The sequence below is a fragment of the Kitasatospora sp. NPDC056273 genome, from assembly GCF_042268845.1.
Lineage (GTDB): Bacteria > Actinomycetota > Actinomycetes > Streptomycetales > Streptomycetaceae > Kitasatospora.
Map to the genome: position 1 here is coordinate 1 of NZ_JBHJSJ010000062.1, position 52,745 is coordinate 52,745.

A 52,745-nucleotide genomic window follows, 5' to 3' on the forward strand; every position below is an offset into this window, starting at 1 on the left:
GTCCGCGCCCCCCGGGGGGAGCGGACCGGGCCTCCGGCGTTCCGTCCGAGGTTCCGCTTGAGGCTTCAACTATCAGTAGAATTTTGCAGAATGCAAAGATTGCCTTATAACTAAGGCATGATCGAGGCCCGCCATCTGCGCGTTCTGCGTGCCGTCGCCCGCACCGGCTCCTTCTCCGCCGCCGCCCGCGAGCTGGGGTGTACGCAGCCCGCCATCAGTCAGCAGATGAAGGCCCTGGAGAAGTCGGTGGACACCCCGCTGGTGGTCCGCTCGGGCCGCGGGATGCAGCTCAGCGAGGCCGGCCGGGTCCTGCTCAAGCATGCCACCGGAATCCTGGCCGGGCTCTCCGCCGCCGAGGAGGAGGTGGCCGCGATCGCCGGGCTGCGGGCCGGACGGGTGCGGCTGGTCTCCTTCCCGACCGCGAGCTCCACCCTGGTGCCGCCCGCGGTCGCCCGCCTGCGGGACAGCCATCCGGGGGTGCGCGTGTCGCTGGTCGAGGCCGAGCCGCCGGAGTCGCTGGCGATGCTGCGCGGCGGCGAGTGCGAGATCGCGCTGGCCTTCCGCTACCCGCAGTCCGACGGCGCCGTCGCGCTCCCGGCGCCCGCCCACGGCACGCCGCGCGAGGCCCGGGCCGAGGCCAACCTGGAGGCGCAGCAGCTGACCGCCGGGACCGACTGGTCCGACCTGGTGGTCACCCCGCTGCTGGACGACCCGCTGGTGGGCGTGCTGCCGGCCGCCCACCCGCTGGCCGGGCGGGGCGGGGCGGTGGGGCTGGCCGAGCTGGCGGAGGAGCAGTGGATCGCCGGCTGCCCGCAGTGCCGGGGGCACCTGGTGGAGCTGTGCACCGGGGCGGGCTTCGAGCCGCGGATCGACTTCGCGACGGACGACTACCCGGCGGTGGTCGGCCTGGTGGCGGCCGGTCTCGGGGTGGCGGTGCTGCCCCGGCTGGCGCTGCGGTCGGTGCGTCCTGACGGCGTGTCGACGGTGCCGGTGCGGACGGCCTCCGGGGCGCCCGCGGTGCGCCAGGTGGTCGCGCTGACCCTCCCGGACCTGGCCGAGGTGCCGGCCGTGGCGCTGATGCTGGAGCGGCTGGCGGGGGCGGCCGCCGACCGCTGACGGTGGGTGACGGGACCGTCGGGGTCCGGTACGTACGGTGAGCCAGAAGACTGAAGCGCCGCGAAGAAACGTTTCTTCACGGTGCTCAAGGAGACGGGTCTACCGCTGGGCGACCGCCGGCGGGGCCAGCGGAACCTCGACCAGTCGGTGTCGCGAGCGCCCCAGCATCTCCTCGCGTTCGTCCTCGGTCATCCCGCCCCACACGCCGTACGGCTCGCGGACCGCCAGCGCGTGCGCCGCGCACTCGGCGATCACCGGGCAGCGCATGCAGACCTCCTTGGCGCTGGCCTCGCGCGAACTGCGCGCCGCCCCGCGCTCGCCCTCGGGGTGGAAGAAGAGCGAGCTGTCCACGCCACGGCAGGCTGCGGAGAGCTGCCAGTCCCAGAGGTCCGCGTTGGGACCGGGGAGGCGGGAGAAATCTGCCATGGCTCATTCCCTTCAGAGGCTGTCGGCCGTCGGCCGGGCGTTCGGCGGGGCTGCTGCCGAGCGGTGCGGCGGGGCTTCGATGCACTGGTGTGGACACCTGGAAATATGACTTAAGGCAACTCCATGGACAAGTCACCCACACACTGGCACAACAGTCAATGACCATACGAAAGCTATAAAAACGGGCATAGTGGGCAAGGGGCTCCAGCGGGCGCGGACGTGGCAATCGGGTGGTCGACGGGCGCGCGGGGTGCCGAATCGATGTGCGGGTCGTACGCCGACCGCGCGCGAGCTGCGCAAAAGAGCGGCGTGTGCACCGCGATGCGGCTGATCGGTAATGGGTTGGCCACGTACAGTGGTGGAGATGGCCCCGAAGGCCGTAACTCATTCGAGTGACGGTCGTTGGAAGTGCGGAGGCGGTTAGCGGGCGCCGGACGTCGGGAACGATCGCGGGCAGGTTGGGGCGATCACCGCGGAGTCCGTCGCCGATCGGCCGTGTCGTAGAGGTTCGTACCAGCCAGGAGGCTCAACGTGACGCGGATCAGCTGCGGAGGACGACGGTCATGACTTCCGTTCTCGTTTGCGACGATTCCCCGCTCGCCCGCGAGGCGCTTCGCCGCGCGGTCGCGACCGTACCCGGTGTGGACCGGGTCACCACCGCGACGAACGGGGAGGAGGTCCTCCGCCGCTGGGTGGCCGACCGCTCCGATCTCGTTCTGATGGACGTCCGGATGCCCGGCCTCGGCGGGGTCGAGACGGTCCGGCGGCTGCTGTCCGCCGACCCGGGCGCGCGGATCATCATGCTCACCGTCGCCGAGGACCTCGACGGGGTCGCGCTCGCGGTGGCCGCGGGCGCCCGCGGGTACCTGCACAAGGACGCCTCGCGCGCCGAGCTGCGGGCCACCGTCACCCAGGCCCTCGCCGACCCGACCTGGCGGCTCGCCCCCCGCCGGCTGCGCAGCCCCGACATGGGCGCGGCGCCCACCCTGACGGCGCGTGAGATCCAGGTGCTGGAGGGCATGAGCCACGGCCGCAGCAACGCCGAGATCGGCCGCGAGCTGTTCCTCTCCGAGGACACCGTGAAGACCCACGCCCGACGGCTGTTCAAGAAGCTCGGGGCCTCCGACCGGGCGCACGCGGTGGCGCTGGGCTTCCGCTGGGGCCTGGTCCGCTGACCACCGGCGGCGCCGCCGGTTGCGGCGTGCCGCCGGAGGTTCCCGGAGCGGGCGCCGCACGGGCGTGTGACGTTACGGTCCCGAGGTTGCACCATGGAGGAGTGGAGCACCTCGGGGACCAGCGGACAGGCACTGCGGCGAACCACGCAGCCGCAGGACACTCGGCGGACGGCGCGACGGACGGGACCGCCGACGGCGGCGGGGCGGGAGGCGGCACGGTGCAGGAGGGGCCGGTGGTGCGCGGGACGCCGGACGGTGCCGCAGCGCATAACGTTCCGGTGCACAACTCCGGACGCGGTGCCGCGTTTTCCCGCTCGACCAGGCACCATGGACCGATGCGCGACGACGTCGCCGGTGCGACCGGCCAGGCGGACCCGGTGGAGGCCGAGCCCTCCGGTCCGGGCCACGGTCCGTCGTACGCCGAACCCGGAGGTTCCGCCGGTGGGACCGGGCCGGGCCGCCGGCCGGTGCTCGGCACGGGCGGCTCGCCGCTGGTGGGCGAACTGGTCGCGGCCGCGGTGCGCGGCGAGAACCCGGCGATCGACGCGCTGCTCGCCTACGTCCACCCGCTGGCGCTGCGGTACTGCCGCGCCAAGCTGGTCCGGCTGCCCGGCGGGGCCCGCCACCACGTGGACGACGTCGCCCAGGAGGTCTGCGTGGCGGTGCTCTGCGCACTGCCCCGGTACAAGGACCAGGGGCGCCCGTTCGAGGCCTTCGTGTACGGGATCGCCGCGCACAAGATCGCCGATCTCCAGCGGGCCGCGATGCGCGGGCCCGGCTCGACCGTCGTGCCGCAGGACGACCTGCCGGAGGTGCCGGACGAGGCGCTCGGCCCGGAGGAGCAGGCGCTGCTGAGCAGCGACGCGGCCTGGGCGAAGGAGCTGCTCTCCAACCTGCCGGCCCGTCAGCGCGAGCTGGTGCTGCTGCGGGTGGCCGCCGGGCTGTCGGCGGAGGAGACCGGCGAGGTGCTCGGGATGTCACCGGGTGCCGTCCGGGTGGCCCAGCACCGGGCGCTCAGCCGGCTGCGGGCGCTCGCGGAGGAGTCCTCCTGACCACTCCTCCCGTTGCGTGCCGTTTCCGCCGGTTGCGGGCGGAATGATCCACGGGGCGGGGTTGTTGTCAAGGGCACACGAGGACACATTCGCGGTGCCAGTACCATGGGGTATCGGCGCCTGGGCGGGTTGCCAAAGTTTGACGGGTGCGCGCGGGGTCCCCTTGGAGGATCCTCCTATTCGTACCCGGCTTCGGCGGTCTGCGCGAGTGAGCGATGAATGCGCCCCCACCCTCAGGGCGTGAGCGGATTAGGCCGGCCACGGAAGGTACCCCCCAAATGTCTTACAACGCCGCAGGCGTACCCGAGAAGTTCGCCATGCTCGGGCTCACGTACGACGACGTCCTGCTGCTGCCCGGGGCCTCCGAGGTGCTGCCGAACCAGGTGGACACCTCCTCCCGGGTCTCCCGGAACGTGCGCGTCAACATCCCGCTGCTGTCCGCGGCGATGGACAAGGTCACCGAGTCGCGCATGGCCATCGCGATGGCCCGCCAGGGCGGCGTCGGCGTGCTGCACCGCAACCTCTCGGTCGAGGACCAGGCCAACCAGGTCGACCTGGTGAAGCGGTCCGAGTCCGGCATGGTCACCGACCCGATCACGGTCGGCCCGGAGACCACCCTGGGCGAGGCCGACGCGCTGTGCGCCAAGTTCCGCATCTCCGGCGTGCCGATCGCCGACGAGGCGGGCAAGCTGCTCGGCATCGTCACCAACCGCGACATGGCCTTCGAGTCGGACCGCACCCGCCAGGTCCGCGAGATCATGACCCCGATGCCGCTGATCACCGGCAAGGTCGGCATCTCCGGCGTGGACGCGATGGCCCTGCTGCGCCGCCACAAGATCGAGAAGCTGCCGCTGGTCGACGACGAGGGCCGGATCAAGGGCCTGATCACCGTCAAGGACTTCGTCAAGGCCGAGCAGTACCCGAACGCCGCCAAGGACGCCGAGGGCCGGCTGCTGGTCGGCGCCGCCGTCGGTGCCAGCGCCGAGGCGTTCGACCGGGCCCAGGCCCTGGTCGAGGCCGGCGCGGACTTCCTGGTGGTGGACACCTCGCACGGCCACAGCCACAACGCGCTGGCCTGGATCGCGAAGATCAAGTCGGCCGTCGGGATCGACGTGGTCGGCGGCAACGTGGCCACCCGGGACGGCGCCCAGGCGCTGATCGACGCCGGCGTGGACGGCGTCAAGGTCGGCGTCGGCCCCGGCTCCATCTGCACCACCCGCGTCGTCGCCGGCATCGGCGTCCCGCAGGTCACCGCCATCTACGAGGCCGCCCAGGCCTGCCTGGCGGCCGGCGTGCCGGTCATCGGCGACGGCGGCCTGCAGTACTCGGGCGACATCGGCAAGGCGCTGGCCGCCGGCGCCGACACCGTGATGCTCGGCTCGCTGCTGGCCGGCTGCGAGGAGTCCCCGGGCGAGCTGATGTTCATCAACGGCAAGCAGTTCAAGTCCTACCGCGGCATGGGCTCGCTGGGCGCCATGCAGTCCCGCGGCCAGGGCCGCTCGTACTCCAAGGACCGCTACTTCCAGGCCGAGGTGGCCTCGGACGACAAGCTCGTCCCCGAGGGCATCGAGGGCCAGGTGCCCTACCGCGGCCCGCTGTCGGCCGTGCTGCACCAGCTGGTCGGCGGTCTGCGCCAGACCATGGGCTACGTCGGCGCCGCCACCGTCGCCGAGATGGAGAGCAAGGGCCGCTTCGTCCGGATCACCTCGGCGGGCCTCAAGGAGAGCCACCCGCACGACATCCAGATGACCGTCGAGGCGCCGAACTACTCGGCCCGCTGAGCCACCGGCCACCGAGGGGCCCGCTGCCGCACCGCGGCGGCGGGCCCCTGCCGGTGCGCCCGGGCGCGGGCCGTCGGGGCGGGACCAGCGGCAGTACGGGATACTGGGGGGCGGCCGGGGTGACCCGGCGGGCATGAGCAACAAAGCAGAAGGGCTCGAAGTGACTGAGATCGAGATCGGGCGAGGCAAGCGCGGCCGACGGGCGTACGCCTTCGACGACATCGCCGTCGTCCCCAGCCGCCGGACCCGGGACCCGAAGGAGGTCTCGATCGCCTGGCAGATCGACGCCTACCGCTTCGAGCTGCCGTTCCTGGCCGCCCCGATGGACAGCGTGGTCTCGCCGCAGCAGGCCATCCAGATCGGCCGCCTCGGCGGTCTGGGCGTGCTGAACCTCGAAGGCCTGTGGACCCGCTACGAGGACCCGCAGCCGCTGCTGGACGAGATCGCCGCGATCACCGACGAGTCCACCGCGACCCGCCGGCTCCAGGAGATCTACGCCGCGCCGATCCGCGCCGAGCTGATCAAGCAGCGGATCCAGGAGGTCCGCGACTCCGGCGTGGTCACCGCCGCCGCGCTCTCGCCGCAGCGCACCGCCGAGTTCTCCAAGGCCGTGGTGGACGCCGGCGTCGACGTCTTCGTCATCCGCGGCACCACCGTCTCGGCCGAGCACGTCTCCAGCGCCGCCGAGCCGCTCAACCTCAAGCAGTTCATCTACGAGCTGGACGTCCCGGTGATCGTCGGCGGCTGCGCCACGTACACCGCGGCCCTGCACCTGATGCGGACCGGTGCCGCCGGTGTGCTGGTCGGCTTCGGTGGCGGCGCCGCCCACACCACGCGGAACGTCCTGGGCATCCAGGTGCCGATGGCCACCGCCGTGGCCGACGTGGCGGCCGCCCGTCGCGACTACATGGACGAGTCCGGTGGCCGCTACGTGCACGTCATCGCGGACGGCGGCGTCGGCTACAGCGGGGACATCCCGAAGGCCGTGGCCTGCGGCGCGGACGCGGTCATGATCGGTGCCGCGCTGGCGCGGGCGACGGACGCCCCGGGCAAGGGGATCCACTGGGGGATGGAGGCCGTCCACGAGGAGCTGCCGCGCGGCAAGCGGGTGGACCTCGGGACCGTCGGTACCACCGAGGAGATCCTGACCGGGCCCTCGCACACGCCGGACGGGACCATGAACCTGTTCGGCGCGCTGCGTCGGGCGATGGCCACCACGGGCTACACGGAGCTCAAGGAGTTCCAGCGGGTCGAGGTCACCGTCAACCCGGCGCTCGACCACCGCTGAGTCCTGACCTGACCTGATCGAGGGGCCCCTGCCGGGTGACGGCGGGGGCCTTCTCCTTTTCCCGGTGCGGGAGGCGGGTGCGGGTGCGGGTGCGGGGGCGGTACGGGGAGGGGACGGGGCGGGCGGTCAACTCCGCGTGGCGCTGCGGCGGGTGAGGAGGAACCCGCCGATGAGGGCGATGGCGTAGAAGGCGGCGTCGAGGGGGCGGAGGTCGGCGCGCCAGGCGGTGACGGTGTCGTGCAGCAGGCCGCCGGGGGCGGGGCCGTCGGCGTGGACGCGGCGGAGGTGCTCGATCAGCTGGCCGAGGAGCAGGGCGCCGGCCGCGAGGAGGGCGCCGAGCGGCGGGAGTAAGCGGCCCTGGCCGCCGAGCCGGCCGAGCGGGAGGGCGACCAGGCCGGCCGGGGCGATGGCCAGCCAGCCGAGGCTGTCGGCGGCGCGCAGCGGGGCGCTGCCGTAGGCGAGGCCGCCGAGGAGCATGGCGAGGAGGGCGAGGGAGACGGCCAGGGCGGTGCGGTGCCGGGGGGTGGTCCTGGGCGTGGGTTCGACGGGGTCGAAGCCGGCCACGGGGGCGCCGGGCATGCCCGGGGCGACGTAGCCCTCGGGGGAGACGGGGGGTGGTGCGACCGAGTAGTGCTGGGCGGTGTGCGGCCGGATCGATGGGCCGTCAGTGCCCGGTGCGGGTGCGGTCATGGGCGTCGAATCCCCCCGGAATACGATGAGCTGCCGAACGGTAGCAGTGGTCCGGACAGATCTTGGCGAGTTTTCGATCACAGATCGGGCACGGAGCGCCGCCTCCGTTCCGGTTCGTACCGGCTCGATGCGGGGGCCGGGTGGTCGCGGGCCCTCCGGACAGGAGATGATGGAGGCTTGGGCGTCCGGGCCCCAGGTCGGGCCGACGCGCCGTCACCACGACCGCCAGCAGCACATGGGGGAACGTTCCGAATGACCCAGGCGCAGGGTTCCACCGGCCGCCTCCTGGCCGGCCGCTACCGCCTGAACGGCGTGCTCGGGCGCGGCGGCATGGGCACCGTCTGGCGCGCCGAGGACGAGATGCTGGGCCGGACCGTCGCGGTCAAGGAACTGCGGATGAACGCCAGCGTCGACGAGGAGGAGAAGCACCGGCTGATCACCCGGACGCTGCGCGAGGCCAAGGCGACCGCGCGGATCCGGCACAGTTCGGCGGTGACGGTCTTCGACGTGGTCGACGAGGACGACCGGCCGTGGATCGTCATGGAGCTGGTCGAGTCCCGCTCGCTGGCCGACGTGGTCCGGGAGGACGGGCCGCTGGCCCCCGCCCGGGCGGCGGAGATCGCGCTCGACGTGCTGGGCGTGCTCAGCGCGGCGCACGCGCTCGGCATCCTGCACCGGGACGTCAAGCCGTCCAACGTGCTGATCGGCGAGGACGGCCGGGTCGTGCTCACCGACTTCGGCATCGCCAGCGTGGAGGGCGACGCCTCCGTCACCTCGACCGGGATGCTCGTCGGCGCGCCCTCGTACATCTCCCCGGAGCGGGCCCGCGGGCAGAAGCCCGGGCCGCCGGCCGACCTGTGGTCGCTGGGCGGCACGCTGTACGCGATGGTCGAGGGCCGGCCGCCCTACGACCGGGGCTCGGCGCTGGCCACGCTGACCGCGGTGATGACCGAGGACCTGATCGCGCCGGTGAACGCCGGGCCGCTGCAGCCGGTGATCGAGGGGCTGCTGGCGAAGGACCCGGCCGAGCGGCTGGACGCCTCGCAGACCCGGTCGATGCTCAAGCGGGTGGTCGCGGAGGCGACCGCGCGGGCCGAGTCCACCACCGAGCACGCGGTGCCGCTGGAGAAGCCGGCCGAGGAGCCGGAGCCGAAGGCCTCGAAGGCGTCGGGGCTGTCGAAGGCGGCGGGGCCGGCGGAAGCGTCGGACGCCGCGGAGCCGTCCGAGCCGTCGGCGTCGACCTCGGCGGAGTCCGCGGAGCCCTCGGAGTCTTCGCCGAAGGAGCCGGAGCAGACCGGGAACGGCCGCAAGCGGTCGGTGGGCGGGCTGCTGGGGACGGTCCGGGTCGGGAGTCGGGCCCAGGACGCGGAGCCCGCCGGGACGCCGTCCGAGGAGCCGGGCGCGGAGCCGATCCGGCCGGTGACCAGCGAGTGGACGATGGGCGCGACCCAGGCGGCCGGGGCCGATCCGCGCACCGGCCGGCGACGGCTGGCCATCGCCACCGTGATCGTGGTGCTGCTGCTGATCGCGGGAGTGGTGGCGGTCGTCCGGATGGTCGGCACCGACGACGGCGGCGCGAACGGCGCGGCCTCGCAGAGCGCGGTCGCCACCTCGCCGGGGGCGACCGGTACCGAGCCGGTGCCGACGTCGGCACCGACGGGCGAACCCGCGCCCGCCCCGGCGCCCGCCCAGCCGACCGGCGACCCGGCCGCGGCGCCGGACGCGCCCGCGCAGTCCGCCGGTGCGCCGGCGGCTCCCGTCCAGCCCCCGGCGGCACCGGCGCAGCCCGCGCCGGGTGCCGTGCCGGCCGGGTACCACGAGTACAAGGACCCGAGCGGCTTCTCCGTCGTGCTGCCGGACGGTCTGCAGCCGACCGGGTCGGACGCCAACCGGCGGATCTTCAAGAACGCGGCCGACGGCAGCCAGCTGCGGATCGAGTGGACCACGTCGCCCGGGGCGAGCGCGGTCGCGGACTGGCAGGAGTCGGAGCCGAACGTCCGCGGTCAGGTCAGCAACTACCAGCGGCTCAACCTGGCGGCGATCACCTACCGGCAGTGGACCAACGCGGCGGACTGGGAGTGGACCAACGGCACGCCCAGGATGCACTCGCTCAACCGCGGCTTCGTGACCGGGACCCCGCCCAAGTACGGGTACTCGATCTACTGGATAGTCCCGGACGCGGAGTGGGCAGCCCAGGCCCCGCTCCGGGACGTCGTCTTCAACAGCTTCCAGCCCGCGCCGTAGGGCGGCAGGTCCTAACCGATCAGGCGCTGCTTGGCGCGGGTGAACTCGTCCTCGGTGAGCGCACCGGAGGCGCGCAGGGCGGCCAGCCGTTCCAGCTGGCCGATGAGCTGCTCGCCGGCGGACGCCTCGACCGGGGCGGCGGCGGGCCCGGCCTTCGGGGCGTTCCGGGCGGCCCGGGCGGAGGCCCGGAGCTGCTCGGCGAAGAACTCGGCCTTGGCCACGTCCTCGAAGCGGTGCGAGCCGCTGAGCGCCACCACCAGGAGCACTTCGCCGTTGAGCTTGGTGCGGGTCACGGTGACGTCGGTGACGGCGGCGAGCGGAACCGGGACCGGCGGCTTCCCGTCCTTCAGGAAGAGCAGCCGATGGGTGGTCAGCACGAGCACTCCCTTGCGGAAGTGGTCGGGGTGGCGCCCGGCGGTGGAGGCGACCGGCTTCTCGCCGTCGATGACGGTCGCCTCGACGGCGCGGACGGCCTCGGCCTGGTTGGCTTTGCTGCTGTTCCCGGATGCCTCGAAGGCGGTGTCGATCAGATCGGTCCAGTCCATGGGATCGAGCCTAGGGCCTGTCGTCGGACTCCCGTCGTTCGCCCGGAGGCGAGGGAGTTCGACGGCAGGCCCTGGGAGCCGCTCAGTAGGCTGCTCGGTGAGTGAGAGGAACTGGCATGCGAGGCGGCCCCGGTCAGTTGCTGGCGGGGCGGTACCGGCTGACGGACCGCCCCGAACCCTTGCGCGCCCAGGCGGTGGACGAGCGGACCGGTGAATCGGTGCTGCTGGGCGCCCTGGAGCTGCCGGGGGTGCTGACGGCGGGCCAGGATCCGGAGGCGGCCGCCGCGGCGCAGGCGGACCGGATGGTGCGCCGGGTGGCGGCGGTCGGTTCGACCGCGCCGGTCGCGCATCCGCGGCTGCTGCGCGGGGTCGGCGCGTTCGTCGAGGGCGAGCTGCTGTGGACGGTGGAGGAGCGGCCGGTCGGGCGGACGGTGGCCGAGCTGCTCGCCGAAGGGCCGCTGCCGCCGTACCGGGCGGCCGAGTTGGCGGCGGACCTGGCCGGGGCGCTGCGGGCGCTGCACGCGGCCGGGCTGACCCACGGCGCGCTGACCGCGGAGGCGGTGCTGGTCTGCGAGGACGGCGCGGCGATGCTCGGCGGGCTGCTCGCCGGGGTGGCCGAGGAGGCGCTGGCCGAGGAGCTCGGCGGGCCGGGCGGGCGGCGCCGGTACGAGGTGCGGGCGACCCTGGTCGGCCCGGTGGCGGAGCGTTGGCCGCTGGACGGCGGCCCGGCGGGTGACTGCTGGGCGCTCGGGGTGCTGGTGCACCGGCTGGTCACCGGCCGTTCGCCGTACCCGGAGCGGGACGTGCCGGAGCTGGTGACGGCCGTACGGGACGGGCGGCGGGAGCCCTCGGTGGTGTGCGGGCCGCTCGCGCCGCTGGTGGAGCGGCTGTTGCAGCCCGATCCGGTGCTGCGGCCGACGGCGGAGGCGGTGCGCGAGGAGCTGGCGGGGCTGCTGGCGGGGGCGCCGGAGCCGGTCGACGGGGAGGCGGAGGAGCGGAGCCGGGCCGCAGGGGGGCCGGTGCCGGTGCCGGAGACGCCGGCGGTGCCGCGCGGGCGCGGCGGGAGGGCCGTCGGCTCCAGGGCCGGGAGGAGTGCCCGAAAGGGCCGGAACGGTGGGGACTTGGGGGCAGGGAGCGGGGCGAAGCCGCCCCGGATACCCCCCTCCCTGTGGGGCCCGCTGCTGGTGGGCGGAGTGTTCGTGCTGCTGGTGCTGGGAATCGTCGCGGTGGTGCTGTTCGCAGGCTGACGGCCCGCCCGGATTCCGTTCCACCGGTCCGGGGGGTGGGCGTGATTACCGGGGGCGGCAAGGTGCGCCTAATGTGTGCGTGGGATTTGTTCGAACAGTGGTCTGCACCAGGCCCTCCGTCGCGGTGACGGCAGGCGGAATGTGTGGGGGAGCGGGCGCAGATGGGCGTGCAGGACCGGCCGGAGGCGGCCGAGGCGGAGCGTTTGCTGGCCGGGCGGTACGAGCTCGGCGAGCGGCTCGGCCGGGGCGGCATGGGCACCGTCTGGCGGGCCTGGGACCGGATGCTCGACCGGGAGGTCGCGGTCAAGGAGCTGACCGTCAACCACCTGCCCGAGGAGGACCTGCAGATCCTGCACACCCGGATGAAGCGCGAGGCCAGCGCGGCCGCGCGGATCAAGCACCCCGGTGTGATCACCGTGCACGACGTGCTGGAGCAGGACGGCCGGCCGTGGATCGTGATGGAGCTGGTCGACGGCCGCTCGCTGGCCGACGTGATCAGCCAGGACGGCACCCTGCAGCCGCGCGCCGCCGCCGAGGTCGGCAGCCAGGTGCTGGCCGCGCTGCACCGCGGCCACCAGCTGGGCGTGCTGCACCGGGACGTGAAGCCGGCCAACGTGCTGCTGGAGCGCGGCACCGGGCGGGTGGTGCTGCTGGACTTCGGCATCGCGAAGTACGAGGGCTCGACCGAGCTGACCCGGCCGGGCGACCTGGTCGGCTCGCCGGACTACCTGGCGCCGGAGCGCGCCCAGGGTGAGCGGCCCGGTCCCGCCTCCGACCTGTGGGGCCTCGGGGCGACGCTGTACGCGGCGGTCGAGGGCCAGTCGCCGTTCCGGCGGGACTCGCCGATCACCACGCTCGCCGCGGTGGTCGACGAGCCGCTGCCGGAGTCGCGGCGGGCCGGGCCGCTGGGGCCGGTGCTGGCCGCGCTGATGGCGAAGGACCCGGCCGAGCGGCCCACCGCGGACGAGGCGGCCGCGATGCTGGCCGAGGTGCGGGCCGGGCACACGATGGGCCTGAAGTCGGTCCCGTCGGTGCGTACGCCCACCCGGTCGGTGCCGGTGGTGGACCGCACCGAGGGCCCGGTGGCCGTGGCGGAGCCGGCCGAGGGCTCCGAGGAGCCGACCGAGCCGAAGGCCTCCGGGGCCGCCGTCCCCGCTGTCCCCGCCGCGCCCGCCGTCCCTGCGGTCGCCGCTGTTCCCGCCGCGCCCGTCCTCGCCGAACCGGACACCGCCGGGGGCGCGCAGGACGCTGCCCGGGCGCACACCGGTCCCGTCGCGCCGGTGCCGCACTCCATTGCGCCGGAGCGGGGACCGGCCAAGCGCCGCAACCTGCTGAAGATCGTCGGCATAGCGGTGGCCGTCGGCCTGCTGGCCGCCGCGGGCACCTTCCTGGTCACCCGGCACGTGGTCGGCGGCGACACCCCCGACGACCCGACGCCGACCGCCGCCGAGTCCACCGGACCGGAGCCCACCAGCGACGCCACCCCCGCGGCGGCGCCGCCCAGCGGCTACCACTGGGTCGACGACCCGGCCGGCTTCCGCTTCCCGCTGCCGAACGGCACCCCGTCCTGGCAGCGGATCAGCGCCGGGGACAACCAGATCTACTACAGCCCCGACGGCAAGGTGCACTACCTCCAGTTCGCCGTCACGGTCGGCCAGTCGGTCAAGCCGCTGGAGCACATGCGGCAGATGGAGGCCACCGTCGCCAAGTCGCTCAAGGACTACAAGCAGCACCGGATGGCCGGCACGGCGGTGAAGGGCCAGGAGGCGGCGGTCTGGGAGTTCAGCTACCTGGCCAAGGAGGGCGGCCGCCGGCGCGCGATCGAGACCGAGTTCATCAGCCAGGACGGCACCAGCTACGCGATCTACTCGTCCAGCCCGGACCGGGGCAACGAGTGGAACGAGGCCGAGCAGCGCTTCTACGCGGTGCTCAACAACTTCGCCCCGAGCCGCTGACCGGGTCGGGCGGGGGCGCCCGCTTTCGCCCGACTGCGGCAGATTCTTGTTACCGACGGGTACCGGACCGGCCGCCGAGCGCCTAGGCTGCGCCGTATGTCGGACCTCACAGCAGACGCAGTGGCCACCGAACCCTCCGGCGCCGGCAACCCGGCGGCCCCCGGCGGCGGCCGGACCGTCGCCGCGGCCGTCCCGCCGTCCCTGGTCGCCAGGCTGGCCACCGGCGTCACCGCCACCGGTGAACCCGACCTGGTGGAGACCGTCGCCCCGCTGACCGGCGAACGGCTGGCCAGCCTGCCGCAGTCCACCCCGGCCGACGTCGAGGTCGCCTTCCAGCTGGCCCGCCGCGCCCAGGGGGCCTGGGCCGCGCTGCCGGTGCGCCGCCGCGCCGCCGTCCTGCTGCGCTTCCACGACCTGCTGCTCAAGCGGCAGGACGAGGTGCTGGACCTCGTCCAGGCGGAGACCGGCAAGGCCCGGCTGCACGCCTTCGAGGAGGTGCTGGCCGTCGCCATGGCCGCCCGGCACTACGGGCGGGCCGCGCACGGGTACCTCAAGGACAAGCGGCACGGCGGCGCGCTGCCGGTGCTCACCCACGCCGTCGAGGCCCGCCGCCCCAAGGGCGTGGTCGGCCACATCTCGCCGTGGAACTACCCGCTGGAGCTGTCCGTCGGCGACGCCCTGCCGGCCTTCGTGGCCGGCAACGCGGTGGTCAACAAGCCCGACACCCAGACCGCGCTGACCGCGCTGTGGGCCCGCGAGCTGCTGATCGAGGCCGGACTGCCCGCCGACCTGTGGCAGATCGTGATCGGCGACGGCCCGGTGATCGGCCCCGCCGTGGTGGAGCACGCCGACTACGTCTCGTTCACCGGCTCCACCCGCACCGGCCGCGACGTCGCCCAGCGCGCCGCCGCCCGGCTGGTCGGCGCCTCGCTCGAACTCGGCGGCAAGAACGCCATGCTGGTGCTCGCCGACGCCGACCTCGACGCGGCCGCCGCGGGCGCCGTACGGGCCTGCTTCTCCTCCGCCGGACAGCTCTGCATCTCGATCGAGCGGCTGCTGGTGCACCGCTCGGTGGCCGACGAGTTCCTGGAGCGCTTCGCCGCCCGCACCCGGGCGCTGCGCCTCGGCGGCGGCCTCGCGTACGGCGCGGACATGGGCTCGCTGGTCTCCGCCCGCCAGCTGGAGACCACCGGCCGGCACGTGGAGGAGGCGGTCAAGGCGGGCGCCACCGTGGTGGCCGGCGGGCGCGCCCGGCCGGACCTCGGCCCGCTCTTCTACGAGCCGACCATCCTCGACGGCGTCACCCCGGAGATGGCGGTCTGCGCCGAGGAGACCTTCGGCCCGGTCGTCTCCCTCTACCGCTTCGACACCGAGGAGGAGGCGGTGGCCGCCGCCAACTCCACGCCGTACGGCCTGAACTCCAGCGTCTGGACCAGGGACCTGCGGCGCGGCCGGGCGGTCGCGGCCCGGCTGCGCACCGGCACGGTCAACGTCAACGAGGCGTACGCCGCCGCGTACGGCTCGGTCGGCTCGCCGATGGGCGGCATGGGCGACTCCGGGCTGGGCCGCCGGCACGGCGCGGAGGGCATCCTGCGCTTCACCGAGGCGCAGACCGTCGCGACCCAGCGGCTGATGCCGATCGCGCCCTCGTTCGGCCTGGACGACAAGCAGTTCGCCGCCCTGATGACCGGCGGGCTGCGGGTGCTCAAGGCGCTGCGCTTCAAGTAGGCCCCCGCAGACAGGCCCCAGGGCCCCGCACCTGCGGCGGGGCCCGGTTCGCGGTACCCACAGGCAGGTTCACCCGGTGAAGGAGCGGTGGCAGATGGTGCAGTCCGGCGGTGCGGCGGAGTTCGACTACGACGTGGTGGTGGTCGGGTCCGGCTTCGGCGGTTCGGTCGCGGCCCTGCGGCTGACCGAGAAGGGCTACCGGGTCGCCGTCCTGGAGGCCGGCCGGCGCTTCGACCGGGACGAACTGCCCAGGAACTCCTGGGACCTGCCGAACTACCTGTGGGCGCCGGCGCTCGGGCTGTACGGCATCCAGCGGATCCACCTGCTGGCCAACGTGTTGATCCTGGCCGGCGCCGGGGTCGGCGGCGGCTCGCTGAACTACGCCAACACCCTGTACGTGCCGCCGAAGGCCTTCTTCGAGGACCGCCAGTGGCGCCACATCACCGACTGGCAGCAGGAGTTGGCGCCGTTCTACGACCAGGCGCAGCGGATGCTCGGGGTCCGGCTCAACCCGACCCTCACCCCCTCCGACGTCCACCTCAAGGCGGCCGCCGAGCGGATGGGCGTCGGCGACACCTTCCACATGGCGCCGGTCGGGGTCTTCTTCGGCGACGGCGAGGACACCGACGGCACCGCCAAGGCGGCCCCCGGGAGCGAGGTCGCCGACCCGTACTTCGGCGGTGCCGGCCCGGCCCGCAAGGCCTGCGTGGAGTGCGGCGAGTGCATGACCGGCTGCCGGCACGGCGCCAAGAACATGCTCACCGAGAACTACCTGTACCTGGCCGAGCGGGGCGGGGCGGAGATCCACCCGCTCACCACGGTGGCCCGGATCCGGGAGATCGAAGGGGCCGACGGGAGCGGCGGCTACGCGGTGGACGTGCGCCGCACCGACGCGCGGTCGAGGACCGACCGGGTGAAGGCGGGCGCGCGGACCGTCACCGCGGCCCGGGTGGTCGTCGCGGCCGGCACCTACGGCACCCAGTCGCTGCTGCACCGGATGCGGGACGGCGGCCACCTGCCCCGGATCTCGGCGCGGCTGGGCGAGCTGACCCGCACCAACTCCGAGGCCCTGGTGGGCGCGCAGACCACCGACCGGCGCTACGGCAGCAAGGCGGACTTCACCAAGGGCGTGGCGATCACCTCCTCGATCCACCCGGACGCCAACACCCACATCGAGCCGGTCCGCTACGGCAAGGGCTCCAACGCGATGGGCGCGCTGTCCATCGCCCAGGTCAGGGGCGGTGGGGCGGTCCCGCGCTGGCTGCGCTACCTGGGCAACACGGCGCTCCACCCGGTGACCTTCGCCCGCTCGATGAACCAGCGCCGCTGGTCCGAGAAGACGATCATCGGCCTGGTGATGCAGTCGCTGGACAACTCGATCACCGTCTCGCTGAAGAAGGGCCCGCTCGGCAAGGCCCGGCTCACCTCCGGCCAGGGCCACGGCGAACCCAACCCGACCTGGATCCCGGCGGCGGAACAGGGCGCCCAGGCGCTGGCCGACGAGATCAACGGCTTCCCGGGCAGCACCGTCGGCGAGATCTTCGACATCCCGATGACGGCGCACTTCCTCGGCGGCTGCCCGATCGGCGACGCCCCCGAGACCGGCGTGGTGGACCCGTACCACCGGCTGTACGGCTACCCCGGGATCAGCGTGGTGGACGGTTCGGCCGTCTCCGCCAACCTGGGCGTCAACCCCTCGCTCACCATCACCGCGCAGGCCGAGCGCGCCATGTCGATGTGGCCGAACAAGGGCGAGGCGGACCAGCGCCCGGCCCAGGGCGCGGAGTACCTGCGGGTGGCGGCGGTGGCGCCGGCCCGGCCGGCCGTGCCCGAGGGCGCGTTCGGCGCGCTGCGGCTGCCGCTGCTGCCCGTCCCGGAGGTCCCGAAGAAGCGCGGCTGAGACCGGCCCGACGGGCCAATCCGCCTGCCCCGGTTCCCGGTTGACATCCGTTCGGGTCCGATGGGATAAACGGGCTCCCTGGAGCGGCCAGGGACTCGTCGAGCGGGGGGAACGCGGGCCATGGCCAACTGCACATCGTGCGGGGCGACTTCGGAGGAGGGGGCGCCCGCCTGCGGGTCGTGCGGTCGGCCGTTCGCGCCCCCTGCCCCGGCGGCCGCCGTCCCGCCCGCCGCCCCGCCCGTCCCGCCGCCTCCGCCGGGTGCGGCTCCGCCCGTCCCGCCGCCGTACGGACCGCAGCCGGGGTACGGACCCCAGCCCGGGTACGGGCCGGTGGCCGCGGTCCCGCCCGCCCTGGGCAGCTGGGGTGCCGGGCAGGAGTACGACAAGCAGCCCGCCTTCCAGCGCCTGCTGACCGCCGCGGACTGGCGCCCGGCCGTCAAGGTCGCCGTCGCGCCGACCCTCGTCCTGCTGGCCGCCGCGCTGATCGCGGCGATCCCGAGCGACTACCAGTACGAGTACCGGTTCCAGTCGGCCGGCTTCGGCGAGCGCTTCGGCTCGGCGGTGTCGATGGCCCTGAACGCCCTCGGCGCGCCGTTCCGGCTCGGATACCAGAGCCCGCTGGGCCACGACCGGACCGACCGGCTGGAGATCGCCCTCCGGGTGCTGCCGATGACCGTCACCGTCCTGTGGTGCCTGGCGCTCTGGCTCGGCCTGCGGGCCGGGCTGCGCCGGCGCAAGGCCGTGGTGGGCCAGCTCACCCGGGGCCAGGCCGCCGCCGAGGCACTGCGCACCGCCCTGGTCCTCGCGGCGGTGAGCGGACTGCTCGGGCTGCTCGGCGGCACCGAATGGAACCCCTCGGGCCGCGCCGCGAAACCCGACTACTTCGGCAACTTCGGCTCCGGCGCCCAGAAGTCCGGCCAGCCCCTGATCACGGCGGGCTCCGGCTGGCTGGAGGCGGTCGCCTGGACCGCGGTGCTGGCCGGCCTGCTGGCCTTCCTCGTCCACGGCACCGACGCGCTGCGCTGGGCCGCCTGGCGCAGCCGCGCGGTGCGCGGCTGGGCGGTGTCCGCGCTGGCCGCCGGCCAGGCGCTGGCGGTCACGGTGGGGCTGTCCTCGGTGACGGCCTTCGTCCTGGTCGCGGCCACCAGCGAGAGCGGGGCGCAGACCGGGATCTCGCTGGCCTTCCTGCCCAACCTCGGCCTCAACCTGCTCGGCTTCGGCTCGGGGGCGACCTTCCGGGCGCACTCCGGCCTGTCCGGCAGCGACGGCTCCCGCGGCGACTCCTCCTGGGGCGACCGCAGCAGCGAGACCGACTTCTCCTTCTTCGACCTGCACGACCTGACCGGCGACTGGCGCTGGGCCGGGCTGCTCGCGCTCGTCTCGGCGGCCCTGCTCGGCCGGGTGGCGTTCCGGCGGGGGCTGGACTCGGCCGACCGGCTGCGCCTGGCCGCCGTGCACGCCGGGGCGCTCACCCTGCTGATGACGGTCTCCGGGGTGCTGATGACGCGGACCACGTCCAGCTCGGGCTGGATCGGCTCGGCGCGGATGGAGATCTCCCAGGAGGAGTCGGGCGGGCTGGCCTTCGTGAGCGTGCTGGTGGCCAACGCGGTCTGGGCGCTGGCCGGCGCGCTGCTGGTGCCGCCGCTGCTTGCGGCCTTCCGCGGCCGGGGCGCGGGTGCGCCGCAGGGCGCCGTGCCGTACGCCGAGTCCCCGTTCGCCCCGGGGCGGGGCACGGTGCCCCATCCGGCGGTGCCGCCGCAGGTGCCGTACGCGACGCCGCCGTACGGCGTTCCGGCCCAAGGGGTGCCGGCTCAGGGCGTTCCGGGGCACGGGGTGCCGACGCAGGCCGCCGCGCCGCAGGACGCGCCGTTCGCCCCCGGCGGCGGGGTGAGCGAGGTGCTCGGCTCGCACGAGGAGCCGCCCGCCCCGACCGGCGGGACGCCGGTGCCCGGCGCGGTGCCGCCGCCTCCGGCCGAGGAGCCGGTCGACCCGAGCGTGTGGCGCGAGCACCCCTGAGCGGGTGCCCCGTACGGGCACCCCTGAGGAAAGGGCAAAGGGCCCCGCGGGGGAACGGGGCCCTTTGTCGTTCAGCACTCGGCGTCAGGGCCGCGCCGGTGCTGGGGTGACGGCGCCGGGGGAGGAGCGCCGTCGGGTCGGTCGGCTTCGGGGCGCGCCGCGCGGCTCCGGCGTGGGTGGCCGGCCGCGCGGGGCGCGCACGTCCGTGCGCGGTGGCTCGGCGCACAGGTCTGCGCCGGTCCTACGCTCACGGAGCGTGAACTGAGGAACCGCGGCCGCCTTCCGTGGCGCGGCTGCGGAGAACGCCGTCGCGGGCCCCCTCGGTGAGCCGTGAGGCGCCGGGAGAACCGCGTACAACGAGCATCGTGCTGGACGAAGGGCTCGCTCTGCAACCGGTTCGGCACAGTTCGGCACAGAGCATTTCCTGCCGGGGCCGCCGCCGATGATCACGGTGCGTAGTGGTCCGGGTGGTTGTGGCGCACGGGGACGCGCGTAGCGGCGCGGGGAGGACGGGGGAGTGCGCCCGGGCGCGCACCGGACCGGACCGGGGGTGCGACGGCCGGCCCCGGGCGTCCCCGGACTCCGGCCGTCCCACCTCTCGGCCCAGTCGCGGCCGGGGTCGCTGTCCCCTGCTGGCCGGCCGCGGCACCCGCGCACGGTCCCACGGTGCCGCTGCCCGGCGGGCCGGGCGGCGGCACCACGTGCGCCGGTGGACTGGGATGGAACTCCACGCGTGGTCCTGCTGCCGTACGGCGGTGCCCCCGCGGGGGCGGGCGGCGCGTCTGGCGGACGCGGCGCGGCCGTACGTTCGTAGGAAGCAACGAACCGCCGCCCCGCCCGGTCACGGTCGTTCGGACGGGCAGACGAGTGAAACCGGACAGCCCGGTAGAATCGGTGTCCAGACACCCCACACCGTCCGCCGCAGCCGCAGCCCCCCTGCCGGGGAGGCGGTCACGCGCGGGCACCTCGATACCGCTGCCGGAAGGCCGTCTGTGTCCTCTGCAATTCCCGTCCAGTCCGCGCCGGACAACGACCCCGTTCTGGTGGTCGACTTCGGCGCCCAGTACGCCCAGCTCATCGCCCGTCGGGTGCGTGAGGCGCGGGTCTACAGCGAGATCGTGCCGAGCAGCATGCCGGTCGCCGAGATGCTCGCCAAGAACCCCAAGGCGATCATCCTCTCCGGCGGCCCGTCGTCGGTCTACGAAGAGGGCGCGCCGCAGATCGACCGCGCGATCTTCGAGGCCGGTGTCCCGGTCTTCGGCATGTGCTACGGCTTCCAGCTGATGGCCAAGACCCTCGGCGGCACCGTCGACAACAACGGCGCCCGCGAGTACGGCCGCACCCCGCTGACCGTCTCCCGCAGCGGCTCCACCCTGTTCGAGGGCGTTCCGGCGCAGCACTCGGTGTGGATGTCGCACGGCGACGCCTGCTCGGCCGCCCCGGAGGGCTTCGCCGTCACCGCCTCCACCGACCTGGTCCCGGTCGCGGCCTTCGAGAACGACGAGGCCCGGCTGTACGGCGTCCAGTACCACCCCGAGGTGCTGCACTCCGACCACGGCCAGCAGATCCTGGAGCACTTCCTCTACCGCGGCGCCGGCATCGCCCCCACCTGGACCACCGGCAGCGTGGTCGAGGAGCAGGTCGCCCTGATCCGCGAGCAGGTCGGCGACAAGCGCGCGATCTGCGGCCTGTCCGGCGGCGTGGACTCCGCGGTCGCGGCCGCGCTGGTCAACCGCGCCATCGGCGACCAGCTGACCTGCGTCTACGTCGACCACGGCCTGATGCGCAAGGGCGAGACCGAGCAGGTCGAGAAGGACTTCGTGGCCGCCACCGGCGTCCAGCTGAAGGTCGTCGACGCCTCCGAGCGCTTCCTGAACGCGCTGAAGGGGGTCACCGACCCCGAGGAGAAGCGCAAGATCATCGGCCGCGAGTTCATCCGCGTGTTCGAGCAGGCCCAGGCCGAGATCATCGCCGAGGCCGGCGAGCACGGCGAGTCGGTCGACTTCCTGGTCCAGGGCACCCTGTACCCGGACGTGGTGGAGTCCGGCGGCGGCGAGGGCACCGCCAACATCAAGTCCCACCACAACGTCGGCGGCCTGCCCGAGGACCTCCAGTTCCAGCTGGTCGAGCCGCTGCGCAAGCTGTTCAAGGACGAGGTCCGGATGGTCGGCCAGGAGCTGGGCCTGCCGGAGGAGATCGTCCAGCGCCAGCCGTTCCCGGGCCCGGGCCTGGGCATCCGGATCGTCGGCGAGGTCACCAAGGAGCGTCTGGACCTGCTCCGCGACGCCGACGCGATCGCCCGCGAGGAGCTGACCGCGGCCGGTCTGGACCGCGAGATCTGGCAGTGCCCGGTCGTGCTGCTCGCCGACGTCCGCAGCGTGGGCGTGCAGGGCGACGGCCGCACCTACGGTCACCCGATCGTGCTGCGCCCGGTCTCGTCCGAGGACGCCATGACCGCCGACTGGTCGCGCCTGCCGTACGACGTGCTGGCGAAGATCTCCACCCGGATCACCAACGAGGTCCGCGACGTGAACCGCGTCGTCGTCGACGTCACCAGCAAGCCGCCGGGCACCATCGAGTGGGAGTGACCCCTCCCACCGGCCGCCGGGGCGCTTCGTCGTCCTGAGGCCGATGCCTGAACGGCCGCGCCGTCGTTCCCGTACTGAAGGGAGCGACGGCGCGGCCGTTTCGCGGTGCGGGCGCCGCTCTCCGGGAGGGACCTCCCACCGAAAGCGGTCGGGAGCGGGCAGAATGCGGACCGGACCTGTCAGGGAGTGGCGGGCGGCGAGGGAAGGTGTGAGGGATGTCGGAGGCCAGCAACCCGGTGCCGGCCGGTGGGGGAGCGGCCGGCCGGGCCGCCCGGGCGGCGCAGCGGAGGGCGCTCGCGTCCAGGTACGCGCTGCTGCCCCTGCGGCTCTTCCTCGGCGTCACGTTCGTCTACGCCGCCCTCGACAAGCTCTCCGACGCCCACTTCCTGGCCGGAGCGGGCGACCCGGCCTCCTTCGTCTCGCAGACCCAGGCCGCCAAGGCGGGCGGCAGCCCGATCTCCTTCCTGCTCGGTCCCGCCCTCGACCACCCGACCCTGTTCGCGCTCGCCATCGCCTTCGGCGAGCTGGCGGTGGGCCTCGGCACCCTGGTCGGCCTCTGGGGCCGGGCCGCCGCGCTCGGCGGCGCCCTGCTCAACCTCAGCCTGTGGCTGACCGTCAGCTGGAGCGTCTCGCCGTACTACCTCGGCAACGACCTGGCCTACCTGATGGCCTGGACGCCGCTGCTGCTGGCCGGCACGCCGTACCTGTCGGTGGACGGCTACCTGGCCCGCCGGGCCGGGCGGGACCGCGAGCGCGGGCTGGGCGAGGACCACGTCAAGCGCCGGGCCCTGGTGGACGGCGGGATCGCGGCCGTCGCGATCGGCGGGGCCGGGCTGCTCACCGGCTCGCTGACCCGCACCTTCGGCCGGGACCGGACGGCCGCGCCCAAGCAGTCGGCGGCACCGGCCTCCGGCGCCCCGGCCCCCGGCGCCCCGGCCGCCACCGCCCCGGCCCCCGCGGTGCCCGCCGCGAGCGTGCCGGTCGGCGGCTCGGCCCAGGTCAAGGACCCGGCCACCGGGGACGCCGTCTACATCGTCCAGCCCAAGGCCGGCCAGTACTGCGCCTTCTCCGCCGTGTGCACCCACGCGGGCTGCGCCGTGGACGCGCCGAAGAACGGCCAGCTGTACTGCCCCTGCCACGGCTCCCGGTTCGACGCCGCGACCGGTGCGGTGGTCAACGGGCCGGCGGTCAAGCCGCTGCCCAGGTACGCCGTCAGCAAGGACGGGGACCGGCTGACCCTGGGCCCGCAGCAGAGCTGACGCCCTAGGGTCGGGCGGGGCGGGTCACTCCTCGCGGTCGGGCCGGCCGCGCCGGGCCACCGCCGCGACCGCGCCGGCCAGGCCGCCGACGCCGAGCACGATGAAGGTGACCGGGATGACGATCCGCCCGTTCACCGACTGGTCGTTGAGCGCCGCGACCAGGTAGAGCACGGCGATCACCGTGAACAGCGCGCCCGCGATCAGCGAGAACAGGTCGAGCCGGTGCTTCCTCACTGCTGGACCACCTTGATGTTGCCGAGCCCGATCCCGAGTTCGAGATTGAGGGTCCCCTTGGCCGGCTGCCCGTTGGCAGGGCCGATCAGGTAGGTGTGCCGCCCGGTGCCGTCGCTCCGGTCACCGGGGAGGGCGACGTTGCCGAGGCCGATCCGGGTCACCAGGTTCACCGTCACGTCGTCCGGCACGGTGACGGTCATGTCGCCGACGCCGAGGTCGACCTTGGTGGCGAGGGCGGCCCCGGCCGGGTCGAGTCCGGACAGGTCCAGCCTGATCTCCCCGGCGCCCAGGTTGTACCGGTCGTGCAGGTCGGACGCCGAGGCGACGGTCCAGGCGCGGTCGCCCACCGCGTCGCGCACGGAGTCCGGCGAGTGGCCGACGAAGGCCAGCGCCAGGGTGAGCAGCAGACCGGTCACCGCCAGTCGCCGGGCCCGGCCGAACTTCGCGCCGACCAGCAGCGTCAGGCCCACCACCAGCAGCGCGGTGGCCAGCACCGTCGCGCTCAGCACGGTGGGGTTGTGGCCGCGGTCGACGGAGGCGGACCAGACCGCGGCGGCGGCGCCGATCGCCAGCAGGAAGCCGAAGAAGCCGAGTGCCGAGCGCTCCCGGGGGCGCCGTGCGGCGGCGGCCTCGGGGCGGCGCTTCGCGCCCTCCTTGCGCAGCGGGTCGCCCTCCGGCAGGTCGGCGCGCTGCCACCAGGGCTGGGCCGGGGTGCCGGCCGGCGGCACCGGGGTGCCGTACGGCGGGGTCGGCGTGCCGTGGGGCGGGGTCGGGGCGGTCGGGGCGGTGGCCCCGTACGGGTTGCGCTCCGGGTGGCGCGGGTCCCACAGGTAGCCGCCGGCGCCGTCGGCGGGGGCCTTCCCGGCGGCCCGGGCGGCCCCGTCCTGCTCCGGCCGCGGCCAGCGGTAGGCCCCGGCACCGTCCGCGGCGGTGCCGCCGGTGCCCTCGGACCCGGGGAAGTGGCGGTCGTACGGGCCGCCGTTCCGGTGCTCGCGCCCCCGGCCCCGGCGGCGGTCCGGGTCGTAGCGCACCGCCAGGAAGACCAGGGCGGCGAGCAGCAGCAGCGGGAACAGCTGGCCGCCGTCGCCCATCGAGGAGAAGAACACCCCGGTGCCGATCACGGTCAGCAGCACCGCGCCGACCGACTGGCCGTCCACCCGCCCGGTGAGCACCCGCTGGAGCTCGGTGCGCCCGCCGCGGCCCTTGGCCCCGTCGTCGGTCGGGACGATCAGCCAGGCCAGGCCGTACAGGAACAGCCCGAGGCCGCCGGAGAGGCAGAGCACCACCGTGACGACCCGGAAGACCACCGGGTCGATGTCCAGGTGCCGGCCGAGGCCGCCGCAGACGCCGGCCACCACGCGGTGGTGCTCGGTCCTGGTCAGTGGCGGGCGGTCCGGTTCCGGCGGGGCGGCGGGCCCGGTTTCCTCGATGCGGGGGTCCTCGGTCATGGACACCATCCTTCCGGCAGAGGACCGCCCGGCCCAACCGGGTCGAGCCCTGTCCGTACCCTGACTTGTCCCTGATACGGGATGGGGACACACCCTGATGCGCCCGCGGGTGCCCGCGTGGAACCATCGGTGGCGTGGCAGCCCCCGGTACCGATCCCCGATCCATCGCCCCCGACACCGCGTCGTCGGCCGGCGCCGACCCGAGCGCGCCCGACGACGGGCGGCCGCCCTACCGCCGGCTCTACCGCAGCCCGCAGGGACGGATGCTGGGCGGCGTCGCGCACGGCCTGGCGGTGCACCTCGGGCTGCCGGTGCGGTGGGTGCGGATCGCCTTCGTCGTGCTGTTCTTCGCGCAGGGGATCGGCGCGCTGCTGTACGCCGCCTTCTGGTTCGTGGTGCCGATCGGCATCGGCGAGCCCTCGCAGCGCGCCGGCGCCCAGTGGGTGTACTTCAACGGGGCGTTCGTCCCGGCCTCGCCGGGGGTGCAGGGCGGCCTGCTGAGCAAGGCCGGCCAGGCCGGCGGCTGGGTGGGCCGGATGCGCCGGCTGCTCCAGCTCACCCTGCAGGGCGAGCCGGTGGGCGCCCCGGCGGAGGGGGAGGAGGCCGAGTCGGCCGGCAAGGCCGGGCAGGGCGGCCTCGGCCAGCTCGCCGCCCTGGTGATGACGGTGGTCGGCGTGATCGCCCTGCTCAACGTGCTCGGCTGGCAGACCGCCAAGCCGTACACCTGGCCGCTGCTGGCGATCGGCGTCGGCGTGGCGCTGGTCTGGCGGCAGGCCGACGACTCGCGCTGGCAGCGCTGGTTCGGCATCGAGGAGGGCGAGAAGCGGCGCGGCGCCTACACCCGGGTCGGCACCGGCGTGCTGCTCGCCGTCGCGGGCACCATCGCGCTGCTCGCCATGCAGGGCAGCGGCTCCACGCTCGCCTCGGTGATCGAGGCCTCGCTCGCCGTGCTGGCCGGTGTGCTGGTGCTGCTCGGCCCGTACGGCCTGCGGCTCTGGCAGGACCTCGGGGCCGAGCGCACCGCCCGCATCCGGGCCCAGGAGCGCGCCGAGATCGCCGCGCACATCCACGACTCCGTGCTGCACACCCTGACCCTGATCCAGCGCCGGGCCGAGGACCCCAAGGAGGTGCTGCGGCTGGCCCGCTCGCAGGAGCGCGAGCTGCGGCTGTGGCTGTACCGCCCGGAGGCCGCCGCCGAGGCCGCGCCGGACACCATGGCGGAGAGCCTGCGGGCCGCCGTCGCCGAGGTCGAGGACCGGCACGGCGTCCCGGTCGAGCTGGTGATCGTCGGCGACTGCCCGATGGACGAGCGGATCGCGGCCCAGATGCAGGCCGCGAGGGAGGCGACCGTCAACGCGGCCAAGTACGGTGGCGGGGGACCGGTCCAGGTCTACGCCGAGGTCGAGGGGAGGACGGTGTCGGTGTTCGTCCGCGACCACGGCCCCGGCTTCGACCCCGACACGGTGCCCGAGGACCGGATGGGCGTACGGGAGTCGATCATCGGCCGGATGAAGCGCAACGGCGGCACCGCACGGGTGCGGCCGGCGGCGGGCGGCGGCACCGAGGTCGAGCTGGAGATGGAGAGAACGAATGACTGAGGCAGCTCCGGAGCGCACGGCCCGGGTCGTGCTGGTGGACGACCACCGGATGTTCCGGACGGGGGTCAGGGCCGAGATCGGCCGCACCGAGGTGACCGGCATCGACGTGGTCGGCGAGGCCGACGACGTGGACTCGGCGGTCCGGGTGGTCGCCGAGACCAGGCCGGACGTGGTGCTGCTCGACGTCCACCTGCCGGGCGGCGGCGGCGTCGAGGTGCTGCGCCGCTCGGTCGGGGTGATGGGCGAGCAGGGCGGGGTGAAGTTCCTGGCGCTGTCGGTGTCGGACGCCGCCGACGACGTCATCGGCGTCATCCGCGGCGGCGCGCGCGGCTACGTCACCAAGACCATCACCGGCACCGACCTGGTGAACGCGATCTTCCGGATCGCCGACGGCGACGCGGTGTTCTCGCCCCGGCTGGCCGGCTTCGTGCTGGACGCCTTCGCCGCCACCGACACCCCGCCGGTGGACGAGGACCTGGACCGGCTCACCCAGCGCGAGCGCGAGGTCCTGCGGCTGATCGCCCGCGGCTACGCCTACAAGGAGATCGCCAAGCAGCTCTTCATCTCGGTGAAGACGGTCGAGAGCCACGTCTCCGCCGTCCTGCGCAAGCTCCAGCTCAGCAACCGCCACGAGCTGACCCGCTGGGCCACCGCCCGCCGCCTGGTCTGAGGCACCCCGGCGTCCTGGGGCGCCGCCACGGAGCCCGCCCGCCCCGGATCGTCCGGGGCGGGCGGGCTTGTCGGTGGGTGGCCATAGACTCGATGTGCCATGAGTAGCCTCTTTGACGACCTTCCGCTCCCCGGTTTCGAGGCACCCGCCGCCGGGTCGAAGCAGCCCGACGCGCCCGTCGACGCCATCGGTGAGGAGCCCCCGCCGTACGAGGAGGAGGCCCCGTACGACGCGTACGAGGAGGCCATCCCGGACGGCCTGTTCCAGACCGACCACGCCGCCGAGGCGGAGCGGGACGCCTGGTACCGCAACGGTGCCGCGCGGACGGTGGTGGACCCGGCGCAGCTGCTGGAGGGGATGAACGACCCGCAGCGCGAGGCGGTGCTGCACGCGGGCTCGCCGCTGCTGATCGTGGCCGGCGCCGGCTCGGGCAAGACCCGGGTGCTGACCCACCGGATCGCCCACCTGCTGGGCGCCCGCGGGGTGCAGCCGGGGGAGATCCTGGCGATCACCTTCACCAACAAGGCGGCCGGCGAGATGCGCGAGCGCGTCGAGGCGCTGGTCGGCCCGCGCGCCCGGGCGATGTGGGTCTCCACCTTCCACAGCGCCTGCGTGCGCATCCTGCGCCGCGAGTCCAAGCAGCTGGGCTTCACCTCCAGCTTCTCGATCTACGACTCGGCCGACTCGCAGCGGCTGATGTCGCTGGTCTGCCGCGACCTCGACCTGGACCCGAAGCAGTACCCGCCGAAGTCGTTCACGGCGAAGGTCAGCAACCTCAAGAACGAGCTGATCGACGAGGAGACCTTCGCCGACCAGGCCGCCAACCCGATGGAGAAGAAGCTCGCCGAGGCGTACGCGCTCTACCAGCGGCGGCTGCGCGAGGCCAACGCGCTGGACTTCGACGACATCATCATGACGACGGTGAACCTGCTGCAGGCCTTCCCCGACGTCGCCGAGCACTACCGGCGCCGGTTCCGGCACATCCTGGTCGACGAGTACCAGGACACCAACCACGCCCAGTACATGCTGGTCCGGGAGCTCAGCGGAGGATCCGTCGCCGCCGCGCCCAGGCGCACCGTGGACGGGGAGCTGGTGAACCCGGCGGCCGGGCGGCTGGCCGAGGTGCCGCCGGCCGAGCTGTGCGTGGTCGGTGACGCGGACCAGTCGATCTACGCCTTCCGCGGCGCGACCATCCGCAACATCCTCCAGTTCGAGGAGGACTACCCGAACGCGACCACGATCCTGCTGGAGCAGAACTACCGCTCCACCCAGACCATCCTGAGCGCCGCCAACGCCGTCATCGAGCGCAACGCCAACCGCCGCGAGAAGAAGCTGTGGACGGCCGGGGACCACGGCGAGAAGGTCGTCGGCTACGTCGCGGACGACGAGCACGGCGAGGCCCAGTTCATCGCCGACGAGATCGACCGGCTCACCGACAAGGGCGAGGCCAAGCCCGGCGACGTCGCGATCTTCTACCGGACCAACGCCCAGTCCCGCGTGTTCGAGGAGGTGTTCATCCGGGTCGGCCTGCCGTACAAGGTCGTCGGCGGGGTGCGCTTCTACGAGCGCAAGGAGGTCCGGGACGTCCTGGCGTACCTGCGGGTGCTCTCCAACCCGGAGGACACCGTGCCGCTGCGCCGGATCCTCAACGTGCCCAAGCGCGGCATCGGCGAGCGGGCCGAGGCGATGATCGACGCGCTGGCCTCGCGGGAGCGGATCTCCTTCGCCCAGGCGCTGGTGCGGGTCGACGAGGCGTACGGGATGGCCGCGCGCTCGGCCAACGCCGTCAAGAAGTTCAACACCCTGATGGCCGGACTGCGCCAGGTGGTCGAGTCGGGCGCGGGCCCGGCGGCGGTGCTGGAGGCCGTCCTGGAGGAGACCGGCTACCTGGCCGAGCTCCAGGCCTCCACCGACCCGCAGGACGAGACCCGGGTGGAGAACCTCCAGGAGCTCGCCTCCGTCGCCCTGGAGTACGAGCAGGACCCGGGCGAGCGGCCGGACGCCGACGAGGAGGGCACGCCGCCGGTCGGCTCGCTGGCCGACTTCCTGGAGCGGGTCGCGCTGGTCGCCGACTCGGACCAGATCCCGGACGACGACGAGGACGGGCAGGGCGTCATCACGATGATGACCCTGCACACCGCCAAGGGCCTGGAGTTCCCCGTCGTCTTCCTGACCGGCATGGAGGACGGGATCTTCCCGCACATGCGGGCGCTCAACCAGGTCAAGGAGCTGGAGGAGGAGCGCCGGCTCGCGTACGTCGGGCTCACCCGGGCCCGCGAGCGGCTGTACCTGACCCGCTCGGTGCTGCGCAGCGCCTGGGGGCAGCCGGCCTACAACCCGGCCTCGCGGTTCCTGGAGGAGATCCCGGAGACGCTGGTGGAGTGGAAGCGCACCGGGGCGGCCCAGGCGCCGGTCCAGCGCGGCTACTCCTCGGGCTCGTCCTGGGGCAAGTCCTCGTCCGGGGGCGGGAGTTCGCGTTCCTCCTCGTCGGCCGCGGCGGCCAAGCCGAAGGCCGGCTGGGGGCAGTCGGCGCGGCGCGGCGGCCAGCTGGTGGAGCGCGAGGCGGTCTCGCTCGCGGTCGGCGACCGGGTCACCCACGACAGCTTCGGGCTGGGCACGGTGGTGGCCGTCACGGGCGTCGGCGACCGGGCGCAGGCCACCGTCGACTTCGGCACCGACGGGCGCAAGCAGCTGCTGCTGCGCTACGCGCCGGTGGAGAAGCTCTGAGCGGCGGAGCGGCTCTGCTCCGCGGAGCCGCTCCGACCCGCTAGCGCGGGTCCAGCCCGTTCGAGAGGAGCCAGGGCAGCGGGTCGATCGGCCCGTTGCCCTGCGGCCGGATCTCGAAGTGCAGGTGCGGGCCGGTGCTGTTGCCGCTGCTGCCGACGAAGGCGATCACGTCGCCCTGCTTCACCGGGCCCTTGCGCACCTTGTACGCCCGCAGGTGGCAGTACCAGGCCTCGGTGCCGTCGGGCATCTTGAGGATCGTCATGTAGCCGTAGAACGGGTTCCACTGGGTGCGGATCGTGCCGTCGGTCACGGCGTAGACCTCGGAGCCGCCGTCCACCGGGAAGTCGATGCCGGTGTGCCGGTTGGCCCAGTGGGTGCCGGCCTCGCCGAACAGTTCACCGAGGCCGTGCCGGGCGACCGGCATGACCACCGTGGGCTTCACCGGTTCGGGGGCCGGCTCGGCGGTGGGCTGCGCGGTGGGGGCCTCGGTGGGCTGGGCGCCGGCCAGCGGCTGGCGGGCGTCGCCGCGCGAGGCCTGGGCCGGCGCGCCGGCCGCGAGCGCCTGGGTCGCCGCGTGCGCGGCCGCGGTGTCCGGCGCCGTGGCCTGCGGCGTCCGTCCGGCGGCCTGGGCGCGCTGCTGGTCGGCCTCCCCCTGCACGGTGACCGCCGCGGCGGCGGCCACCCCGAGCGCGGCCACCGACGGCAGCGCGACCCGGAACAGGGCCGTCCGGGTGGCCGCCTTGGCGGCGCCGCGGCGCTGGGCACGGGACTGCTCGCGGGCGGCGAGGCGCAGCTCCGCGCGGGTCGGACGGGCGGCTGCATCGGGAGCCATCGGGGGCTGCCTCCTCGGTGGGCCTCGGGCGTCGTCGGACGAGGGGAGAACAGCCGTGACTGTAGTCCCAAGGGCAGCCGTGACTGTAGTCCCAAGGACGACGCCCCGGAAAAACCTCCGGATGTCAAGGGGTCGGCCGGGGGGTCTGTGCGGAGGTTGCGGGAAGGACGGGTATACCCGCTGGTAGCAAGGCCCGGAGCTGTGACTTTGCCCTCCTCTTCGGGGGCGGCGCGGTCAACCGTGCCGGGTGGCGCTAACCTCCCCTCAGGTTGGTTATCGACCGTTAACCGCGCCGGCGGCCCACGAGGCCCGGTCGGATGGTGGACGACGAGGTCCAGGAGGCAGTCATGAGTGTGTCGGGGCCGATCCGTGTGGTGGTCGCCAAGCCCGGGCTCGACGGTCACGACCGTGGTGCCAAGGTCATCGCGCGAGCCCTGCGCGACGCCGGTATGGAGGTCATCTACACCGGACTGCACCAGACGCCCGAGCAGGTCGTCGACACCGCGATCCAGGAGGACGCGGACGGCATCGGGCTGTCGATCCTCTCCGGTGCCCACATGACGCTGTGCGCCCGGGTGCTGGAGCTGCTGAAGGAGCGCGACGCGGAGGACATCAAGGTCTTCTGCGGGGGGATCATCCCGGACGAGGACATCGCCGAGCTCAAGGCGCTGGGCGTCGCGGACATCTTCACCCCGGGCACGCCGACCCGGGACGTGGTCGCCTGGGTCGAGTCGAACCTGCGGGCCGGCTGAGCCACGGCGCGTCGAGCGGGCCGGCCCTCCCGGGGGCCGGCCCGCTCCGTCGTCTCCGTCGTCTCCGTCGTCTCCGTCGTCTCCATCGTCTCCGGAGGCGTACCGCGGGCCCGGCCCGCCCTCAGCCCGCCAGCTCCGCGAGCATCGCCGCCCGGAAGCGCAGGGTGCCGGCCAGCCGGGAGAAGGTCTCGGACCACGCGGAGTCCGGGGCGGCCCCGGCGGCCAGCTCCTCCACCGCGGCGGCCGTCTCCGGGGCGAGCGCGCGCTCCGTCATCCCGAGCACCCCGCTGTGGCTCCACGGGTACGCCCCGGAGGCCGCCGCGCGGGCCAGGGCGGTCACCACGGCGGTGGACAGCGGCGGCGTCCACGGGGTGGCGCAGGCGCCGAGCAGCTGGAAGGCCTCGCCCAGCCCGTGCACCGTGATGAACGCGGCCGTCCAGACCGCCCGCTCCTCCGCCGGGAGGACGGCCAGCAGCTTGGCCGGGGCGCCGGTGGTGCGCAGCGCGCGGGTCCGGGCGCCGCGCCCGGACGGGACCGGGGCCGGGCCGAGCAGCGCCCGGGCCCAGTCGGCGTCCTGCTGGCGGACGGCGGCCCGCGCCCAGGCCTCCCGCAGGTCGTCGGCCCAGCTGCTGCTGGTCTCGTCGATGCTGTCGCCGACCCGCAGGGCGAGTAGCTGCCCGGGCGTCAGCCCGGTGCTCTCCGGCCACAGCGACAGCGGTGCGGCGGCCACCAACTCGCCGAACCACCAGGCCCGTTCACCGCGCCCGGTGGGCGATTTGGGGGCGATCCCGTCGCGCTGCATCTGCGCGTCGCACGCGGTGGGCGGGGTGACCAGCAGGTGCGTGCCGGTGTCGGCGAGCCGGACGGCGGCCCGCGCCCGCTCGGCCATCCGGCGGGCCAGCGCGGAGCCGGGCAGGGTGGAGAGCAGCTCGGCGGCGGTGGCCCGGACGTTCTTGCTGCGGTCGCCGAGGGCGGCCTCCAGGAACGGTTCGTCGGCGGGGGAGAGGCCGTCCTGGAGGGCGTCCAGGAAGAGCAGGCGGTCCTCGGCGCGCTCGGTGGACCAGGTGCCGCGCAGCAGCTCCAGGCCGGCCGCGGGATCGCGGCGGCGCAGCTGCGTGAGGTGGGTGACCCGTTCGGCGAACAGGCCCTCGTGCCAGAGCCGGTCGTCGGTGGGCCGCTGCGGCGGCTCGGGGGCGGTGGTGCGCAGCACGAACCGCCAGTCGGGGTTCTGCTCGGCCAGCCAGCGGCCCGGCGGACCGGCCAACGCCACGGCGTCGGAGCGCAGTTCGCTGCGGGCGCGGGCGGCGTCGAGCAGGCCGGGTATCAGCGCGGCGGGCGGGCGCAGGCCGCTCGCCCGGGCGGTGGCGAGCCACTGCGGCAGCAGCTCGGACAGGTTGGCCAGGGTGCCGCCGGCGCCGGTGCCGCCGCCGGTGCGCCCCGAGAGCAGGACGGCCAGCCGGCGGGCGGCCGGCTCGGGCAGCTCCGGGCGGGTGTCCTCGGCCGCGGGCGGGCCGGGCGGCCCGTCGGCCGGTACGGGCAGCGCGCCGGCCCGGCGGCGGACGGCGGCCAGCGCGGCCAGCTCCAGCAGGGCGGTGGCCGGATCGCCCTGGTCCACGGCGTCGGCGAGCGGCAGGGCGGTGGCCGGGAGCGGACGGCGGTCGGTGCCGAGCAGGGCGCTGGTGTGCAGGGTCTCCCACGGGTCCTGGGTGATCGTCATTCCTGGTGCTCCTGGGCGTGTCTTGTGGGTTTTGTCGGATCAGGGCGCGGCGTTGGGGTGCGTGCATCGCAAGGCGGAGGAGGGAGCCACTGCGGTGGGGGCACCTCCCGGCCGAAGGCTGGGGGCCATTGGCGACCGACGACAACGCGGCGAGGTGCGTTTGTGCCCTGGGGGTACCTCCCGGCCGAAGGCTGGGGGAGCGTCGCGCGCCCGGCAGGGATCCACAAGACACGCCCTAAAGGTTGGTGAGGCCGACCGGGCGCTGGTCGGCGGCCCAGGCCGTGACCGGGGCGAAGCCCTGGTGGCCGTACTCGCCGAAGACCGTCAGCGGGCGGCCGGTGGAGACCGCGGCCAGCCGCCACAGCGCGGCCTCCGGGACGGCCGAGGCGCGGACCGGCACGGTGTGGTGGCCGTCCGTCAGGAACCAGCCGTCCGGGGTGCGGACCGGGACGACGTCGCCGAGCACGGTGGGCCGGCTCTCCAGCCACGGGTCGTCGGCGACGGCGGTGCCGTAGCCGGCCACCGCCTCGGCGACGGTGAGCCCGGCGGGCGGGCCGGCGGGGCCCGGCTCGGGGGCGCCGTAGCGCTCGCGGAGGTCGGCGCGCAGCGGGTGGGCGGCGGGGAAGTAGGCGAGGTCGGCCTCGACCAGGCGGCCGGTGGGTAGGGCGAGGGCGGGGGCCTGGCCCTGGTGGCCGAAGGAGAGCAGCAGGGCCGGGCGGCCGGTCTTGGCGCCGCGCAGCCAGACCCGGCGGGTGGTGAGCCGCTCGTCCGTGGTGTCCCGGGTGCCGAGGACCAGCCAGCGGTCGCGGACGGTGGGGCCGGCCGCGCCGGGGTCAGCGGGGAAGCCGACCCGGGTGCGGACGGTGGCGGCCAGTTCGGCCGGCAGTTCGTCCATCCGGGTGGCGGCGGTGGCGAGCAGGTGCAGCATGGCGTACCCCTCCAGCAGCCGCTCCTGCGGCAGAGCGTCCAGTTCGCGGACCCGGGCGGCCAGGCCGGGGGCCTGTGCGTCGACCATCCGGGCGGCGACCTCCTCCCAGGGGCCGGCGGTGGACTGGTCGGCCAGGCCGTGCCGGACCCGGTCGGCCAGCCGCAGCCGCAGCTCGGCGGCGCCGACCGCGACCTTGGCGCCGCGCTTCTCGAGCCGGCGCCGGGTGGCCTCCGGGTTCTCCTCCTTCTTCTCCGCGCGCTTCTCGGCGCGCTCCTGGCGGGAGGCGAGCCACTCGGAGACCCAGTCGGCGGGCTCGCCGGCCGGGACGGCCGCCGGGGTGCCGCTCCACAGCAGGAGGAGCCCGAGCGCGTGCTTGCACGGGAACTTCCGGCTGGGGCAGGTGCACTGGTAGGCGGGCGTGGCGAGTTCGATCGCGGTGCGGTACGGCGTGCGGCCGCTGCCCTTGCACTCGCCCCAGAGCGCGGTGCCGTCGGTGCCGGTGCCGGACCACGGCGCGGGCGCGGAGAGCTTGCCCGCGGCCTTCTGCGAGGCGGCGTCAGGTGCCAGGGACAGGACGTGTTCGGTGCTCCAGCGTTCCTCCATGCGACCGACCGTAGGCGGCGGCACTGACAGTGGCTGACGGCCCGTCCGCAGCCCCCGGCGGGTTGTCAGTGGCTCGGTGCAGGGTTGGTTCCACAGGCCGGGACGCCGACCTGGCTCCCCCCGATCACCACTCCGCCCGGGGCACCCGTGTGCCCGGCGGCCGACCCGAAGGAGCCCCCATGACCGACGTTCTGCGGCAGCACGCCGAGGACGCGTTCGCCGGTGAACTGGCCGCGCTGGCCGCGCAGGACGACCGTCCGCGCCCCGAGCGCTGGAAGCTCTCGCCGTGGGCCGTGGCGACGTACCTGCTCGGCGGCGAACTGCCCGACGGCACCCGGATCACCCCCAAGTACATCGGCCCGCGCCGGATCGTCGAGGTCGCCGTGACGACCCTGGCGACGGACCGGGCGCTGCTGCTGCTCGGCGTGCCGGGCACCGCGAAGACCTGGGTGTCCGAGCACCTGGCCGCGGCGATCAGCGGCGACTCCACGATGCTGGTGCAGGGCACGGCCGGCACCCCCGAGGAGGCCGTCCGCTACGGCTGGAACTACGCCCAGCTGCTCACCAACGGGCCCAGCCGGGACGCCCTGGTGCCCTCGCCGCTGATGCGGGCGATGGCCGACGGGAAGATCGCCCGGGTCGAGGAGCTCACCCGCATCCCGGCCGACGTGCAGGACAGTCTGATCACCATCCTGTCCGAGAAGACGCTCCCGATACCGGAGTTGGGCGCCGAGACGCAGGCCGTGCGCGGCTTCAACGTGATCGCCACCGCCAACGACCGCGACCGCGGCGTCAACGAGCTGTCCAGCGCGCTGCGCCGCCGCTTCAACACCGTGGTGCTGCCGCTGCCGGGCTCGCTGGACGAGGAGGTCGACATCGTCACCCGGCGGGTCGGCCAGCTCGGCCGCTCCCTGGACCTGCCCGAACTGCCCGGCGGCGCAGAGGAGATCAGGCGCGTGGTCACCGTCTTCCGCGAGCTGCGGGCCGGGATCACGGTGGACGGCCGGACGAAGGTCAAGACCCCGAGCGGCACCCTCTCCACCGCCGAGGCGATCTCGGTGGTGACCAACGGGCTCGCGCTGGCCGCCCACTTCGGCGACGGCGTGCTGCGGGCCGGGGACGTGACGGCCGGCATCCTCGGCGCCGTCGTCCGCGACCCGGTGGCGGACCGGGCCGTCTGGCGCGAGTACGTCGAAGGAGTGGTGCGCGAGCGCGACGGCTGGAAGGACTTCTACCGCGCCGCCCGCGAGGTGACCGTATGACGAGCCCCGAGGTCGCCCTGCTGGGCATCCGCCACCACGGCCCCGGCTCGGCCCGGGCGGTGGCCGCCGCGCTGGCGCAGTGGCGGCCGGACGCGGTGCTGATCGAGGGCCCGCCGGAGGCCGACGCGATCGTCCACCTGGCGGCCGAGAAGGACCTGGTCCCGCCGGTGGCGCTGCTCGCCCACGCGGTGGACGACCCGGCGAAGGCCGCCTTCTGGCCGTACGCCGAGTTCTCCCCGGAGTGGGTGGCGATCCGGCACGCCGTGGACCACGACCTGCCGGTCCGCTTCATCGACCTGCCCGCCGCGTACGGCTTCGCGCCCGCCGAGCCCGTCGATCCCGCCCTTCCTGCCGAGGACGGTGAGGCCGGCGACGCCGAGGAGGACGACGCCGAGGAGGCCGGCGCCGACCCGGTCGCCGACCCGCTGGCGCTGCTCGCCGAGGCGGCCGGGCACGACGACGCCGAGCGCTGGTGGGAGGACGTGGTCGAGCACCGCGCGCCCGGCACCGACGCGCTGGCGCCGTTCGCCGCCGTCGCCGAGGCGATGGGCGCGCTGCGCGCCGAGGGCCTCGGCGAGTCCCGCCGGGACCAGCTGCGCGAGGCGTACATGCGCCAGCAGATCCGCGCCGCCCGGCGCGCCGGGCACCTGCGGATCGCCGTGGTCTGCGGGGCCTTCCACGTCCCCGCGCTGGAGCGGATGCCCACCGTCGCCCACGACCGGGCGCTGCTCGCCGGGCTGCCGAAGAAGGTGCGCACGGACATCACCTGGGTGCCGTGGACGCACCGCCGGCTCTCCCAGGCCACCGGCTACGGCGCGGGCGTGCAGTCGCCCGGCTGGTACCACCACCTGTTCACCACCGACGGGGACCCGGTGCCGCGCTGGCTCACCCGGGCCGCCGACCTGCTGCGCGCCGAGGACCACCCGGTCTCCTCCGCGCACGTGATCGAGGCGGTCCGGCTCGCCGAGACCCTGGCCGTGCTGCGCGGCCGCCCGCTCGCCGGGCTGACCGAGACCCTGGACGCCGTGCGCGCGGTGCTCTGCGAGGGCTCGGACGTCGCCCTGGAGCTGGTCCGGGACCGCCTGGTGGTCGGCGACGCGCTCGGCGAGGTCCCGGACGCCGCACCGGCGGTGCCGCTCCAGCGCGACCTGACCCGCTTGCAGCGCTCGCTGCGGCTCAAGCCCGAGGCCGCGCCGAAGGACGTCGACCTCGACCTGCGCAAGGAGAACGACGCGGCCCGCTCCCGGCTGCTGCACCGGCTGCGGCTGCTGGGCGTGGACTGGGGCGTGCCCGCGCGCTCCTCGGTGAACTCGACCGGGACGTTCCGGGAGAGCTGGCGGCTGTGCTGGCAGCCCGAGTTCGCGGTCCGGATCGCCGAGGCCGCCCAGTGGGGCACCACGGTCGAGGAGGCGGCGGCCAACAAGGCCGTCGGCACCGCCCGGGCCGCCGAGGAACTCGCCGAACTGACCGGCCTGGTGGAGACCTGCCTGCTGGCCGGGCTGTCCGGCGCCCTGCCCGCGGTGATGAGGGTGCTCGCCGACTGCGCGGCCCTGGACACCGACGTCGCGCACCTCGCGGGCGCGCTGCCCGCCCTGGTCCGGGCGCTGCGCTACGGCGACGTGCGCGGCACCGACCACGGCGCGCTGGCCGGGGCGGCCTCGGGCCTGGCCGAGCGGATCTGCGTCGGGCTGCCGCCCGCCTGCGTCGGCCTGGACGCCGAGGGCGCGGCGACGATGCGCGGCCGCCTCGACGAGGTGCACGGCGCGATCGGCCTGCTGGCCGCCGATCCGGGCACCGCCGCCGACACCGCTGCCGCCACCGCCGGCACCGCCGCCGACGCCGTGCCGGAGCCCGACGGCCTGGCCGGCCTGGCCGACCGCTGGGCCGCCGCCCTGGGCTCGCTGGCCCGCCGCGAGCCGGCCGGCGGCCCGGCCACCGGAGCCCCCGGGCTGCTGCGCGGCCGGGCCGTGCGACTGCTGCTGGACGACGGCCGGCTCGACTCCGAGGAGGCCGGCCGCCGGCTCCGGCTGGTGCTCTCCGTCGCCAACGCCCCGGCGGACGCGGCCGGTTGGGTCGAGGGCTTCCTGACCGGCGGCGGCGCCCTGCTGCTGCACGACCCGCGGCTGCTCGCCCTGCTGGACGAGTGGCTGACCGGGGTGGGCGACGAGGTCTTCACCGACGTCCTGCCGCTGCTGCGCCGCACCTTCGCCGCCCTGGAGGCGGGTGTGCGCACCACCATCGGCGGCCGGGTCGCGGCCGGTCCGCTCGACGAGCTCCCGGCCGTCCGGGCCGAGGCCGGCGAGTTGGACCGGGCCCGCGCCGACGCCGCCGTCCCCGTGGTGGCCCTGCTGCTCGGGATCCGTCCGACGATCCCCCGGCAGGCCACCGGCCGGGACACCTGACCCCCGGCCCACGACCCCCGGCCCGCACACCCCACCCGTGACACCCGACACCCACGACACCCGACCCATGACGCCCGACCCGGCGAAGGAGGACGAGATGGCAGCGCCCACGACCGACGAACGGCTGCGCCGCTGGCGGCTGGTGCTCGGCGGTGAGGCCGACGGCACCGGCTGCACCCTGCGCGGCCGCGACGCCGCGATGGACGGCGCCCTCGGCGCGCTCTACCGCGGCGCCCCCGAGGAGGGCGCCCGGGCCGCCCGCGGCGGCCGCCGCAGTGCCGGGCTGGGCGGCTCGGCCCCGCAGGTGGCCCGCTGGCTGGGCGACATCCGCACGTACTTCCCGTCCACCGTCGTGCAGCTGATGCAGCAGGACGCGATCTCCCGGCTCGGCCTGGACCGGCTGCTGCTGGAGCCGGAGATGCTGGAGGCCGTCGAGCCGGACGTGCACCTGGTCGGCACCCTGCTGTCGCTCAAGCACGCGCTGCCCGAGACCACCCGGGAGACCGCCCGGGCGGTGGTCGGCAAGGTGGTCGCCGACCTGGAGCGCCGGCTCGCCGACCGCACCCGGGCCACCCTCGGCGGCGCCCTCGACCGCAGCGCCAAGGTCAACCGGCCCCGCCACCGCGACATCGACTGGGACCGCACGATCCGGGCCAACCTGAAGAACTACCTGCCCGAGCACGGCACCGTCGTCCCCGAGCGGCTGGTCGGCTACGCCCGCGCCCAGCGCGCCGTGAAGAAGGACGTCATCCTCTGCGTCGACCAGTCCGGCTCGATGGCGCCCTCGGTCGTCCACTCGGCGGTCTTCGGCGCGGTGCTCTCCTCGATGCGCACCCTGGACACCCGCCTGGTCGTCTTCGACACCTCGGTGGTCGACCTCACCGAGCAGCTCACCGACCCGGTCGACGTCCTGTTCGCCACCCAGCTCGGCGGCGGCACCGACATCAACCGCGCGCTCGCCTACTGCCAGTCGAGGATCACCCGGCCCTCCGAGACCGTCGTGGTGCTGATCAGCGACCTGTACGAGGGCGGCATCCGGGACGGCATGCTCAAGCGGGTCGCCGCGATGAAGGCGGCCGGCGTCCAGTTCATCGCCCTGCTGGCGCTCTCCGACGAGGGGGCCCCGGCGTACGACCACGCGCACGCCGCCGCCCTGGCCTCGCTCGGCGCCCCGGCCTTCGCCTGCACCCCGGACGCGTTCCCGGAGATCATGGCGGCGGCCATCGAGAAGCGCCCGATCCCGCGGGGCCTGATCAGGGGGGCCGACCAGGGGGCGTGAGGAATTCACCCGGACGCGCTAATCCGCGCGATCGGTGGACCGGCCGTCCACCCCGTCCCGCCGGGCTGTTTGTGACGGTTCTCACCCGGGGCGGACAGGCCCCGGGCGGAACTGCCCGGCCCTGCGGGGATAACCTGCCAGACGGACGTGACGCGCGTGTTGATTGACGTGAGCGCCCGTGGCTGTGTGGGCCGCAAGGCCGTACCTCTGCGTACCCGCACCGCCCCGACGACCCGCAGCGAAGATCCTGCCGTGGCACGCTCGTAGAGACACAATCCGCGACCACGAACAAGGACAAACACGTGGACCTGTTCGAGTACCAGGCGAGGGACCTCTTCGCCAAGCACGGTGTGCCCGTGCTTGACGGCGATGTCATCGAGACCGCCGCAGACGCTGCCGCCATCGCGGAGCGCTTCGGCGGCCGCGCCGTCGTCAAGGCTCAGGTGAAGGTGGGCGGCCGAGGCAAGGCCGGCGGCGTCAAGCTCGCCGCCGACCCGGCGGACGCCGTCGCCAAGGCCGAGCAGATCCTCGGCATGGACATCAAGGGCCACACCGTTCACAAGGTGATGCTGGCCCAGACCGCGGACATCAAGGACGAGTACTACGTCTCGTTCCTGCTGGACCGCACCAACCGCACCTTCCTGGCCATGGCCAGCGTCGAGGGCGGCGTGGAGATCGAGGTCGTCGCCGAGCAGAACCCCGAGGCGCTCGCCAAGATCCCGGTCGACGCCAACGAGGGCTGCACCCCGGAGAAGGCCGCCGAGATCGTCGCCGCGGCGAAGTTCCCGGCCGAGGTCGCCGACCAGGTCGCCGAGGTCCTGCAGAAGCTGTGGACCGTCTTCATCAAGGAGGACGCCCTCCTCGTCGAGGTCAACCCGCTGATCAAGTCCGGTGACGGCAAGATCATCGCGCTCGACGGCAAGGTCTCCCTGGACGAGAACGCCGAGTTCCGCCAGCCCGAGCACGAGGCCCTGGAGGACAAGGCCGCGGCCAACCCGCTGGAGGCCGCCGCCAAGGCCAAGGGCCTGAACTACGTCAAGCTCGACGGCCAGGTCGGCATCATCGGCAACGGCGCGGGCCTCGTCATGAGCACCCTCGACGTGGTCGCCTACGCCGGTGAGAACCACGGCGGCGTCAAGCCCGCCAACTTCCTCGACATCGGTGGCGGCGCGTCCGCCGAGGTGATGGCGAACGGCCTGGAGATCATCCTGGGCGACCCCGACGTCAAGTCGGTCTTCGTCAACGTCTTCGGCGGCATCACCGCGTGCGACGCGGTCGCCAACGGCATCGTGCAGGCCCTGGCGCTCCTGGAGAGCAAGGGCGAGAACGTCTCCAAGCCGCTGGTCGTCCGCCTGGACGGCAACAACGCGGAGCTGGGTCGCAAGATCCTCGACGACGCCAACCACCCGCTGGTGCAGCGCGTGGACACCATGGACGGCGCCGCTGACCGCGCCGCCGAGCTGGCCAACAAGTAAGGAAGGGGACTTAACACCATGGCTATCTTCCTTACCAAGGACAGCAAGGTCATCGTCCAGGGCATGACCGGCGCCGAGGGCATGAAGCACACCCGCCGCATGCTCGCCTCCGGCACCCAGATCGTCGGCGGCGTCAACCCGCGCAAGGCCGGTACCACGGTCGACGTCGACGGCACCGAGATCCCGGTCTTCGGCACCGTCGCCGAGGCCATGGAGAAGACCGGCGCCGACGTCACGGTCCTCTTCGTCCCGCCGGCCTTCACCAAGGCCGCCGCGATCGAGGCCATCGACGCCGAGATCGGCCTGGCCATCGTCATCACCGAGGGCGTCCCGGTGCACGACACCGCCGCCTTCTGGGCGCACGCCGGTGCCAAGGGCAACAAGACCCGCATCATCGGCCCGAACTGCCCGGGTCTGATCAGCCCCGGACAGTCGAACGCCGGCATCATCCCGGCCGACATCACCAGCTCCGGCAAGATCGGCCTGGTCTCGAAGTCCGGCACCCTGACCTACCAGCTCATGTACGAGCTGCGGGACATCGGCTTCACCTCGGCCGTGGGCATCGGTGGCGACCCGGTCATCGGCACCACCCACATCGACGCGCTCAAGGCCTTCCAGGAGGACCCGGAGACCGAGCTCATCGTCATGATCGGTGAGATCGGTGGCGACGCCGAGGAGCGTGCCGCGGCCTTCATCGCCGAGCACGTCACCAAGCCGGTCGTCGGCTACGTCGCCGGCTTCACCGCCCCCGAGGGCAAGACCATGGGCCACGCCGGCGCCATCGTCTCCGGCTCCTCGGGCACCGCCCAGGCGAAGAAGGAGGCCCTCGAGGCCGCCGGTGTCAAGGTCGGCAAGACGCCGTCCGAGACCGCCCGCCTGGCCCGCGAGATCATCGCCGCCCAGGGCTGATCCCGCCCCGCGCGTGACGAGCGCCCCCGCCCTCACCGGGCGGGGGCGCTCGCCGTTTCCGGCGCGCCCGCGGTCGCTCAGCGCTCCCTCGGCCCCGTGGTGCAGGGCAGCGGCGACCACAGCGGACAGGCCACCGGGCCCTGCGGCGGGGGAGCGGCGCCCCGGGCCGCCGCCGGCAGCTCCCAGCGCGCGGCAGCCTGCGGCCGCGGATCCACCAGGACGGCCTCCAGACCGGGCGCCGGGCTGCACCAGATGCTGGTGATGCCGTTCGGCGCCCCGCCGGGCAGCAGCGGCACACCCGGCCCCGCCGCGTTCGCCGCGTCCGCCGAGTCCGTCGCCTCCGCCCCGGGGGCGGGCGGAGCGGCGGGCAGACAGGCCGCGGGCGTCGGTGGGGCGGACGGCCGGAACAGCCCCGCCGGGCGAACCCCCGCCAGGGTCGCCAGCACCGCCCCGCCCACCGCGAGCGTCAGCAGCGCCGCCGCACCCGTCCGGCTCGCCGTCCAGAGCCGGTGCCGGGCCCGCAGCACCGCCACCGGCGCACGGTGCGGCTCCGGGCAGCCGCGCACCGCCGCCCGGTGCAGCAGCCCGCTCAGCCCGTCCGCGAAGCCCGGCTCCGCCGGATCCGGCCCGACCAGCTCCGGCACCCACTGCGCCAGCGCCGCCCGCGCCGCCCACACCCGCCCTTCGGCCGCCGCCCGCGTGGACTCCACCTCCACCGCGACCGCCGCCGCCGGGAACCCCAGGCCGTCGTGCAGCACCAGCGCCCGGCGCTGGGGGCGGGACAGCCGTTTCAGCGCCTTCAGCAGCGCCCGGTCCCGGTCGGTCAGCCGGTCGTGGTCCGGCAGGACCGCCTGCGACTCGTCGGCCGGCCGCACCCTGATCCGCCGGTGCGGCAGCCCCCAGGCGTGCGACCGCCGGGGCCCGCCCCGGTGCCACGGGGACAGCGCCAGCTCGCAGGCGCGCACCCGCACCCACCCCTCCGGGTTCCCCGAAGCGGTGACCGCGCCCCAGCTCCGGCGCGCCTCCCCGAACGCCCGCCGGACGCAGTGCACCGCCCGGTGCCGGCAGGCGGTCAGCAGGAACACCTGCTGCACCAGCCGGGTGTGGACGGTCTCGTAGAGCTCCTCGAAGGTGACCGCCGGGGCCTCCGCGTCGAGGTCGTCCTCCGCGCTCGAGGGCGCGGCGGCGGCCAGCGCCGCCCGGCCGGGGCTGACGGGGCCGCGCCCGGCGGGGGCGGCGTGCTCCTTCGGTGCCTGCCCGGGGTCGGCGGACGCGCGCTCCACGGGGGCGGGTGCCGGCTGCCCTCCGTCGGCATCCTGCGCGGCCGGGGCCCGGTACGGTGCGCCGCCGCGGCCGTCCGCGTCCGGGGCGGCCGTCGGCGCGTGGCCGGGGTCCGCGGACGGGGAGTTCTCCGTCCGGTCTTGTCCGGTGCCGGGGGCGTCAGCGTGCCGACCGGGATCGGCAGGGGGCGCCGACTCGCTTCCGCCGCCGGGTGGGCCGGGGTCGGCAGCGGCCGTCGGCCCGTGGTCCGTGGCGGCGCCTCCGGCCGGGAGCGCGGGCGTGCACGCCCCCTGCGCGCGCCCGGGGGTGGCGCCTCTTGTGGAGGCCTGGCGCGGATCCTCGGCCGGAGCCCCGGGGCTCGCGCCGCCGTCCACGCCCCGCGTCGGCCGGGCCGTCCGCGCGCGCCCGTCGGCGGCGGCCCGCGGGGTGTCGCCGGAGGGTGCCGGGGCGGGCTTCCCGCTCCGGGTGCGGCGCCGCTTCCCGGTCGCGTCCCCGCCTGCCCCCGTCCCCGTCCCCGCCCCCGTTCCGGGGCCGACAGCGGCCGGGTCCAGACCGGCGGGGTTCGCGGGGCGCCCGGTCGGGCCGGGGTCCGGGGGGTGCGGCAGCGCGCCCGCCAGCAGGGCGAAGGCCTCCGCCTCGGTGCGGGTGCCGAGTTTGCGCAGGGCGCGCTGGAGGTAGCTGCGGGCGGTGTTCGGGGTGACCCCGAGGGCGGCGGCGGTGCGGGGGAGGTCGTGGCCGGCCGCGAGGTGGGCCAGGGTCTGGGCCTCACGGGGGGTCAGTTTCCGCAGCAGGCGGCCCGCGTCGGTCCCGGCTTGGTCGGGCTTGCGGTGGCGCTCCGGGGTGGGGGAGTCGGCGGTGGGTGGCGTGGTCATCAGACGCTCCGGGCCGGGGCGCCGGCGGCTTGGGGGCAGGGTCTGAAAATGCGCATAAGCCAATAATCTGGGACACGGCGGCGGTTTGGCGCTTCACGGAGCATGGCGAGTCGCCTTGGCACCATGTGGCCCATGACGCAGCTGATGGGTCGTCCGATCCTGGAACCGCCCGGCGTGTTGGGCGGACGCCCCGCGCTGGCCGACCTGTTGGCGGGAGTGCGGACGGCGCTGGTCGGTCTGGCGGCGGTCGGGCTGCCGGTGCTGGGGCTCTGGGTCGCGACGCCGTACGCGGACGACGGCGCGGCCGCTGTCACCCGGTTGGCGGGGGTGCTCTGGCTGCTCGGGCACGGGGCGCCGCTGCTGCGCGGGCCGACGGACGCCCCGCTGACCGTCACTCCGCTGCTGCTCGGCGTCCTGGCCGTGGTCCGGCTCCACCGGGCGGCCGCCGGGGTGGCGGCGCGGCGCGGGCCGCGCCCGCGCTGGGGCGGCCCGGCGGCGGTGTGGGCGGGGTACTGCGCGGTGGCCGTGGGGGTGGCGCTGCACTGCGCGGGCGACGGGCTGTTCCGCAGCCGGGTGCTGCTGGACGTCCTGGTGGTGGCGTCGGTCGCGGGCCTGGCGACGGCCGCCGGGGCCCGCTCGGTGACCGTCCTCGACGTGCCGGCCGACTCCCCGCTGGACCTCCTCCCGCCCCCGTACCGCCCGGTCGACGGCGCGCCGGTGGTCCGGGCCGCGGCGCTGGCGGCCGGGGCCGGGCTGGTCGCGGCGGGCGGCCTGCTGGTGGTGTGCTCGGCGGTGCTGGACGCGGTGGCCGGCGGCGGGCGCGGGATGGCGCTGCTGGGGAGCGGGCCCGTCGCGGTGGTGGGGCTGCTGCTGCTCGCGCTGGTGCTGCTGCCGAACGCGGTGCTGTGGGGCGCGGCGTACGCGCTGGGTCCGGGCTTCGCGGTGGGCGCCGGGACGGTGGTGTCGCCGGTCGGTACGGCGCTGGGCCCGGTGCCGGAGTTCCCGCTGTTCGCCCTGCTGCCGGCGGACGGGCCGGGCGGCTGGCGGCTCGCGGTGTCGGTGCTGCCGCTGCTGGCCGGGGTGGTGCCGGCGGTGCTGCTGGGGCGGGCGGCGGCGGGCCGGCGGCTGCCGGGCGCCGGGTCGGGGGAGCGGCCCGAGCCGTGGCCGCCGGCCGCGACGGCGGTGGCCGCGCTGGCGGCGGCGCTGTCGGTCGGGGCCGGGGCGGCGGTGCTGGGCTGGCTCTCCGGCGGGGCGCTGGCGGGGGAGCGGCTGGCCTGGGTGGGGCCGGTGCCGTGGACGGGCCCGGCGGCGGCGGGCTGGATCGCGCTGGTCGCCGTCCCGGGCGCGCTGCTGGTCCGGTACCGCACGCTGGGCCCGGCGGACGGCGGGGGCGTGTACGCCCGGCTCGTGCGGCAGGCCCGCCGGGGCGCACTGGAACTGCGCGCCGGTACGTACGCCCTGGTGCTGCGGCTCTCCGGACCGGGCATCGGGACCGCCGACGAACCGGGCCCCGAGGACCGGGACCCGCCCGGCCCTAAGGATCAGGTTGTCCGCACGGATCAGGCCGCCCGCGCGGACCGGACCGACTGAGCCGCCCGGGAGACCCGACCGGTCCCGGAGGCCCGGCTACTCGGCGTTCCCGGTGAAGTCCACGTACCACTGCGGCGCGTACCGGTCGCAGTTCTGGGCGCCGACGGAGGTCAGCGAGTCCTGGACGCAGGTGACGTACTCGCGGTAGTGGTACCCGAGGCCGATCACCGAGGTGGCGACCACGATGGTCATCGCGCCGGTCAGGATCCCGGCGAGCGCGGCCGGGGTGAGCGGGTTCGACGCGGGGGCGACGGGGTACGGGCCGCCCGGCCCGGCGAGCGCGCCGGCGGCCGGGGCGGGCCGCCGGGCCCGCAGCGCGCCGACGCCCCAGACGATGCCGAGCGCCCCGGCCAGCAGGGCGATCCAGTGGAACCCCGTGAACAGGCAGACCAGCGCGAACGGTCCGGCCAGCGCGGCGTTGCGGGCCTTGCGGTGGGCCGGGTCCGCGGGGTCGAGCCGGGGCGGCTGCGGGGCCGGCGGCCGCTGGCCGGGGCGGCCGTCGCCGCCGGGGCCCCACGGCGGCGGAAGCTGCGGGCGTCCGCCGTCCTCGCCGCCGGGGCCTGCCGGCCCGCCGGAGCCGTCCTGGCCCCCGCCGGCCCAGGGGCTGCGCGGCTGCCACGGCTGGTCCGGGGTATCCGCCGGCGGCGGCGCGAAGGGGTTGCGCTCGCCGGTGTCGTCGCCGCTGCTCATGGGTTCAGCCATTCCTTCTCGGTCGGGGCTCGTTCGGAGGTTCTCGGGTCGGAGCGGTCTTCCGCGCCCCAATGATCCCGCAGGCCGATCCGGCGGCCGTCCGGCGGGATGGTCCCGCGGCCGTCCGTCGGGCCGCCCGCTGCCCGTCGGTGGGCCGGTGCGGGCCGGGGCAACTCCGGTGCGGCGGGCCGGAGGAGATCCCCGTCTCAACTACGCGCGTAGCGCCGCCGGGAGGGTGCGGAGGCCGTCCGACCAGCCGTTATCGTGGTGACGGTCAGCAGCCCACAGAGGTTCCCCCGGGCCCGCGTCGCGGCGGGTTTCCCCGGAGTTCCCCCTCGCTCGACCTGCCGTTCGTAGTGGCCCCACCGCCGGTGGACGTACCAGCGGACGGCGCCCGACCTACGGAGAAACGCGCAGTGGCCGCCGCCCCCGCCCAGCACTTCCCGCCCCGTACGCCCGGACCGGCCCGCCTGGTCGTGCTGGTCTCCGGCTCCGGCACCAACCTGCAGGCGCTGATCGAGGCCGCCGCCGATCCGGCGTACGGCGCCGAGATCCTCGCCGTCGGTGCGGACCGGGACGGGATCGCCGGTCTGGAGCGGGCGGAGAAGGCGGGCCTGCCGACCTTCGTCCACCGGGTGAAGGACCACCCGGACCGGGCCGCCTGGGACCGCGCGCTGACCGCCTCCGTCGCCGAGTACCAGCCGGACCTGGTGGTCACGGCCGGTTTCATGAAGATCCTCGGCCCCGAGTTCATCGCCGCCTTCACCGGGCGGATCGTCAACACCCACCCCGCACTGCTGCCCGCCTTCCCCGGCGCCCACGGCGTCACCGACGCGCTCGCGTACGGGGTGAAGGTCACCGGCTGCACCGTCCACCTGGTCGACTCCGGCGTGGACACCGGGCCGATCATCGTGCAGGGCGTCGTCGAGGTCGTCGACGCCGACCACGCCGATGGCGGCGAAGCGCTGCACGAGCGCATCAAGACTGTCGAGCGCAAGCTGCTCGTCGACATCGTGGGCCGGCTGGCCCGCGAGGGTCACCGCATCGAGGACCGAAAGGTATGGATTCCGGCATGAGTGCCAGCTCCACCACCACGCCCGTTTCGGAGAACGTTCGTCCGATCCGTCGCGCGCTGATCAGCGTGTACGACAAGACCGGTCTGGAGGAGCTGGCCCAGGGCCTGCACGCCGCCGGGGTCGCCATCGTCTCCACCGGCTCCACCGCCGGCCGGATCGCCGCCGCCGGCGTCCCGGTGACCGAGGTCTCCGAGCTGACCGGCTTCCCGGAGTGCCTGGACGGGCGCGTGAAGACGCTGCACCCCCGCGTGCACGCCGGCGTGCTGGCCGACCTGCGGCTGGAGTCGCACCGCGCCCAGCTGGCCGAGCTCGGCGTCGAGCCCTTCGACCTGGTCGTGGTGAACCTCTACCCGTTCAAGGCCACCGTCGCCTCCGGCGCCACCCCGGACGAGTGCGTCGAGCAGATCGACATCGGCGGCCCGAGCATGGTGCGCGCCGCCGCCAAGAACCACCCCTCGGTGGCCGTGGTGGTCGACCCGGCCCGCTACGGCGACGTGCTGAAGGCCGCCCAGGAGGGCGGCTTCGACCTGGCCACCCGCAAGCGCCTGGCCGGCGCCGCGTTCGCCCACACCGCCGCCTACGACGTGGCCGTCGCCTCCTGGTTCGAGGCCGGCTACGCGCCCAGCGACGAGCGCTTCCCCGAGTTCCTCGGCGCCACCTGGGAGCGCCAGAACGTGCTGCGCTACGGCGAGAACCCGCACCAGGGCGCCGCGCTGTACAGCGACGGCACCGGCGGCCTGGCCGGCGCGCAGCAGCTGCACGGCAAGGAGATGTCGTACAACAACTACGTCGACACCGACGCCGCCCGCCGCGCCGCCTACGACCACGCCGAGCCGGCCGTCGCGATCATCAAGCACGCCAACCCGTGCGGCATCGCGACCGGCGCCGACGTCGCCGAGGCGCACCGCAAGGCCCACGAGTGCGACCCGGTCTCCGCGTACGGCGGCGTGATCGCCGTCAACCGCCCGGTCACCGTGGCGCTGGCCGAGCAGATCGCCCCGATCTTCACCGAGGTCGTCGTGGCCCCCGGCTACGAGGAGGGCGCCCTGGAGGTGCTCACCCGCAAGAAGAACCTGCGGGTGCTGCTCGCCCCCGAGGCCCCGGCCAACCGCCAGGAGGTGCGCCCGGTCTCCGGCGGCGTGCTGCTCCAGGACGCCGACCGGGTGCACGCCGAGGGCGACGACCCGGCGAACTGGACCCTCGCCACCGGCGAGGCGCTGACCGCGGCCGAGCTGGCCGAGCTGGCCTTCGCCTGGCGGGCCTGCCGGGCCGTCAAGTCCAACGCGATCCTGCTGGCCAAGGACGGTGCCTCGGTCGGCGTCGGCATGGGCCAGGTCAACCGGGTGGACTCCTGCAAGCTCGCGGTCGAGCGGGCCGGCGAGCGCGCCAAGGGCGCCTACGCGGCCTCGGACGCCTTCTTCCCGTTCGCGGACGGTCCGGCGATCCTGATCGCGGCCGGCGTCAAGGCGATCGTCCAGCCCGGTGGCTCGATCCGTGACGAGGAGGTCGTCGCGGCGGCCGCCGAGGCCGGCGTGACCATGTACTTCACCGGCGCGCGGCACTTCTTCCACTGATCCCGCCGCCGGCGTGACGGCGTGACGGAACGACAGAGCGGCCCGGCCCCCTCCGAGGAGGGAGCCGGGCCGCTCCGGCGTGGTCCTGCGGGCCGGTCAGTACCGCGGCCGGTTGAACCAGTTGACGCCGTCCTGGACGCACATGGCGGTGATCCAGATGATGCTGATCGCCAGCCAGAGCAGGGCCATGACCAGGCCGACCGCGGTGCCGCCGGTGATGGCGCCCAGCAGGATCAGCAGGCCGATCAGGGCGCCGAGCGAGCCGTACACGATGGTGGTGACCCGGACGGCGTTGCCGCCCTTGCCGAACTTCGCGCCGAGCGTGATGGAGAGCGCGGCGAACAGGCCGAACAGCACGGCGACGACGATCAGGACGCCGGCGGCGGCGTCGCCCAGCGCGGTGAACGGGTTGTCCTCGCTCGCGGCCCGGGTGGCGTTGGTGGCGTCCTTGGCGACCGCCCCGATGACCATGTAGAGGATCGCGAGCAGCGTCTGCACGCCGCCGACTATGAACAGCAGCACGCGGGCGGTGGTCACCAGGCCCGGCATGGACGGCGGGGCCATCGGCGCGTAGCCGTAGGCCGGGGCGGCCTGCGGGTAGCCGTAGCCCGGGGCGGCCTGCGGCGGCGGGGCCTGCTGCGGGTAGCCGTAGCCCGGGGCGGCCTGCGGCTGGCCGTACGGGTTGTTCGGGTCGGGCGGGTAACTCATGGATGCCTCCGGGCAGTTGCGGGGACGCGGGGACGGGACGCTGACGGCCCGGTGCCGACCGGTGACAAGGGTCACCGGCCGAAGGGGACGTTAGCCGAGCGGGGTGACAGCCCGGCGGCGGTGACGGGCGCCGCGGCTCGGCAGCGTGGTGAGCGTCAGGGGCGCGAGGCAGCCGACGGGTGCGGTGCGGGCGGGACGGTGCCCCCGCGGTCGGACTGCTGGCTCTGCTCTGGTCGGCTCACTGGCTCTTTCCCCCGGGTACGCCCCACCGCGGGTCCGTCGGCCCGTCACCGGGCCGGTTCGCGGCGGGAATGCGCTTATCGTCATCCGGACGACGGCGCCCTGTCCAGCCGGTTCCGCGTGCCGCGCCGAGACTGTGGCGCAACCGCAATGTGCGGTGGACCTTCGTACCCGTCCGTTCACCCGCCGGTTCCCCCGGCTGTTCCCCCGCCCGGCCGCGCGCCCGTTCCCCGGCCCGGCCACCCCCGGAACCGCGGCCCGAGCGGTCGGACGCCCTCGGTACGGAGACCCCCGGCGATCCGGGAGAATGGGGTCATGACTGCCCAGATTCTCGATGGCAAGGCCACCGCCGCCGCGATCAAGTCCGAACTCGCCGCCCGCGTGGCGGCCCTCAAGGCGAAGGGCGTCACGCCCGGCCTCGGCACCGTCCTGGTCGGCGACGACCCGGGCAGCCGCTGGTACGTGAACGGGAAGCACAAGGACTGCGCCGAGGTCGGCATCGCCTCGATCCAGCGCGAGCTGCCCGCCACCGCCACCCAGGAGGACGTGGAGAACGTCGTCCGCGAGCTCAACGCCGACCCGACCTGCACCGGCTACATCGTCCAGCTGCCGCTGCCCAAGGGCCTGGACCAGAACCCGGTCCTGGAGCTGATGGACCCGGACAAGGACGCCGACGGCCTGCACCCGACCTCGCTCGGCCGGCTCGCCCTGGGCATCGACGGCCCGCTGCCGTGCACCCCGCTCGGCATCGTCGAGCTGCTGCGCCGCCACGACGTCGAGATCAACGGCGCCGAGGTGGTCGTGGTCGGCCGCGGCATCACCGTCGGCCGTTCGATCGGCCTGCTGCTGACCCGCCGCAGCGAGAACGCCACCGTCACCCTGTGCCACACCGGCACCCGGGACCTCGGCGCCCACCTGCGCAAGGCCGACATCATCGTGGCCGCCGCCGGCGTGCCGCACCTGGTCAAGCCGGAGGACGTCAAGCCGGGCGCGGCGGTGCTGGACGTGGGCGTCAGCCGCAGCGAGGGCAAGATCGTCGGCGACGTGCACCCGGGGGTGGCCGAGGTGGCCGGCTGGATCTCCCCGAACCCCGGCGGCGTGGGCCCGATGACCCGCGCGATGCTGCTCAACAACATCGTCGAGGCGGCCGAGCGCCGCGCCGGCATCTGACACCCCAGGGACGGCGAGCATGACTGAACCGCGATCGGCCCGGTCCCGCCGCAGGCCGGTCAAGACCACCGGCACCCTGCCGCCCGAGGGCTCGGCCGCGGCCCTCGGACGCGATCACGCCCTGCCGGTCCGGCAGTGGCCGATCACGCTCGTCCTGCTGGTCGTCGGCGCCGGCCTCGCGGTCACCTGGTTCGCCGACTTCAAGGACGGTTTCAAGTACGGGCTGCTGATCCTCGGCGGCGGCGTGCTGCTCGGTGCGGTGCTGCGGCTGGTGCTGCCCGAGGTCGGGATGCTGGCGGTGCGCAGCCGCTTCACCGACGTGATCGTGCTGAGCTTCCTGGGCCTCTCGATCGTGCTGCTGACCCTGGTGGCGCAGCCGAACCCGTGGGTGCAGATCCCGTTGCTCGACAACATCGGCCAGCTGATGGGCCGGCCCCGGCACTGACCCGCGGCCCGTGACGGCCCCCGCCCGACGCCATGGAAATCCAGGGCCCGGGCGGGGGCCGCCTTTCTTCTGTGACGCATCAGCCACGCCGGGACACCAGGCGTACGCTTCCCTTTGCGATAACCTGACGCCGGTCTCTCGACGTCGAGAGAGATCATCCTGGCTCCAGTGCCGGTGTGCCTGGGGCGCCTGGCGATTTGCTGGAGAAGGTAGAAATGACCCGCACCCCCGTCAACGTCACCATCACCGGCGCGGCCGGCCAGATCGGCTACGCGCTGCTCTTCCGCATCGCCTCGGGCCACCTGCTCGGCGCCGACGTGCCGGTGAACCTGCGCCTCCTGGAGATCCCGCAGGGCCTCAAGGCCGCCGAGGGCACCGCCATGGAGCTCGTCGACTGCGCCTTCCCGCTGCTGCGCGACATCACCATCACGGACAACCCGAACGAGGCCTTCGACGGCGCCAACGTCGCGCTGCTGGTCGGCGCCCGTCCGCGCACCGCGGGCATGGAGCGCGGCGACCTGCTGCAGGCCAACGGCGGCATCTTCGGCCCGCAGGGCAAGGCCATCAACGACCACGCCGCGGACGACATCAAGGTCCTGGTCGTCGGCAACCCGGCCAACACCAACGCCCTGATCGCCCAGCGCAACGCCCCGGACGTCCCGGCCGAGCGCTTCACCGCGATGACCCGCCTGGACCACAACCGCGCCGTCGGCCAGCTGTCCGCCAAGACCGGCGCCCTGGTCTCGGACATCAAGCGCGTCACCATCTGGGGCAACCACTCCGCGACCCAGTACCCGGACGTCTTCCAGGCCGAGATCGCCGGCAAGCCGGCCTTCGAGGCCGTCGGCAGCGACCTGGCCTGGCTGGAGAACGACTTCATCCCGACCGTCGCCAAGCGCGGCGCCGCCATCATCGAGGCCCGTGGCGCCTCCTCGGCCGCCTCGGCCGCCAACGCCGCCATCGACCACGTGCACACCTGGGTCAACGGCACCGCCGAGGGCGACTGGACCTCCATGGGTGTCGTCTCCGACGGCTCCTACGGCGTTCCGGAGGGCCTGATCTCCTCCTTCCCGGTCACCACCAAGGACGGCAGGTTCGAGATCGTCCAGGGCCTGGAGATCTCCGACTTCTCGCGCGCCCGCATCGACGCCTCGGTCAAGGAGCTGACCGAGGAGCGCGACGCGGTCCAGGAGCTGGGCCTCATCTGAGCCCGCCCCGCACGGCTCCACCGGCGGCCCGCCGCTTCCTTCCCG

At 74.7% G+C, this 52,745-nt stretch carries 39 protein-coding genes; 28 read left to right on the top strand and 11 right to left on the bottom strand.

Annotation, left to right across the window (positions count from 1 at the left end):
• Positions 1-117 precede the first annotated feature (117 nt).
• Complete coding sequence (locus tag ACFCY1_RS35200) at positions 118-1,116, top strand: LysR family transcriptional regulator (RefSeq protein WP_375877209.1); 999 nt, start codon at positions 118-120, stop codon at positions 1,114-1,116.
• Between the two features lie 99 nt (positions 1,117-1,215).
• Here the strand turns inward: ACFCY1_RS35200 and ACFCY1_RS35205 are convergent, their stop codons facing one another.
• Positions 1,216-1,542, bottom strand: coding sequence for a WhiB family transcriptional regulator (locus ACFCY1_RS35205; RefSeq protein WP_049654358.1), 327 nt, complete (start codon positions 1,540-1,542; stop codon positions 1,216-1,218).
• 563 nt (positions 1,543-2,105) lie between these two features.
• On the opposite strand from ACFCY1_RS35205, the gene ACFCY1_RS35210 reads away from it, so the two are divergent.
• The 4 genes from ACFCY1_RS35210 (at position 2,106) to ACFCY1_RS35225 (ending at position 6,838) form a co-directional block, all read left to right on the top strand.
• Positions 2,106-2,717 carry a response regulator transcription factor gene (locus ACFCY1_RS35210; protein ID WP_014136228.1) on the top strand — a complete coding sequence of 204 codons (612 nt, stop codon included), beginning with the start codon at positions 2,106-2,108 and terminating at the stop codon, positions 2,715-2,717.
• Positions 2,718-3,052: 335 nt separating this feature from the next.
• Positions 3,053-3,769, top strand: coding sequence for an RNA polymerase sigma factor ShbA (gene shbA / locus ACFCY1_RS35215; protein ID WP_074003945.1), 717 nt, complete (start codon positions 3,053-3,055; stop codon positions 3,767-3,769).
• A gap of 278 nt (positions 3,770-4,047) precedes the next feature.
• Positions 4,048-5,550 carry an IMP dehydrogenase gene (gene guaB, locus ACFCY1_RS35220; protein WP_049654355.1) on the top strand — a complete coding sequence of 501 codons (1,503 nt, stop codon included), beginning with the start codon at positions 4,048-4,050 and terminating at the stop codon, positions 5,548-5,550.
• A 160-nt stretch (positions 5,551-5,710) separates the two neighbouring features.
• Positions 5,711-6,838, top strand: coding sequence for a GuaB3 family IMP dehydrogenase-related protein (locus tag ACFCY1_RS35225; RefSeq protein ID WP_049654353.1), 1,128 nt, complete (start codon positions 5,711-5,713; stop codon positions 6,836-6,838).
• Between the two features lie 126 nt (positions 6,839-6,964).
• On the opposite strand, the gene ACFCY1_RS35230 is transcribed toward ACFCY1_RS35225, so the two are convergent.
• Positions 6,965-7,528, bottom strand: coding sequence for a hypothetical protein (locus tag ACFCY1_RS35230; RefSeq protein ID WP_117488203.1), 564 nt, complete (start codon positions 7,526-7,528; stop codon positions 6,965-6,967).
• Between the two features lie 252 nt (positions 7,529-7,780).
• Between ACFCY1_RS35230 and ACFCY1_RS35235 the strand changes: the two genes are divergently transcribed.
• The gene (locus ACFCY1_RS35235; protein ID WP_375877210.1) at positions 7,781-9,772 is read left to right on the top strand and encodes a protein kinase; all 1,992 of its coding nucleotides are present in this window, start codon (positions 7,781-7,783) and stop codon (positions 9,770-9,772) included.
• A gap of 11 nt (positions 9,773-9,783) precedes the next feature.
• Here the strand turns inward: ACFCY1_RS35235 and ACFCY1_RS35240 are convergent, their stop codons facing one another.
• The gene (locus ACFCY1_RS35240) at positions 9,784-10,317 is read right to left on the bottom strand and encodes an SHOCT domain-containing protein (RefSeq protein WP_053112601.1); all 534 of its coding nucleotides are present in this window, start codon (positions 10,315-10,317) and stop codon (positions 9,784-9,786) included.
• A 116-nt stretch (positions 10,318-10,433) separates the two neighbouring features.
• On the opposite strand from ACFCY1_RS35240, the gene ACFCY1_RS35245 reads away from it, so the two are divergent.
• The 7 genes from ACFCY1_RS35245 to ACFCY1_RS35275 all read left to right on the top strand — a co-directional run bounded on the left by ACFCY1_RS35245 (position 10,434) and on the right by ACFCY1_RS35275 (position 23,010).
• Positions 10,434-11,564, top strand: coding sequence for a protein kinase (locus tag ACFCY1_RS35245; RefSeq protein WP_079272376.1), 1,131 nt, complete (start codon positions 10,434-10,436; stop codon positions 11,562-11,564).
• 161 nt (positions 11,565-11,725) lie between these two features.
• Positions 11,726-13,519, top strand: coding sequence for a serine/threonine-protein kinase (locus tag ACFCY1_RS35250; protein ID WP_375877211.1), 1,794 nt, complete (start codon positions 11,726-11,728; stop codon positions 13,517-13,519).
• A gap of 96 nt (positions 13,520-13,615) precedes the next feature.
• On the top strand, positions 13,616-15,247 hold the full coding sequence (locus ACFCY1_RS35255) for a succinic semialdehyde dehydrogenase (protein WP_049657028.1): 1,632 nt from the start codon (positions 13,616-13,618) through the stop codon (positions 15,245-15,247).
• 94 nt (positions 15,248-15,341) lie between these two features.
• Entirely contained in the window at positions 15,342-17,147 is a 1,806-nt protein-coding gene (locus tag ACFCY1_RS35260) for a GMC oxidoreductase (protein ID WP_375877212.1), read from the top strand.
• 330 nt (positions 17,148-17,477) lie between these two features.
• A complete protein-coding gene (locus ACFCY1_RS35265) occupies positions 17,478-19,163 on the top strand; it encodes a hypothetical protein (protein ID WP_375877213.1) in 1,686 nt (561 codons plus the stop codon).
• A gap of 992 nt (positions 19,164-20,155) precedes the next feature.
• Complete coding sequence (gene guaA, locus ACFCY1_RS35270) at positions 20,156-21,751, top strand: glutamine-hydrolyzing GMP synthase (RefSeq protein WP_049659666.1); 1,596 nt, start codon at positions 20,156-20,158, stop codon at positions 21,749-21,751.
• A 215-nt stretch (positions 21,752-21,966) separates the two neighbouring features.
• Positions 21,967-23,010 (top strand): Rieske 2Fe-2S domain-containing protein, encoded by a 1,044-nt coding sequence (locus ACFCY1_RS35275; RefSeq protein ID WP_074003935.1) that lies wholly within the window; start codon positions 21,967-21,969, stop codon positions 23,008-23,010.
• A 24-nt stretch (positions 23,011-23,034) separates the two neighbouring features.
• On the opposite strand, the gene ACFCY1_RS35280 is transcribed toward ACFCY1_RS35275, so the two are convergent.
• Both ACFCY1_RS35280 and ACFCY1_RS35285 read right to left on the bottom strand, forming a co-directional pair.
• The gene (locus ACFCY1_RS35280) at positions 23,035-23,244 is read right to left on the bottom strand and encodes a hypothetical protein (protein WP_049661234.1); all 210 of its coding nucleotides are present in this window, start codon (positions 23,242-23,244) and stop codon (positions 23,035-23,037) included.
• The gene (locus ACFCY1_RS35285) at positions 23,241-24,692 is read right to left on the bottom strand and encodes a PspC domain-containing protein (protein WP_375877214.1); all 1,452 of its coding nucleotides are present in this window, start codon (positions 24,690-24,692) and stop codon (positions 23,241-23,243) included. Before ACFCY1_RS35285 ends, ACFCY1_RS35280 begins: the two co-directional genes overlap by 4 nt.
• A 134-nt stretch (positions 24,693-24,826) precedes the next feature.
• On the opposite strand from ACFCY1_RS35285, the gene ACFCY1_RS35290 reads away from it, so the two are divergent.
• The 3 genes from ACFCY1_RS35290 (at position 24,827) to pcrA (ending at position 29,687) form a co-directional block, all read left to right on the top strand.
• Positions 24,827-26,290, top strand: a complete 1,464-nt coding sequence (locus ACFCY1_RS35290; protein ID WP_375877215.1) for a PspC domain-containing protein — start codon at positions 24,827-24,829, stop codon at positions 26,288-26,290.
• A complete protein-coding gene (locus tag ACFCY1_RS35295) occupies positions 26,283-26,960 on the top strand; it encodes a response regulator transcription factor (RefSeq protein ID WP_049658372.1) in 678 nt (225 codons plus the stop codon). The genes ACFCY1_RS35290 and ACFCY1_RS35295 overlap by 8 nt, the downstream gene beginning before the upstream one ends.
• Before the next feature lie 99 nt (positions 26,961-27,059).
• Positions 27,060-29,687 (top strand): DNA helicase PcrA, encoded by a 2,628-nt coding sequence (pcrA, locus tag ACFCY1_RS35300; RefSeq protein WP_049658374.1) that lies wholly within the window; start codon positions 27,060-27,062, stop codon positions 29,685-29,687.
• Positions 29,688-29,727: 40 nt separating this feature from the next.
• Here pcrA and ACFCY1_RS35305 read toward each other — a convergent pair whose 3' ends face one another.
• Complete coding sequence (locus ACFCY1_RS35305; protein WP_074003933.1) at positions 29,728-30,519, bottom strand: M23 family metallopeptidase; 792 nt, start codon at positions 30,517-30,519, stop codon at positions 29,728-29,730.
• A 347-nt stretch (positions 30,520-30,866) separates the two neighbouring features.
• On the opposite strand from ACFCY1_RS35305, the gene ACFCY1_RS35310 reads away from it, so the two are divergent.
• Complete coding sequence (locus ACFCY1_RS35310) at positions 30,867-31,271, top strand: cobalamin B12-binding domain-containing protein (protein ID WP_049660544.1); 405 nt, start codon at positions 30,867-30,869, stop codon at positions 31,269-31,271.
• Positions 31,272-31,392: 121 nt separating this feature from the next.
• Here ACFCY1_RS35310 and ACFCY1_RS35315 read toward each other — a convergent pair whose 3' ends face one another.
• Together ACFCY1_RS35315 and ACFCY1_RS35320 are read right to left on the bottom strand one after the other, a co-directional pair.
• Positions 31,393-32,988, bottom strand: coding sequence for a DUF5691 domain-containing protein (locus ACFCY1_RS35315; protein WP_375877216.1), 1,596 nt, complete (start codon positions 32,986-32,988; stop codon positions 31,393-31,395).
• 235 nt (positions 32,989-33,223) lie between these two features.
• Positions 33,224-34,519 carry an SWIM zinc finger family protein gene (locus ACFCY1_RS35320; RefSeq protein ID WP_375877217.1) on the bottom strand — a complete coding sequence of 432 codons (1,296 nt, stop codon included), beginning with the start codon at positions 34,517-34,519 and terminating at the stop codon, positions 33,224-33,226.
• Between the two features lie 179 nt (positions 34,520-34,698).
• On the opposite strand from ACFCY1_RS35320, the gene ACFCY1_RS35325 reads away from it, so the two are divergent.
• The 5 genes from ACFCY1_RS35325 to sucD all read left to right on the top strand — a co-directional run bounded on the left by ACFCY1_RS35325 (position 34,699) and on the right by sucD (position 41,846).
• Positions 34,699-35,781 (top strand): AAA family ATPase, encoded by a 1,083-nt coding sequence (locus tag ACFCY1_RS35325; RefSeq protein WP_049659200.1) that lies wholly within the window; start codon positions 34,699-34,701, stop codon positions 35,779-35,781.
• The gene (locus tag ACFCY1_RS35330; RefSeq protein WP_375877218.1) at positions 35,778-38,183 is read left to right on the top strand and encodes a DUF5682 family protein; all 2,406 of its coding nucleotides are present in this window, start codon (positions 35,778-35,780) and stop codon (positions 38,181-38,183) included. The genes ACFCY1_RS35325 and ACFCY1_RS35330 overlap by 4 nt, the downstream gene beginning before the upstream one ends.
• A 97-nt stretch (positions 38,184-38,280) precedes the next feature.
• Positions 38,281-39,462, top strand: coding sequence for a VWA domain-containing protein (locus ACFCY1_RS35335; RefSeq protein ID WP_049659290.1), 1,182 nt, complete (start codon positions 38,281-38,283; stop codon positions 39,460-39,462).
• A gap of 302 nt (positions 39,463-39,764) precedes the next feature.
• Positions 39,765-40,937, top strand: coding sequence for an ADP-forming succinate--CoA ligase subunit beta (gene sucC / locus ACFCY1_RS35340; RefSeq protein WP_049659288.1), 1,173 nt, complete (start codon positions 39,765-39,767; stop codon positions 40,935-40,937).
• An 18-nt stretch (positions 40,938-40,955) separates the two neighbouring features.
• The gene (gene sucD, locus ACFCY1_RS35345) at positions 40,956-41,846 is read left to right on the top strand and encodes a succinate--CoA ligase subunit alpha (RefSeq protein ID WP_074003930.1); all 891 of its coding nucleotides are present in this window, start codon (positions 40,956-40,958) and stop codon (positions 41,844-41,846) included.
• Positions 41,847-41,923: 77 nt separating this feature from the next.
• Here the strand turns inward: sucD and ACFCY1_RS35350 are convergent, their stop codons facing one another.
• Positions 41,924-43,999, bottom strand: coding sequence for a sigma factor-like helix-turn-helix DNA-binding protein (locus tag ACFCY1_RS35350; protein WP_375877219.1), 2,076 nt, complete (start codon positions 43,997-43,999; stop codon positions 41,924-41,926).
• Between the two features lie 132 nt (positions 44,000-44,131).
• Here ACFCY1_RS35350 and ACFCY1_RS35355 point away from each other — a divergent pair, with 132 nt between their 5' ends.
• Complete coding sequence (locus ACFCY1_RS35355; protein WP_375877220.1) at positions 44,132-45,589, top strand: DUF6350 family protein; 1,458 nt, start codon at positions 44,132-44,134, stop codon at positions 45,587-45,589.
• A 36-nt stretch (positions 45,590-45,625) separates the two neighbouring features.
• On the opposite strand, the gene ACFCY1_RS35360 is transcribed toward ACFCY1_RS35355, so the two are convergent.
• A complete protein-coding gene (locus ACFCY1_RS35360) occupies positions 45,626-46,279 on the bottom strand; it encodes a hypothetical protein (RefSeq protein ID WP_074003927.1) in 654 nt (217 codons plus the stop codon).
• A gap of 416 nt (positions 46,280-46,695) precedes the next feature.
• Between ACFCY1_RS35360 and purN the strand changes: the two genes are divergently transcribed.
• Both purN and purH read left to right on the top strand, forming a co-directional pair.
• Entirely contained in the window at positions 46,696-47,355 is a 660-nt protein-coding gene (gene purN / locus ACFCY1_RS35365) for a phosphoribosylglycinamide formyltransferase (protein WP_375877221.1), read from the top strand.
• On the top strand, positions 47,352-48,929 hold the full coding sequence (gene purH, locus ACFCY1_RS35370; protein ID WP_074003926.1) for a bifunctional phosphoribosylaminoimidazolecarboxamide formyltransferase/IMP cyclohydrolase: 1,578 nt from the start codon (positions 47,352-47,354) through the stop codon (positions 48,927-48,929). Before purN ends, purH begins: the two co-directional genes overlap by 4 nt.
• Before the next feature lie 96 nt (positions 48,930-49,025).
• On the opposite strand, the gene ACFCY1_RS35375 is transcribed toward purH, so the two are convergent.
• Positions 49,026-49,637 (bottom strand): hypothetical protein, encoded by a 612-nt coding sequence (locus tag ACFCY1_RS35375; RefSeq protein WP_049654791.1) that lies wholly within the window; start codon positions 49,635-49,637, stop codon positions 49,026-49,028.
• 555 nt (positions 49,638-50,192) lie between these two features.
• On the opposite strand from ACFCY1_RS35375, the gene ACFCY1_RS35380 reads away from it, so the two are divergent.
• The 3 genes from ACFCY1_RS35380 (at position 50,193) to ACFCY1_RS35390 (ending at position 52,700) form a co-directional block, all read left to right on the top strand.
• Positions 50,193-51,047, top strand: a complete 855-nt coding sequence (locus ACFCY1_RS35380) for a bifunctional methylenetetrahydrofolate dehydrogenase/methenyltetrahydrofolate cyclohydrolase (RefSeq protein ID WP_049654792.1) — start codon at positions 50,193-50,195, stop codon at positions 51,045-51,047.
• A gap of 19 nt (positions 51,048-51,066) precedes the next feature.
• The gene (locus ACFCY1_RS35385) at positions 51,067-51,492 is read left to right on the top strand and encodes a DUF3017 domain-containing protein (protein ID WP_049654793.1); all 426 of its coding nucleotides are present in this window, start codon (positions 51,067-51,069) and stop codon (positions 51,490-51,492) included.
• Between the two features lie 215 nt (positions 51,493-51,707).
• The gene (locus ACFCY1_RS35390; RefSeq protein WP_074003925.1) at positions 51,708-52,700 is read left to right on the top strand and encodes a malate dehydrogenase; all 993 of its coding nucleotides are present in this window, start codon (positions 51,708-51,710) and stop codon (positions 52,698-52,700) included.
• Positions 52,701-52,745 lie beyond the last annotated feature (45 nt).

Excerpts from the sequence above, each read along its gene's own strand:
- ACFCY1_RS35315 (WP_375877216.1), bottom strand. The coding sequence starts at position 32,988 with ATGACGATCACCCAGGACCCGTGGGAGACCCTGCACACCAGCGCCCTG.
- ACFCY1_RS35380 (WP_049654792.1), top strand. The coding sequence starts at position 50,193 with ATGACTGCCCAGATTCTCGATGGCAAGGCCACCGCCGCCGCGATCAAG.
- ACFCY1_RS35330 (WP_375877218.1), top strand. The coding sequence starts at position 35,778 with ATGACGAGCCCCGAGGTCGCCCTGCTGGGCATCCGCCACCACGGCCCC.
- ACFCY1_RS35245 (WP_079272376.1), top strand. The coding sequence starts at position 10,434 with ATGCGAGGCGGCCCCGGTCAGTTGCTGGCGGGGCGGTACCGGCTGACG.
- shbA (WP_074003945.1), top strand. The coding sequence starts at position 3,053 with ATGCGCGACGACGTCGCCGGTGCGACCGGCCAGGCGGACCCGGTGGAG.
- ACFCY1_RS35275 (WP_074003935.1), top strand. The coding sequence starts at position 21,967 with ATGTCGGAGGCCAGCAACCCGGTGCCGGCCGGTGGGGGAGCGGCCGGC.
- ACFCY1_RS35255 (WP_049657028.1), top strand. The coding sequence starts at position 13,616 with ATGTCGGACCTCACAGCAGACGCAGTGGCCACCGAACCCTCCGGCGCC.
- ACFCY1_RS35230 (WP_117488203.1), bottom strand. The coding sequence starts at position 7,528 with ATGACCGCACCCGCACCGGGCACTGACGGCCCATCGATCCGGCCGCAC.
- ACFCY1_RS35260 (WP_375877212.1), top strand. The coding sequence starts at position 15,342 with ATGGTGCAGTCCGGCGGTGCGGCGGAGTTCGACTACGACGTGGTGGTG.
- ACFCY1_RS35325 (WP_049659200.1), top strand. The coding sequence starts at position 34,699 with ATGACCGACGTTCTGCGGCAGCACGCCGAGGACGCGTTCGCCGGTGAA.
- ACFCY1_RS35350 (WP_375877219.1), bottom strand. The coding sequence starts at position 43,999 with ATGACCACGCCACCCACCGCCGACTCCCCCACCCCGGAGCGCCACCGC.
- sucD (WP_074003930.1), top strand. The coding sequence starts at position 40,956 with ATGGCTATCTTCCTTACCAAGGACAGCAAGGTCATCGTCCAGGGCATG.
- ACFCY1_RS35360 (WP_074003927.1), bottom strand. The coding sequence starts at position 46,279 with ATGAGCAGCGGCGACGACACCGGCGAGCGCAACCCCTTCGCGCCGCCG.
- ACFCY1_RS35205 (WP_049654358.1), bottom strand. The coding sequence starts at position 1,542 with ATGGCAGATTTCTCCCGCCTCCCCGGTCCCAACGCGGACCTCTGGGAC.
- ACFCY1_RS35390 (WP_074003925.1), top strand. The coding sequence starts at position 51,708 with ATGACCCGCACCCCCGTCAACGTCACCATCACCGGCGCGGCCGGCCAG.
- ACFCY1_RS35335 (WP_049659290.1), top strand. The coding sequence starts at position 38,281 with ATGGCAGCGCCCACGACCGACGAACGGCTGCGCCGCTGGCGGCTGGTG.
- ACFCY1_RS35320 (WP_375877217.1), bottom strand. The coding sequence starts at position 34,519 with ATGGAGGAACGCTGGAGCACCGAACACGTCCTGTCCCTGGCACCTGAC.
- purH (WP_074003926.1), top strand. The coding sequence starts at position 47,352 with ATGAGTGCCAGCTCCACCACCACGCCCGTTTCGGAGAACGTTCGTCCG.
- ACFCY1_RS35310 (WP_049660544.1), top strand. The coding sequence starts at position 30,867 with ATGAGTGTGTCGGGGCCGATCCGTGTGGTGGTCGCCAAGCCCGGGCTC.
- ACFCY1_RS35355 (WP_375877220.1), top strand. The coding sequence starts at position 44,132 with ATGACGCAGCTGATGGGTCGTCCGATCCTGGAACCGCCCGGCGTGTTG.
- ACFCY1_RS35210 (WP_014136228.1), top strand. The coding sequence starts at position 2,106 with ATGACTTCCGTTCTCGTTTGCGACGATTCCCCGCTCGCCCGCGAGGCG.
- pcrA (WP_049658374.1), top strand. The coding sequence starts at position 27,060 with ATGAGTAGCCTCTTTGACGACCTTCCGCTCCCCGGTTTCGAGGCACCC.
- ACFCY1_RS35295 (WP_049658372.1), top strand. The coding sequence starts at position 26,283 with ATGACTGAGGCAGCTCCGGAGCGCACGGCCCGGGTCGTGCTGGTGGAC.
- guaB (WP_049654355.1), top strand. The coding sequence starts at position 4,048 with ATGTCTTACAACGCCGCAGGCGTACCCGAGAAGTTCGCCATGCTCGGG.
- ACFCY1_RS35250 (WP_375877211.1), top strand. The coding sequence starts at position 11,726 with ATGGGCGTGCAGGACCGGCCGGAGGCGGCCGAGGCGGAGCGTTTGCTG.
- ACFCY1_RS35305 (WP_074003933.1), bottom strand. The coding sequence starts at position 30,519 with ATGGCTCCCGATGCAGCCGCCCGTCCGACCCGCGCGGAGCTGCGCCTC.
- ACFCY1_RS35285 (WP_375877214.1), bottom strand. The coding sequence starts at position 24,692 with ATGACCGAGGACCCCCGCATCGAGGAAACCGGGCCCGCCGCCCCGCCG.
- ACFCY1_RS35385 (WP_049654793.1), top strand. The coding sequence starts at position 51,067 with ATGACTGAACCGCGATCGGCCCGGTCCCGCCGCAGGCCGGTCAAGACC.
- ACFCY1_RS35235 (WP_375877210.1), top strand. The coding sequence starts at position 7,781 with ATGACCCAGGCGCAGGGTTCCACCGGCCGCCTCCTGGCCGGCCGCTAC.
- ACFCY1_RS35375 (WP_049654791.1), bottom strand. The coding sequence starts at position 49,637 with ATGAGTTACCCGCCCGACCCGAACAACCCGTACGGCCAGCCGCAGGCC.
- ACFCY1_RS35200 (WP_375877209.1), top strand. The coding sequence starts at position 118 with ATGATCGAGGCCCGCCATCTGCGCGTTCTGCGTGCCGTCGCCCGCACC.
- ACFCY1_RS35240 (WP_053112601.1), bottom strand. The coding sequence starts at position 10,317 with ATGGACTGGACCGATCTGATCGACACCGCCTTCGAGGCATCCGGGAAC.